Source organism: Chitinophaga sp. (assembly GCF_035761305.1).
Taxonomy (GTDB): Bacteria; Bacteroidota; Bacteroidia; order Chitinophagales; family Chitinophagaceae; genus Chitinophaga.
The window spans coordinates 1-57671 of record NZ_DASTRI010000121.1; the positions used below are offsets into that span (position 1 = coordinate 1).

Here is a 57671-nt window from a genome sequence, read left to right on the forward strand (position 1 = left end):
ATAAGCCCTGTGACGATTTTGATGAATTTGCGAACGGCAACTGGAAAAAGAACAATCCCATCCCCTCAACAGAAAGCCGTTGGGGCGCCTTTAACATACTTGATAAAGAAAACAAGGAAGTAAGGCTCAAAGGCATTATAGCCGAAATCACCCAACAAACCGACCTCAAAAAAGGCACAGAAGAACAACAGATTGCTGACTACTACCGCTCTTTCCTGGACACTGCTACCATTGAAAAGCTGGGCATTGCGCCTTTACAGCCTTATCTTGATAAGATCAATGGCGTGAAATCACTGGCCGACTGGTCTAAGGTAAGCGGCGAATTACAGAAATTAGGTGTACCCACTTTCGAAATGTTCGGCGTGGATGCCGATGCGCGCAACAGCAGCATGAACGCATTATACGCTTCACAGGGCGGTTTAAGCCTGCGCGAAAGAAGCTATTATGACCGCACCGACTCCAACACCGTAAAGGTGCGCCAGGAGTTTGTAGCCCATGTAGATACCATGTTCAAAATGGCCGGCTTCCCGGATAAAGACCCCGGCAAAACACTGCTGGACTTTGAAACCAAACTGGCCAAGCTGCAGCTTACCAATGTTGAACGCCGTAATCCTGTTAAAACTTACAACAAGGCCGCCTTCAGCGAGCTGAAAACACTGGCCCCCCAGTTCGACTGGGATGCTTATGCCCATGAGCAGGATGTTAAAAGCGATACCGTGATCATTGAGAACAAGCCTTACATTAAAAATGCAGGCGCGCTGCTGAAAGCCACCCCGCTGGAAACACTGAAGCTGTACACCCGCTGGCAGCTGCTGAGCCGTTTTGCCAGCTTCCTGCCCAAGAAATTTGATGATGCCAACTTTCACTTTTACGGCACTATCATGAGCGGCCAGAAAGAGCAGAAGAAGCGCAACGAACGGGCTATCCGCTCTACAGACGGCACCCTGGGCATGCCCCTGGGCAAGCTGTTTGTAAAGAAGTATTTCCCCGAAAGCTCCAAGCAAAAGGTTTCTGAAATGATAGAGAACGTACGTAAGGTGTACGGCCAAAGAATTGACGCCCTTACCTGGATGAGCGACTCTACCAAGCAAATGGCGCATAAAAAGCTGGCCTCCTTTACTTACAAGATCGGGTACCCGGATAAATGGAAAGATTATTCCTCCATTCAAATAGGCCCCGGCACACTCATTGACAATATTATATCTGCTGCCAACTACAGCAACAATGAAGCAGTAAAGAAAATAGGCAAGCCGGTTGATAAGAAAGAATGGTTAATGACGCCGCAAACGGTAAATGCTTACTACAACCCGCTGAATAACGAAGTGGTATTCCCCGCCGGTATTCTGCAGCCGCCGTTCTTTAATCCCAATGCAGATGATGCTATCAACTACGGCGGCATTATTGCCGTAATAGGCCATGAGTTCACCCACGGTTTTGACGACCAGGGCTCACAGTTTGATGCAGAGGGCAACCTCAAAAACTGGTGGACCGCTGCAGACCGTGCTAACTTTGATAAGCTCACCAAACGTTACATCACCTATTTTGACGGCATAGAAGCCCAACCGGGTTTCCATATCAACGGCGCTTTAACCATTGGCGAAAACGTGGCTGACCTGGGCGGTTTAACACTGGCTTACCATGCGCTGGAACAGTCGTTCCATGGTAAAGAGCCCGCACCTATTGACGGCTTTACCTGGAAACAGCGCTTTTTCCTGGGCTGGGCGCAGGTATGGCATGGCAATATTACCGATGCGGCCCTGCGTAACCAGGTACAAACGGACCCGCACTCCCCTGCCCGCTTCCGTATTAACGGGCCGCTGAAGCACATGAAAGAGTTCCAGGATGCCTGGGGCTGCACCAGCGGTAAAATGGTGCTGCCGGATAGTGCACGCGTAGTGATCTGGTAATAAATGTTTTGTTAAATAATACCGGGGCCTGTACAGCAGTGGTTGTACAGGCCTCCGCTTTTTACGTATCTTTGTCCCGTTTATTAAACACCACAACCATGCTGAACTTAGTGAAACAATACAAGAAAGAGCTGCGGAACATCCTGTTGCTGGTTTTAGTGGCCGCTTTGCTGCCTTATTTACCAAAAACCTTTCATTTCCTGGAAAGCTTTACCGGTATGATGATGATAATGGGGGTTTTATGCGGTTGTGTATTGGGCCTTAGCCTGAAGCTGCACTACCGTATTATGGTGCTGCGTATTAACAAGGAAAATAACCAGTAAAAAAGGAATAGTATGCAAAAACTGATATACGCTTTTGCCTTTGCCGCGTTGCTCACGGCTTGTGGCAGCGGCGCAGGCAAACAGCAGCCCAGCCAGGACGCGGCAGAAGATAATACACCCGCTACGCTCATTGCACAGGGCAAAATGGGCGATCCGGTATGCCAGATGCCTTATGACACCAGCTATGTTGAGTGGAGCGTGTATAAAGGCGATACGGTGCATTTCTGCTCTCCAACCTGCAAAGGGGTATTTGATAAGACCCCCGGTAAGTATGCCGCAAACCTGAAATAATTAATTTTGCTATAAGCTTATGTAAAAAGGCTGTGCTTCCGATGGAGGCACAGCCTTTTGTTATATTACCTACCGTTGTAAAAGCAACAGGCGCCCTGTTATAACAACACCACTTTCATAAAAAAACCGTCCTGCTAAAAAGCAGGACGGAGCTTGAACAGTTTATGAAAATCTACGCTTACGCAAATAATTAGTTGGCGGCATACTCAGTGTCCTGGGGGCCCCAGTTAATCCATGACTGTTTAGTCCACGGGTTAGCCGGATCCACAGCGCCAATGTAGTTCACCTTGTCAAAGAAACCGTCAAATACAGCAGGGAAAGTAGCTGTTTTGGAGATCTTCAGGGCAAACTCAGTGTTGGAAGCTTTAAAGTTGCTGATAGCAGGTACTGCAGTAAATACATCTGTTAAAGCAGCAGCGCTTACGTTAGCATTGGCAGCATCCATGATCAGGGTTTGAATACCTGCAACTGTCAGGTAAGAAGCATCTTTGTTATCACCGTCAAACAGTACGGGACCGATAGCAGCACTACCATTACCGCGCTGGTCAGTGATGGGGCTTATGCCGGATGCCTGGAATACACAGTTAATCAGTTTAGAGTTGCCGGCTGCGAGGGAGTCCTGGGCAATTTTGCTTTCAACGTCAATACCAACAGGCATACCGCTGTATACAGAATTAGCTACGGTAAAGGTAGCGCCTCTTCTCCAGCGTGCGCCGGAATAAAAATAGTCGCCGTTACCGGTAGCGCTGCCAGGACCAACAATGGTTATGTTTGAAATAAGCGGGTGCGTGAAAGGCGTGCTGGTGTTAGCGCCATTCAGGTTGTCTACTTCCATGCCGTTAGACAGGCTCACCACGTCGGAGAATTTGGGATCCAGTAAGGCTACGCAAAACTGCAGCTTGCCACGGAAACCGCTGTCCATATCAAAGTTATCATCCAGCGTGCCGTAAGCTACCAGGTATTTAGCCGTTACAGTACCGCCAAACCATTCAAAAGCGTCATCGCCGGAGTAGCTAACCTGTACGTGATCTATAGTAGTACCGCTGCCTACAGCATAAAAAGTAACGCCGTTTACTTCAGAGTCTTTAGTGCTGGCCAGCGCAATACCGCCAAATTCAACCCTTACATATTCCAGCACACCGGAGTTATCGTTATCAACAAATGCACCGGTTTCATTGCTGTAGCCCAGGTCTACGGTAGCATCGGCGCCTTCAATACCTTCTACTTTTCTTTTATCAACCGGGCGGTTGGTGCTGGCTTTACCCAACAGCATAATACCACCCCAGTCGCCAGGTTTGCGTGAGCCAACCGGCTTTTCAGAAGTAAATACAATCGGAGCGTCGGCAGTGCCTTTTGCTATCAGCTTTGCGCCGCGGGTAATGATCAGCGTGCCGCCTTTGGTAGGAGATACCTGGCCGCCCAGGATCAATGTGCCGGGCTGTATGGTTAATGTAGCATTGTTTACTACATATACATAATCCCGCATTACATATACTGTGTCTTTTGATAAAGTTCTGTCTTTGTCAATTTTACCGGAAAGCACTACCTGTTTCTTTTCACCCCCACCACCAGGATTAGTATTGTTGTCGTCGTCCTTGCTGCAAGACATAAATCCCAGAGCAATGGCTGTTAAGGCCAGGAATGATGCACGAATGTGTGTCATAATAATTATTTAGTTTCTGTAAAAAAATAAAACCAGTGTTACCTAATTGTTAGCCCAGTATTAACAAACTGATAATTTATTAATGAAATGTATACGTAAAGCTCAGAGAGAAATTGGTTCCCATCTTGTAGGAATAAAAAACGTAATCTGTTCCTTTCTTATAAGCCTTTTTGTCATCCTTGTTCTGGTACAGCAAATAAGGATTGTTGAAGAGGTCTGAAATATTCAGCTTCAGCTCTGCATTGTTCCTGAACAGTCTTTTGCTCAGCTGCAGGTCCAGCAGGTTGCGGGAGTTCTCATACACATCCAGCTTGTTGCTGCTGTCGTCACCCACGGTATTGATACGGGGGCCAATACGGTTGTACAGGATGGTAAGGCCCATGCTGTTGCCGGGATCATTCAGCTGCAAGCCGGCATTCACCAGGTAAGGCGACTGGCCCGGCAAAGGACGGGTTTCACCATTAATATTACGCACCGTTTGGTTCGGGTTCTTTATAGAAGAATGTATGTAAGCGGCATTCAGGAATACATAGGAGTTAGTGCCCCATTTCTTTAACAGGAACTCCATGTTCTTGCGGATCTCCAGTTCTGCGCCAAAGGTATTGGCGTTGTCCAGGTTAATATAGGTACGGTCGTTATTATCTATACTGAACCAGGTTTCAGAAATGGGGTTCTTGAACCTTTTATAGAAAGCAGCTACCGCAAAGGTTTCACCGGCATGCGGGTACAGCTCATAGCGCAGGTCTACGTTGGTAATGCGCGTTTGCTTCAGCGACGGGTTGCCAAATACAGCCGCGGAGTTAATAAAGTCGTAGAAGCTGAAAGAAGCTATTTCACGGAACTCCGGCCTGGCCACCGTGTTAGAGTAAGATAAACGCAGGTTGGTTTTATCCGTTAAAGCATATACGAAGTTAGCAGAAGGCAGGAAGCTGTTATACGTTGTATCTGTTGTATAAACAGAACCGTTTTGTGTAACAGGCTTCAGCTGCTGCCGGTATGACTCAAAACGCAGGCCCCAGATCACACGCAGCTTGGCTGTAATAAAGTTATCGAACATAAAATAACCGGCGCTCAGGTTGGAGTTGGCCTTATAGTTGTTTTCGGGCGAGCTGTCGTCGCGCAGGTATAAGCCGTTGGCGCCCAGGTGCCTGGTGGCAAACAGCAGCTGCGGCGGCAGCACCAGGCTGTCGTAGCTGAAATTGTAGCTCCGGTGGTATGATAGCGGGCGGTAGTTGGAAGTACGCTGGCGGTACTGCTCAAACACACCCAGCTTCAGTGTTTGCTTGGAATCTTTAATAACCGGGAACTGGAAAGAGGCGCCGCCGTTATAAATATTGTCGTTCACTTTTGAAAAAGAGCGGGAGGTGCCGCCGTTCACCGGCTGGTCTACAATGGCGTGGCCGTTGGTGTAGTTGGCAATGCGGATGTCGGGATCCTCACGGTTGGTATTGGAGTAGTTCAGCATCCACTCCAGTTTTTTCTTGCCAAAACCGTGCTCGCCCTGTAAAGTGGAAGAAAGGATGTAACGCTCTACCAGCGCCCGCATGGATGATTGGGTAATGTAGCTGAAAGGCGGGGCGGGGTTGGTAGCCGCGCTGCGCAAAATGGTTTGGTTTTCCAGTATACGGTTATAAATATTCTTGAAAGATATTTTAGTGTTCTTTACGCTGTAGGCAAAGTTGGCCACGGCGCCCAAAGAGCTGTTATACCGGTTGGTGGTATCAAGGTTATGGCGTTTGAACACATTATTATCTATGTCAAAATCATTACGCTCTGCAAATTCATTCCGTTCTGTATGGTAGTGTGTAAGGGAAAGGATGTAGCCGAACTTCTGGTCGTTGCCCAGGAATTTCGTATTGCCCAATGATACCTGCAGGTTGGTGCCGGGCATTACCTTCCTGGCGGTGTTGATGCCCCAGGTGTTTTTAAAGGCCTGGTTAATATCGTCCTGCTGCTTACCGGTAGCATTGTTAAACCCGGTTTGGCCGGGTGCAACAGCAGGCAGCTTGCGTGATCCGTCGTCAAATGTCCAGTAGTCGTATTTACCGCGGAAACCGGATTTGCCGTCTTTAAAGGTTGACTGCGTGTTATAGCTGGCGCCAATGCCTACAGACACAAATTTTTCGTCGGGGAAATCCTTGGTGCTTACCTGTACCAGGCCGCCGGCAAAGTCGCCCGGCTTATCGGGGGTAGCGGTTTTATTAATAACAATGTTATCTATCAGGCCCGAAGGGATAATGTCAAAGGAGAAAGTTTTGCGGTCAGGCTCGGTGCTGGGCAGCAGCACATTGTTCATGGTGGCGTTATTGTACCGGTCTGTTAACCCGCGTACAATTACATATTTATTATCCTGTATGCTGGTACCGCTTACACGTTTCAGCACTTCACCGGTGCTTTTATCCGGTGAGCGGCGGATCTGGTCGGCAGAAATACCGCTGGAAACAGCCACGTTATTTTTTTGCGCTACATACAGCGCATTAATGGTTTCCTGTTTGTAGGAGCCGGTGATCACTACTTCTTTCAGCTCTTTAGACTGGGGCTCGTCCATTATCACATCCAGGTGCGTGGGAGCGCCGTTCTTTACAATTACCTCACTGATGGATTTTGTTTGGTAGCCCATATATTTATAGTCTACCGTGTAAGTGCCCGCGCCAACGTTAACGCTATAGTTGCCGTCAACATCGGTTACAGCGCCGGTGCCGGTGCCCTGTATCACAACAGTAACGCCAATCAGGGCTTCGCCTGTTTTTTTATCTGTTACCTTCCCTGTTATTTTACCGGGGCCCTCTGCAAATGCGCTTTGCATAAAACCAATTACTGCAAATAATAAACCCCAAAGTGGTGCTTGTATAGTTCTTCTTTTCATCACGTAAGCTTAGAATTTGCAGCAAAACTATTTCGGCCGTATTACTGGTATGTTAAGCCAATATTACCAGAATGTTAAATGTTAAGGAATCATTAAAAAAAGGTTAACAATAATCCTAAGCGTGTTTGGCAGGAAAGCCAGGAGGTGTTTGCCGGTTATTCAGCAGCATGTCTAATGATATGTCCAGCGATGAATACCCGTCTTCCCGGTTATTGCCGCCATCTGCAGCAATGATCTGGAACAGGTGCTGGCTTTTATTGGTAAAAGGCTTGTTGTCTTTTTTGCTGCACAGCTCCAGGCTGAAGTTGAACTTTTCTTCCAGGTCTTCTTCAAACTCCCGCAGGCTCAGGGTTTCATCAATAGGGTATTCTACAAGCATGTCTGCAGGGAAGCCGGCCTCTTTCAGGGTGTCAAACGAGTTGCCCAGGGAGTTATGGACATATACCGTAACGTTGCAGCATAGCAGCCGCTGAAATTGCAGCTGCAGCAAGGATATGGTCATTAAAGGGTGAAACTTCAGAATTTTCATCTCATTATATATTACTGCTTCCCAGCTATAGGATTATCATTCCGGCAAACTTAACGGCTTACCTTTAATTTAATATTAAGTAGCTGTTATGTTATTGTGAATAGCATAACAGCAATTTCTAATACAATAAATGTGTGCAAGTGCTGGCAACAGGAGATGGAAGGATAGCAATAGGTATCAGGGAGTGGTAAAGCTGATGACTTTAGACACTTCCCAGGGAAGCGGCACGTCATCCTCTTCATCAGGTAATACTACCTTGGTTTTAGTTACCGGGTGCTGGTACAGTTTCCACTCACCCCCCGTATACTCCAGGGAGGTAAGGCTTTCTACCCAGTCGCCCGAGTTCAGGTACATAACGCTTTTGCCGTTATGCTGCATTTCCTTTATAACAGGCTGGTGGATGTGCCCGCAGCACACCACGTCAAATTTTTTGTCAATAGCGATCTCTGCCACTATCTGCTCAAAATCCGAAATAAACTTCACCGCCTGCTTCACACTATGTTTCACTTTTTTTGAAAACGACAGCTTTTCCCGGCCCATACGTTCCAGGATGTTGTTTACCAGGCGGTTCAGGATAATTAAAATATCATATCCCTTGCCTCCCAGCTTGGCCAGCCATTTGGAGTTTTTCATGGTTACGTCATATACGTCGCCATGGAAAAACCAGTGGGCTTTGCCATCCACTTCCAGGATCAGCTTATTATCTATGGTAAAATTGCTCAGCTCAAAACCGGCGTACTTGCGCAGGGCCTCATCGTGGTTACCGGTCAGGTAGTACACCTCGGTTCCCTTACCGATCATTTTAAGAATGCGGCGGATCACCTTGGTATGGGCTTTTGGGAAAAACCGCTTGCTGAACTGCCAAATATCAATAATATCCCCGTTCAGCACCAGTATTTTCGGGTCAATACTGTCCAGGTATTGGACCAGCTCCTTGGCATGGCAGCCGTATATCCCCAGGTGTACATCGGAGATTACAACAATATCTAATGGGCGTTTTTCAGGCATTTAAATCAAATCAATTCCTTATGCAAAGGAAAATTTGCTATATTACTTTTATATTAACCCAGTGTTAAGGAATTATTAATTACCATATTTTCTTGGAGGTATTGGTCCCTGATAGCTATTTTTGCCGCAAATTTCAATTTACCTGATATGGGAGGCTTCAATTCTTTTGTAAAACTGTTTATACCGAAAGACCGGGTTTTTTATTCTTTGTTTGAGGATGTTGCCGCCAACCTGGTGGAAATGGGAGAGGTGCTGAATGACCTTGTGAACGCCAATGATCTGGCCATCCGTAAGGATAAAGTACACCTGATCGAACGGCTGGAGCATAAGAATGACGACTATACCCACCGCATATTCGTAGAGCTGGGGCAAAATTTTATCACCCCTTTTGACCGTGAAGACATTCACTACCTGGCCGCCACCCTGGACGATGTGGCTGATTACATACACGGTTCTGCCAAAAGAATTGACCTGTACAAGGTATATGAGCTGAACGAAAGCATCCGCAAGCTGGTAGAGCTGATTGGCCTGGGCGTGGCAGAGCTGCACAAAGCCATTCATGAGCTGCGCGATATGCGCAACATGCGGAACATTACCGACGCCTGCGTAAAGATCAACAGCCTGGAGAACCATGCGGATGACATTTACGACCGGGCCATTGCCGACCTGTTTGACACTGAAACCAACGCAGCAGAGCTGATAAAGATGCGTGAAATATACCAGGCGCTGGAAATAGCCACCGACAAATGTGAGGATTGCGCGAATGTAATCGAAACCATTATTATTAAGTACGCCTGATAAACAGGCTCCGGGGCAATGTTCACGTAATTTCTAAGCTATGACTTTTCTGATCGTTATTATTATTCTGGCGTTCATATTTGATTACATTAACGGTTTTCATGATGCGGCAAACTCTATTGCCACCATTGTTTCTACTAAAGTATTAACGCCTTTCCAGGCGGTGTTGTGGGCGGCCCTGTTCAACTTTGCCGCCTTTTTCATGTCAAAATATATCTATGGAGAGTTCCGGGTGGGCAATACCATTGCCAAATCCGTGTTTGAGCAATATATTACCCTGAAGGTGATCTTTTGCGGGCTGCTGGCGGCCATTGCCTGGAACCTGCTTACCTGGTGGTACGGCATCCCTTCCAGCTCGTCCCATACCCTTATCGGCGGGTTTATCGGCGCAGCCATTGCCAATGCACACGGCTCTTTTGATGTAATTAACTATGCCAAGGTAATGCCCACCATCTACTTTATTGTATTGGCGCCTTTCATTGGCATGGTGGTAGCCTTTGTTATTACCCTGTTTATCTTAAATATCTGTAAAAAGGCCAACCCCTTCCGGGTTGAAGGCTGGTTTAAGCGCCTGCAGCTTGTTTCCTCCGCGGCCCTTAGCCTTGGCCACGGTGGTAACGATGCGCAAAAGGTAATGGGCATTATTGCCGCCGCCATGGTGGCGCACGGCTCAATTGAGAAAATAACGGATGTGCCCAACTGGGTGCCCCTGTGCTGCTTTACCGCCATAGGCCTGGGCACCATGAGCGGTGGCTGGAAGATTGTGAAAACCATGGGTACCCGTATCACCAAAGTAACCCCGCTGGAAGGCGTGGCTGCGGAAACAGCCGGCGCCGTAACCCTGTATCTTACAGAAACCCTGGGCATACCGGTCAGCACCACCCATACCATTACCGGCTCCATTATAGGCGTGGGCGCCACCAAACGCCTGTCGGCTGTACGCTGGGGAGTTACCGTAAGCCTGCTGTGGGCCTGGATCATGACCATTCCCATTAGCGCCCTGATAGCGGCAGCGGTATATTTTATAGTAAATATTTTCGTTTAATAACGGCAAAGCATACGCGTTTACCGGTTTGTTGCCTGCATCTTGCACGTAAAAAGCGGTAAACGTGCGCTTTCCACCCCGCCCCCAACTTTTTCTTGTTAAAAATTCCCGGCAACCCCTATTTTTGTGAGATTTTTGTGAAATAGCGGATCGTACGCTACCTATAACTAATAACTGACCCAAAAATTTTGGCAAATGAAAGGTATCATTCTGGCAGGTGGCTCAGGTACCCGCTTACATCCTATCACTTACGCTATCAGTAAACAGATCATGCCTATCTATGATAAGCCCATGATCTATTACCCGCTGTCTACCCTTATGCTGGCCGGCATACAGGATATACTGATTATTTCCACCCCCCACGACCTACCCGCCTTTAAACGCCTTTTTGGCGATGGCAGCCAGTATGGCCTGCGCCTGCAGTATGCAGAGCAGCCCCAGCCCAATGGGCTGGCCCAGGCTTTTGTTATAGGCCGGGAGTTTATTGGTAATGATAAGGTAGCCCTGGTGCTGGGTGACAATATATTTTATGGCGCCGGCCTGGGCACCCAGCTGGCGAATAATGTGAACCCGGATGGCGGCATTGTATACGCCTACCACGTATCGGACCCCGAACGCTACGGCGTGGTGGAGTTTGATGCGCAGATGAAGGCGGTATCTATAGAAGAAAAGCCCGCACAGCCAAAATCCAGCTATGCCGTACCAGGCCTGTACTTTTATGACAACGAAGTAGTGAACATTGCCCGCGATCTGCAGCCCAGCGCCCGCGGGGAATACGAGATTACGGATGTGAACAGGGAATACCTGCGCCGGGGCAAGCTGCAGGTATCTATACTGCCCCGTGGCACCGCCTGGTTAGATACCGGCACCTTCGACTCCCTGATGCAGGCCTCCCAGTTTGTGCAGGTAATAGAACAGCGCCAGGGTATTAAAGTTGCCTGTATTGAGGAAATAGCCTACCGCAAGGGCTTTATTACCAGGGAACAGCTGCAGGCGCTGGCCAAACCTTTGCTGAAAAGCGGCTATGGACAATACATTGAAGAAGTACTGAAACAAAAGATATAAGGGAGAATTACGGATTGCTCAATTACGAATGTGAAGCGCACATTACAACCAGGTGTTTAATATTTAATACAAAGGGCTGATTTTCTGCTGCATGAAGCATTCAGCGTTTGGCAATTCATAATTAACTTCACAGCATTATAAACACACAATTAATCAATTTATGAAGGTTCTTGTTACCGGTGGTTGTGGCTACATTGGTGCGCATACAATTGTAGACCTGATCAATCATGGCTTTGATGTGGTATCTGTAGACAGTAACATCCGCAGCACTACCCAACTATTGGACGGTATTGAAAAAATTACCGGCAAAAAGATCCATAATTATAAGGTAGACCTCTGCAACCTGGAGGATACACACGCTGTTTTCCATGAGAACCGCGACATTGTTGGCGTTATTCACTTTGCCGCCCTGAAAACCGTACCCGAGTCAGTAGCACAGCCGCTGCTGTATTTTCATAACAACCTTACCTCCCTGGTAAACATCCTCAAATGCATCCAGGAGTTTAAGGTGCCCAACTTCGTATTTTCCTCTTCCTGTTCAGTATACGGCAATGCCACCGCCCTGCCGGTGGTAGAGGAAACCCCGCTGGGTGAGGCGCAGTCGCCCTACGCCCGCACCAAGCAAATGGGCGAGCAGATCATACATGATTACAGCCGGGTAAACGACACCCAGTCTATCCTGCTGCGCTACTTTAACCCGGTAGGCGCCCACCCTTCGGCCCTGATCGGCGAGCTGCCCCTGGGCAAGCCCGATAACCTGGTGCCCATGATCACGCAAACAGCCATTGGCAAACGGCCCAAGATGATCGTGTTCGGCCACGACTACGATACCCGCGACGGCTCCTGCATACGCGACTACATTCATGTAATGGACATTGCCAATGCACACACCCGCGCCCTGCAATACCTGCTGGATAAAAAGAACAGCAGCAACTGCGAAACCTTTAACCTGGGCACCGGCAATGGCGTAACCGTGCTGGAAGCCATTAACGCCTTTGAAAAAATATCCGGTGTAAAGCTTAACTATGAGCTGGGCCCCCGCCGCCCGGGCGATGTAGTGGCTATTTACGCCAACAACAGCCTGGCTAAGGAAAAGCTGGGCTGGGAGCCCAAGACCGGTATTGAAGATATGATGCGCACCGCCTGGCAGTGGGAAGTAAGCCTGCGCGACAAAGCGCTGAGCAACTGATTCAATATGCAAATGTGCAGGTATGCAGATGTGCAGATGATTTAAATATGCTGTATTTTCATTTGCAAATTTGCATATCTGCAAATTTGCATATCTGCACATTTGCACATTTTATTACTACTTTTACGTTCAAATTTTTGAAAACTGGTATATGGTAAAAGATATTCAACCCTTAAATGAAAAAGAAACAAGGGCCGGCTTTGGAGAAGGCATCCTGGAAGTAGCCCGGAAAAATCCCAATGTAGTAGCATTAACAGCCGACCTGCTGGGGTCTATGAAGCTGAATGCTTTTATTAAGGAGTTTCCCGAGCGTTTTATACAGTGCGGCATTGCCGAAGCCAACATGATGGGCATTGCCGCTGGTATGACCATTGGCGGTAAAATACCGTATACCACTACTTTTGCTAACTTTTCAACCGGCCGCGTATATGACCAGATCCGCCAGTCTGTTGCCTATTCCGGCAAAAACGTGAAGATCTGCGCTTCGCACGCCGGCCTTACCCTGGGTGAAGATGGGGCTACCCACCAGATCCTGGAAGATATTGGCCTCATGCGCATGCTGCCCGGCATGACCGTAATAGTGCCCTGCGATTTTAACCAAACCAAAGCAGCCACCATTGCCATTGCCGACCACCAGGGCCCCGTATACCTGCGTTTTGGCCGTCCCAAATGGCCCAACTTCACACCGGAAAACCAGGAGTTTAAAATAGGCAAAGCCCAGGTGCTGCATGAGGGTACCGATGTAACCCTGTTTGCCTGCGGCCATCTGGTATGGATAGCCGTTGAAGCTGGCAAAATACTGGAAGAAAAAGGCTACAGCGTAGAGATCATTAATATACATACCATAAAGCCGCTGGATGAGGAAGCCGTATTGCGCTCCCTTACCAAAACCCGCTGCGCCGTTACCGCCGAAGAGCATAATGTGCTGGGCGGCCTGGGCGACAGCATTGCGCAGGTAGCAGCCCGCAACCTGCCTGTGCCCATTGAGTATGTAGGCACAAACGATACCTTTGGCGAAAGCGGCAAGCCCGTGGAGCTGCTCAAAAAATACGGCCTGGATGCCGGCCACATTGTGGCTGCCGCTGAAAAAGCCATGAGCCGTAAAGGAAAATAATTCACAGAAAGTATAGGCCATACGGTTAAACTTTTATGCAAAAAATCCATCTATGAGATGGATTTTTTATTTTAATTTCATTTATAACCAAACCAACAGAACAAGCGTGCAATATCTCATTCGCACTTCCATTTAACCTAACATGGCCGTAACACAGGATGATAAAGCACTTTTAGCGTTATACCGGCAGCCGGATACCCGGGAAAAAGGTTTCACGGAAATAATCCGCAAGTACCAGGAACGGCTATACTGGCATATTCGCCGGCTGGTGGTGGACCATGAAGATGCCAATGACGTATTGCAGAACGTGTTCATTAAAGTCTGGAAAAACCTGGAAGGATTTCGTGAAGATGCCCAGCTATTTACCTGGCTGTATAAAATAGCCACCAATGAGTGCCTTACCTTCCTGGAACAGCAGAAACGGAAATCTGCGGTATCTTTGTCAGACGTAGAAACCGGTCTTAGTAACAAGCTGCGCGCCGATAACCAGTTTGATGCCAACAAGTTGGAGTGGAAGCTGCAAAGGGCCATATTAAGCTTGCCCGAAAAACAAAGGGTGGTGTTTAACCTGCGGTATTATGATGAAATGCCGTATGAAGAAATGAGCCGGATATTGGAAACATCCGAAGGCGCCCTGAAGGCCTCCTACCATCATGCCGTAAAAAAGATTGAAGAGTTTATAAGGAACGGATAAAGATCGGCAAACCCGGCATAAGCTATTATCAACCAGGCATAAAGATGACAACGTAAATACCCATTAAACTATTGTCTTTGCTCATTGTCTAACAAATTGCTATGAATAAAAAGGGAAAGGATATTGCGGAAGAATTGAAGGAGGTAGTTCCCGGTTTGAACCTGCCGGCCACTGCACCGTTTACGGTGCCGGAAGGTTATTTTAATACCCTGCCGCACCAGATAATGCAGGGCATTAAAGCTGCGGAAGCAGCCGGTATGCCGGTGCAGGAAGAGCTGGCCGCCCTGTCGTCCCTGCTGGCCGGTATACCCAGGCAGCCCCGGCAAGCACCGCAGGGTTACTTTGCAGCGCTGCCCAACCAGGTAATGGCCGCCATTGCCGCACAGGAAAAAGCACCTGCCAAAGTAATATCCATCACTGCTTCCCGCCGGCGTTATATGCCCTGGGCCGCAGCCGCCTGTATCGCCGGTTGCCTGGCCATAGGCGCCCTGTTTCTTTTCAGGGGCGGCGCCGTTCGCAGTACCAATAGCCTTGATGCACAGCTGGCCGCTATCTCCGACCAGGAGATTGTGGATTACCTGCAAATGCATAGCGACGCGTTTGACAATGACGCTATATTCACCAACGTGTCCAGCGAAGATGTAGTTGAAGAACTGCCCAAAATATCAACCGACCTTAGTAGCCTGCCGGCCGAAGCCATTCAGAAATACCTGGAAAATACAGACTGGTCAAACTAAGGCGTAAATATTAGCGAATTAATACAATGAAGCATTTTAACATACTAGGATTTATGATGGCTGCTATGTTTTGCCTGGGCATCCGGGCAAGTGCGCAGCAGCCGGATAATGGCGATAAAGCCGCCCTGAAAGACAAGATCAGGTCTGCGGAAATTGCCTATCTCTCCAAACAGCTGGACCTTACCCCCGAGGAAGCCCAAAAATTCTGGCCTATCTATAATAATTATACCCGCGAAGTAGAGCTGCTTATTGCCGAACGCCGCAAAAACAAACAGGTAGACCGTAAAGACGATGCTACTGCCCGCCAGGCCTTGGATAAGGAAATGGATATTGAACAGCGGATGGTAGATGTGCGCACCCGCTATAAACAGGAGTTCCTGAAAGCGCTGCCGCCCCGCAAGGCCAGCTCGGTATTCAAGGCAGAACGGGAGTTCCGCATGCAGCTGATCCGCCAGCTGAAAGAACGCGGCGCCGACCGCAACCTCCGCCGCGTAAGACCGTGATCAAAGAATGTAAAATGTAGAATTTTAAATCTAAAATGTAAAAGTATAAGGGCGGGGTATCACTGCCATAATTACTGCGCAATTAATATCGTGAAGTGGTTACCGCATTACTTTTACATTCTACATTTTAGATTTTACATTTTAGATTTATTATTCTACACTCACATCTGCTTATAGTGTGCTCTTACTTCAATCACCTTCCCTTCCTCATTCAGCACCATCATTTCTGCCGACAGCCGGTTGTTTACGCTTTTGTAATACAATACCACTGAGCTCACCCCTTCCAGCACATGGTACAGCTCAAAGAACAGGTCGGGATATGCCTGCAGCCCCCTGCTAAAATACTTCCGCAGCTCCTCTTTACCTTGTATACGACCAGAAGGATCGTTGTTCAGCTTCAGGATAAGGGGAGAATAAAAAACTATCGAATCCGCATAGTGATGCATAATGGCCTCCAGGTCATGGCTGTTCCATGCCTGCAGCCATTCCTGTGCAAAGTTGTTCATAGCTGTTAAAGAATTTTAATACCAAGATAAGGAACGCTGTAATGAATTTACAGCGCATATTCTTACCTGATAACTTTGTAATTTTACCTGATGGCACGTATAATTCCCTTGTCGGAAGGCTCTTTCACGGTAGATGCTACTAAAAAGTTCATTCCATTTGATGCAAACAAAGACAGTATGCAGCAACGTAACCACGGATCGCTGCTGGTAGAGATACAACCTTTCCTGGTAATTACAGACCGCGATTATATACTGCTGGACACCGGCCTGGGTTTCCGTAATGCAGATGGCGTGCTGCAACTGCACCAGCACCTGATAGACCATGGCGTAAACCCTATGGAGATCACCAAAGTGCTGATGAGCCATTTGCATAAAGACCATTCCGGCGGCGTAAGCGTTACAGACCCGGTTACCGGCCAGCGCAGCCTTACCTTTCCGCAGGCCACCTACTATGTAAATAAGCAGGAAATGGCTTATGCCATTGCGCAGGATGGTAAAAGCTACCTGGCAGAAGATGTGGCCCTGCTGCAGCAGCGGGATAATGTGGAGTTTATTGATGGTAACGGCACTATCGACGGCTATATACACTATGAGCTAACCGGCGGGCATTGCCCGTACCACCAGGTGTTTTTAATTGATGACGGTGAAGACAAGGTATTTTTCGGCGGAGATGTGGCGCCGCAGATTTCCCAGATGAAAAGCCGTTTTATTGCCAAGTATGATTACGACGGCAAACGCAGCATGGAGCTGCGCCAGCAGTTCCTGGAGCGCGGCACCCGGGAGGGCTGGATATTCCTGTATTATCACGATACTAAATTCCCTTACGGCAGGTTTTAACGCAGCACCATTTGCCGGTCGGCATCCAACCGCAGCATAATGAATAGCAGCATGGTAAAGGTCATGAGGGACGAGCCGCCGTAGCTTACAAACGGCAGCGGTATACCAATTACCGGCGCCAGGCCAATGGTCATGGAAATATTAATGGCCAGGTGAAAGAAAATAATGCTGGCTACCCCATATGCATATACGCGGCTGAAGGTCGATCGCTGTCGTTCCGCAATAAAAATAATCCGCAGCAGCAGCGCCACATACAGGCCCAGGAACAGGATGCTGCCCACAAAGCCAAAGTCTTCCCCGATGGTGCAGAAAATAAAGTCGGTGCTTTGCTCCGGCACAAAATCAAAACGGGTTTGCGTGCCTTTCAGGTAGCCTTTGCCCCAAAAGCCGCCGGAGCCAATGGCAATCATACTTTGGCGGGTATTATAGGTAGCCTTGGGATCATTTTCCTTGCCCAGCATTACCTCAATACGGCGCACCTGGTAATCTTTCAGCACCTTCGTAAAGGCAAAAGGCACCACAAACATCACAAACACCGAGCAAAAGGCCCATATACCCAGTATCAGCGCCAGGCGGGAGCGGCGGCGCTTTATCTCGCGCCGGTTAAAATATATAACCAGCACCGTTAGTACGGAAAATATGATAAACAGAATGTTCTTATCCACCAGCAGGGCGCTCAGCACCAGTATAATACCCGAGAAAGCAATTACCAGCAATACGCCGGGCAGCCCTTCGCGGTACATTACCAGGAAAAAGGAAAAGTACACCAGCGCCAATCCGGTTTCATCCTGCAGGATGATGATGGCGGCCGGTATCAATGCAAAGGAGGCGGCTATTAAGCGCGATCGCAGCTTGCTAAAATCCGTTTCCAGCGACGACAGGTATTTGGCTAACGCCAGGTTGGTGCATAGCTTGGTAAACTCCGCCGGCTGAAACTGGAACCCGCCTATTACTAGCCAGGAGTGGGAACCTTTTACATCTTTCCCTATACCCAGTACCAGCAGCAGCAGCAGCAGGCCAAATGCGTACAGTATATTGGCCGTAGCGGTAAAGAACTTACTGTCTGTAAGCCAGATGATGGTGGCCAGTATAAGCGATACGCCCCACCACATCAGCTGGCGGGCATAGTTTTTATTCAGGTGCACAATATGCTGCCATACGTTATCCCCTTCGCGGTGCTCTGCCGCGAATATAGACAGCAGCCCTAATATTACCAGCGCTGCGTACAATCCCATCACTGGCCAGTCAATCCCTTGTGTAAGCTTTATTTGCTGGCGGTCGCGCATATGATTTAATTACGGAAATAATATGAAAGTATTTGATCGGTTGTTAGCTTGGCGGTAGCGCCGTTCAGTGAATCCAGCTTTGATTTTTCCCTCATCACAGGATCTATGGTGTTATACTCCAGCATGGTCTTCATCATCGGTTTCTTCTTTATGGAAATGGTATCATGCAGGTATTTCTCCATCATCATACCGGCAATGGGCGCTGCGTAAGTACCACCGTACCCTGAGTTCTCCACCATAACGGTAATGGCTATGCGGGGATTGTCCCGCGGGGCAAAGGCCACAAAGAAGGCGTGGTTCTTCATTTTCTTCAGCACGCCGTTTACGATGGCGTTATTTTCCGCCGTACCGGTTTTACCGCACACAATTTCTCCTTCTATCTGCGCATTGCGCCCGGTGCCGCTTTCCACCACATCTTCCATACCCAGTATTACGGAGCTGTACACGGTGTCTTTCACATGGGCCACGGTATGTCTTTCCTTGTATTTTTTCAGCAGGGCGCCGTTATCATTGTCTATGCTCTGCACAAAATGGGGCAGGTAGTAGTAGCCGTGGTTGGCAATAATGCACATGGCATTGGCCATTTGCATGGGCGTTACGGCTACGGCGCCCTGGCCCATACCCACATACAGCTCGGAGCAGGAGTTCCACTGCCCGTGGTAACGCTTGTTCATACCGGCGGTATCAATCACATAACCGCTGTATTCGCCGGGTATGTCAATGCCCAGGCGGTGGCCCAGGCCAAAGGAGGACATGTACTCATACCAGCGCTGGTGCCCGTTTCTTACGCCGCCCCACTGGCGGTTATCTACCTCCAGGCGGTACAGGTTCACAAAGTACGAGTTGCAGGAGTGCGAAATAGCCAGGCGCAGGTTGGCGGCGTGGCCGGGCTCACTGTGCTCGCACGCAATAGAGCGCCCGCACGCCGTGTATGCGCCGCGGCAGGGATAGCCGAAGCTGGGGGTAATAATGCCTTCATCCAGCCCTACCAGCGCGGTTAGGGGCTTCATTGAAGATCCCGGCGGGTAGGTACCCTGTATGGCGCGGTTGAATAACGGTTTGGTAGTATCTACAAACAGCTTGCTGAAGTTGCGGGTTCTGTAGGAGCCGGTAAGCAGGTTCGGATCAAAGGTAGGGCTGCTCACCATGGCCAGTATGCCGCCGGTTTGCGGGTCAATGGCCACTATGCTGCCTATTTTATTGCGCATCAGCCTTTCGCCCAGCACCTGCAGGTCTATATCCAGCGACAGGCGCAGGTTTTTGCCGGCAATGGCCGCCGTGTCAAACTCCCCGTGCTCGTATGCACCCTGGGGGCGGTTCAGGTTATCCTTTACCAGGTATTGGATGCCGCGCTGGCCCATCAGCACACTTTCATAATTCTTTTCCAGGCCCGTCATACCCAGGTAGTCGCCCATCTGGTAGGCGCTATAGGCCGGCTTGGCCAGCAGCTGCGGGGAAATTTCGCCAATGTAGCCTAATATGTTGGCTGCGGCGGCATAGGGGTAAGAACGTATTTGCCGCTGCACCAGCTCAAAGCCGGGCTGAAACAGGTACATGCTTTCCTGCAGGCGGCCGAACATATCCGGCGGCAGCAGGGGCGCAAATACCGACTGGCGCACGCGCCCGTTCTTTACGATAGCGTTTACAATACGTTTCCTGAACTCTTCCCTGTCAATCTGCAGTATCTGGCAGAGGTAAGCAGTGTCAATATTTTTAACGCTGGCGGGGGTTACCACCAGGTCGTACATCACATCGTTACGCAGCACGCTGCGGCCCTTACGGTCGTAAATAATACCCCTGCTGGGATAAACCACCTTGCGCAGTACGGCATTGGCATCCGCCAGCTTGGAATATTTCTTTTCCACCACCTGCAAAAAGAACAACCTGGTAACGATGAGCAGCACCATTCCAAGTATGATCAACTGTATTACTCTCCTCCTGGGCTGATTATAAACAGACATCTAAATAAAAAGCTGAAAGTGCACGGATTAAATTACGAATTATTTAATTACAAATTACGAATGATGAGCAAGTGATACTTATTTTAATTGATTTTTAACAAAAGGTAATTCGTAATTCGTAATTCGTAATTCGTAATTCGTAATTCGTAATTCGTAATTCGTAATTATTTCTTTGAAAAAAACAGCAGCTCATACAACACGATCAATACCAGGCTGGCGATACTGGAAAACAGGATCTTGAGCAGCAGGTAACCGATATTCCCAAAGCCAAATACCTCCAGGGAAAACAGCGCCAGGTGGTGCAGCACTACCAGGATGGCTATATAGGTAAGGAACTGCGATACCCCCATGCTGATCATGGAAGGGGTTTTCATGTTGGTTTCAAAGCCGCCCTGGGGTGAAAGTATGTTAATGATGAACGGGCGCAGGTAGGCCATAAACACGCAGGCAAAAGCATGTATGCCCATGGTGTTCATAAACATATCCAGGCTGAGGCCCATAAGCAATCCCAGCAGCATAAGGGCCGGGCGGGGAATATTAAAGGGCAGCAGCAGGATGAACAGCATATACAGCTCCAGGCTAACCAGCTGGTGCACCAGGATCTTGTTCAGCACAAATACCTGCAACAGCAGCAGCAGCACAAAGCGGATGATATTTCGTAGCAGGATACTCATTTTGTCAGTCGGTAGGTTGAATCTTCCAATTGTTGTTGCTCTTCCTTCAACAGGTTGTCAATCACGTATACGTATTGCAGGTTGTAAAAGTTGGTGGCCAGCTTTATACGGATGCTGTAGGAGGTGCTGGATTTATCCTGCAGGGCAAAATCCTCAATATAGCCTACGGGTATGTTTTCCGGGAACAGGGCTGAAAAGCCGCTGGTGATAACGGTATCTCCTTTCTGAATGCGTACGCTCCTGGGTATATCGCGCATAATGGCGTAGCCGGGGTTTGCACCGTCCCAGTACACGGTGCCAATTTCCTTGCCTTTGAGCAGGCGGGCGCTTACGCCGAAGTTGCTGGTGGCGGCGCCGGAGCTTTTAGCCAGTATTGACAGCACCACGGCATAGTTATCACTTACGCTGCGCACCATGCCTACCACCCCGGTTGGGCTTACCACACCCATATTGGGCCGTATGCCCTGCTTACGCCCGCGGTGAATGGTAATGTAGTTTACAGGCCGGTTTACGGAGTTGTTAATCACCTTGGCCTCCAGGTATATATAGCGGCGCAGCTCTGTGCCCATCAGGCGATGCGTGGTATCGGTGCTGAAATGGCGGATGGTATCGGTTACTACGCTGCTGGTAGTGTCCATGCTGTCGTAATTGGTGCGCAGCATGTTGTGCAGGCGTGCGTTTTCCGCTACCAGGCTGTCGTTGGTGGCTTTCAGGTGAAAGTAATATTGCACGTTATTATAACGGTCGTACAGCTTACCGCTTAAATTGTTGGCCGAGTTGAGGTAGGCGGTTTTCTGAAAGTTGTTATTCCGGAATACCAGCACAATACAAATCACTTCCAGCAGCAGAAATAAGAAAAAATTGAAGTAACGCCTTAAGAAAATGACAAGATTACGCACCGTATAAAGTTTTCCAGATTCGGTCCATTTTGGTAGGAGATAGCCTTTTTACAGCTTATTGGCAATTATTGCATCAGGAACGGATATTTGCCCACATGCTTCAGCGCAATGCCGGTACCTCTTACCACGGCGCGCAGCGGATCGTCTGCTACATGCACCGGTAATTTTATCTTTTGGGCCAGGCGTTTATCCAACCCGCGCAGCAGGGCGCCACCGCCGGTCAGGTATAAGCCCCTGCGGTAAATATCGGCAGCCAGCTCCGGAGGCGTTGTTTCCAGGGCCTTCAGAATAGCTTCTTCTATCTTAAAAATGGATTTGTCCAGCGCTTCTGCAATCTCCTGGTAAGATACCATGATCTGCTTGGGAATACCGGTTACCAGGTCACGGCCGTTTACAGGCACATCGTCCGGCGGATTATCAAGCTCCTTCAGGGCAGAGCCTATCTGTATCTTTATCTGCTCTGCGGTTCTTTCACCTATCAGCAGGCTGTGGTAGCGGCGCAGCGCTTCCATAATATCCGCGGTAAATTCATCGCCCGCAATGCGTATGCTTTGGTCGCACACAATGCCTGCCAGGGCTATTACGGAAATACCGGTGGTACCGCCGCCTATGTCAATGATCATGTTACCTACCGGCTCTTCCACGTCAATACCAATACCCAGGGCCGCCGCCATTGGTTCATGAATAAGAAATACCTCTTTGGCGCCTGCCTGCTCGGCAGAGTCGCGTACGGCGCGTTTTTCCACTTCCGTGATGCTGGAGGGGATGCAGATCACCATACGCCAGCTGGGGGAAAATAACGGCTTTTTGGGGTACACCAATTTTATCATTTCGCGGAGCATGCCTTCTGCCGCGTTGAAGTCGGCAATCACACCATCTCTCAGGGGACGTATGGTACGCAGGTACTCATGCGTTTTTTCATGCATCATCATGGCCTTTTTGCCTACTGCCACAATTTTGCCGCTTGCTCTCTCTATTGCCACAATGGAAGGTTCATCCACCACTACCTGGTCATTGTGTATAATCAGCGTGTTCGCTGTGCCGAGGTCTATCGCTATTTCCTGCGTTAAAAAGTTAAAAAATCCCATTGTTTGATACGGTCAAAAATTAGAGTGCAAAAATGATTAATTCCAACGAATATACGATGCAAAAATTGGATGTTAGAGCAATATACACTTAAATATTAAAAAATCTTATTTATTGTAGAGTATGCAGTGCTAACAGTTCGTCCAATGCCTGATCCGCTATAACGTTGTAAGGTTTAAAAAATTGTACGAGTAATTAAAAATCAGCTGTCTATATCCGTGCTATCGTATCATTGTATGAACATTGCAGAGCAGTACTACAAAAACTCAAATCCAATATCTGTCCGGTAATACTTTCCTTCAAACTGAATAGCAGCAGCTGTTTGCCGGGATTGCGCCAATGCTTCGGACAAACTGCCGGCTAACGACGTAACCGTTAAAACACGCCCGCCGTTGGTTAGCAGCTGGCCGCCGCTTTCTTTGGTGCCGGCCTGGAACACCAGCCGGGCAGGCTGCTGCGCCGGCACGTTAGTGATTACCTTGCCTTTTTCATATGCTTCAGGATAGCCCTTTGACACCAGCATTACAGTGGCTGCCGCGCGGCTGTCTTCCTGTATGGCCTGCCGGCCCAGGGAGCCTTCCTGTACCGCTTTAAACAGCGCTACCAGGTCGTTCTGCAAACGGGGCATCACTACCTCTGTTTCCGGATCGCCCATACGGCAGTTGTATTCTATTACGTAAGGGTTGCCGCCCACATTAATTAATCCAAAGAAAATAAAGCCATGGTAAATGATGCCTTCTGCTTCCAAACCCGCTACAGTAGGCTGTATGATCTGTGCTTCCACTTTTTCCATAAATGCCTTGTCGGCAAAAGGTACGGGCGATACGGCGCCCATGCCGCCGGTGTTTAAGCCGGTATCGCCTTCGCCAATGCGTTTGTAATCTTTTGCGGTAGGCAGCAGCTGGTAGCTATGCCCGTCCGTGACCACAAAAACAGAAAGCTCTATGCCGGTGAGGAACTGCTCTACCACCACGCGTTTGCTGGCATCGCCAAATTTGGCGGCCTTGATCATGTGTGTAAATTCAGCAATAGCTTCTTCGGCGGAATTTAAAATTACCACGCCTTTGCCGGCAGCCAGCCCGTCGGCCTTGAGTACAATGGGCAGGCTATGCTGCTGCAGGTAAGCCACACCATCTGCATAGGTTTCTTCACTGAACTCGCGGTAAGCAGCAGTAGGTATGTTATGCCGCTGCATGAACTGTTTGGCAAAGGCCTTGCTGCCTTCGAGCTGTGCGCCGGTTTTGGAAGGGCCCATCACCGGTATATGCTGTAAAGCCGCATCCGCCTTAAAGAAATCGTAAATGCCATTTACCAGCGGCTCTTCCGAACCCGGTACCACCATATCTATCTGCTGCTGCAGGCAAAAGGCTTTTAGCTCTTCCAGGGCGCTTACAGCAATGTTTACATTCTCTCCAAACTGTGCGGTGCCTGCATTTCCCGGCGCTATGTACAACTTTTCGCACAGGGGACTTTGTGCTATTTTCCAGGCCAGGGCATGTTCCCGGCCACCGCTGCCTAATAGTAATATCTTCATATTTGTTGAAAAAACCTGTCAGATACGGCAGGTTGGCTGTTCCCAAAATTTTTGCAAAGTAAGGTCAAAAAATAACCAAACACACCATTTTTTTATGCAGAAACCTGAATTTCTTTATCTTGCCGCTTTACTATTTCCGAAACACGAACAACAAATACAACCAAAACCTGACCATTATGAGTCAACCCGCGGTTATGCAAGCGCCTGTTATTCCCGGTACCTCCACAAGAAAAGGGCATCCAAAAGGCCTGGCAGTGCTGTTCTCCGCTGAAATGTGGGAACGGTTCACCTTCTATGGCAACAGGGCCCTGCTTACGCTTTTCCTGGTAAGCGCGCTGGATTTTACACAAGAACAGTCTTCCATTATATATGGCGGCTTCCTGGGCATGGGCTGGTTAACAGCCATCCTGGGCGGCTTTATGGCCGACCGTTACTGGGGTAACCGCACCTGCATTATTGTAGGCGGGCTTACCATGTCGCTGGGACAGTTATTCATGTTCGGCAGCGGCATTTTGTATGCAACCGATGTAACCACAGCCCGTACCATTATGTGGGCCGGCCTGGTGATACTAATACTGGGCAACGGCTTTTTTAAGCCCAACATCTCCTCTATGGTGGGGCAGTTATATCCCAAGAACGATAACCGCCTTGACTCTGCCTTTACCATTTTTTACATGGGCATTAACCTGGGCGCGCTGCTGGGTATTACCATTTGCCCCATACTGGGCGATGTAAAGCATACAGTAGGCGGCCATGAAGTGCGCGATGTAACGGCCTTTAAATGGGGCTTTCTGGCTGCCAGCCTTGCCATGCTTATTGGCACGGTTATGTTCTATTTCCTGAAAGATAAGTACGTAGTAAGCCCCGAAGGCAACCCCGTTGGCACCCGGCCTAAACAGCTGGTTACTGCCGAAGGCGAAGCGGCCCAGGCCCAGTTCAGCACCAAGGCGGTTATTATATCCGCGGCAGCGCTGGTATTGCTGGTAGCTGCCTTTCACTGGCTGGTAGGGGTAAATTACCTGTATGCCTTTATTTACAGCACCGGTATTGCCCTGGCGGGGCTGATACTAAGCGATAAATCGCTGAATGGCGTGGAAAGGCAACGGATCATTGTTATCTATATCGTATCGTTTTTCGTGATCTTCTTCTGGGCTTGTTTTGAGCAGGCCGGCTCCTCCCTCACTTTTATAGCCGACCAGCAAACAGACCGCCGCCTGTTCGGGTGGGACATGCCGCCCAGCCTTATACAAAATGCGCAATCGCTTACCTTAATTGCGCTGGCCCTGCCTTTCAGCTGGCTGTGGCTGCGCCTGCAAAAGGTTAAAATGGATCCCATAGCACCGGTAAAGCAAGCCATAGGCCTGTTTGTGCTGGCCCTGGGCTATTATGTAATAGCCCTGCAGGTAAAAGACCTGGGCAACGCCAAGATGGGTGTGATATGGCTGATTGTACTTTATACCTTTCATACGGTGGGTGAGCTAAGCGTTTCGCCTATAGGGCTTTCCCTGGTATCTAAGCTGGCGCCGCACCGCTTTACCTCCCTGCTCATGGGCGTTTTCTTTTTATCCAATGCCTCCGGCTACGCGCTGGCCGGCACCTTAGGCGCCCTGCTGCCGCCTACCGGCGAAAAATTTGATGTAGCCGCCAAGCATGGTATTGACCTGCAGGGCATCCTGAACGGCACGGTTACAGTTACTACCCAGCTGAAAGCGCAGCTGCTGGAGCTGAAGCTGCCTGCCGCCTACCCGCATTTTGCAGGCTTCACTATCCATAACCTGTACGAGTTCTTCATGCTTTTTGCCATATTGCCCGGCGTAGCCGCCATCCTGCTGTTCCTGCTGTCCGGCGCATTAAAGAAATGGATGCACGGAGTGAGGTAAATGTGCAGATATGCGAATGTGCAGATGATTAAAAAAACATACACCATTAAAATAAATTATGGCTGATTCTAACAACTTCAAACCCTTTGTGGCTCCTGACGTAAAGATGAAGGAGTTCACTGTTAAGTCTATTGTACTAGGCTGCATTTTTGGTATTATTTTCGGCGCTGCCACTGTATACCTGGCGCTTAAAGCCGGGCTAACCGTTACGGCTTCCATTCCCATTGCGGTAATTGCCATTACCCTGGGCCGGAAATTTTTCAAAACCACCATCCTGGAAAATAACATTATTCAAACCACCGGTTCTGCCGGTGAAACCATTGCCGGCGGTGTTGCCTTTACCCTGCCGGGTTTCCTGTTCCTGTCTGCTGCCGGCAGCGCTGATTATTTTGATTACATCACCATTTTTATCCTGGCCATTTTTGGCGGCATTTTAGGTACGTTGATGATGATACCTTTACGGCGGGCGCTGATTGTAAAAGAACATGGCATCCTGCCTTACCCCGAGGGCACGGCCTGCGGCGATGTGCTGATAGCGGGCGAAAAGGGCGGCGAGTTTGCAAAAACAGCTTTTTACGGATTAGGCTTTGCGTTTGTATATGCCATTCTGCAAAAGATCCTGCACATTATTGCGGAAACGCCTTTTTACATGACCAAGCAGGCCAACAAGTTCTTTCCCTCTGCACGGGTAAGTGCTGATATTACGCCGGAATACATGGGCATTGGCTATATTATCGGCCCCCGCATAGGCGGGGTGCTGGTAGGCGGCGGTGTGCTGGCCTGGCTGGCGATTATACCGTTGCTGGCCACCCTGGTGCCTGCGGATGTTATTGCCTCCCAGCTGGTGAAGCTGGGCTACCTGGCCAGCCTTACCACGCCGGGCGGACAAGGCGGCTGGGACCCTGCCACACATACCTTTGCCAATTACTCATCTGCTATTTATTATGCTTATGTGCGGCAAATTGCAGCGGGTACGGTAGCTGCGGGCGGTTTTATTGCGCTCATTAAAACCATTCCTACCATTATCTCCTCTTTCAAAGGCAGCATCAGCTCACTGGGCCGTGAAGGCGTGGAAGTAAAAGCGGCTGATGTACCACGCACAGAAAGAGATCTGAATATTAAAGTAGTATTAATAGGCAGCATTCTGCTGGTGCTGCTAATGGCTTTCCTGCCGCAGCTGCCGGGCAACTCCATTGGTCAGAAGCTGCTGATAGGCCTGCTGGTGGTTATATTCGGCGCCTTTTTCGTAACGGTATCGAGCCGTATTGTGGGTTTAATAGGCACTTCCAATAACCCTATTTCCGGTATGACCATTGCCACGCTTATGGGCACCTGCCTGGTGTTTATTGCCATTGGCTGGACCGGCCAGGTGTATGCCCCTATGGCGCTGGTGGTAGGCGGTATGATTTGTATTGCGGCAGCCAATGCCGGCGGTACTTCGCAGGATCTGAAATCGGGCTACATTGTGGGCGCTACGCCCAGGCACCAGCAGATAGCGCTTTTCATTGGGGCCATTGTTTCCTCTATCGTTATTGGCCTTACCATTAAGTTCCTGGATAAGCCTACTGCCGATATGATCTCCAAAGGCATGGCGCCCAATGCGCATGCGATTGGCAGTATTTATTTTCCTGCGCCGCAAAGTACGCTAATGGCTACTTTGATCAATGGCATCCTGGGCTCTAAGCTCGACTGGCAGTTTATAGTGGTAGGCGTGTTCCTGGCTATTACCATGGAGCTGTGCGGCATTAAATCCCTGTCTTTTGCCATAGGCGCTTACCTGCCGTTATCCACCACCCTGCCTATTTTTATCGGCAGCGCTATCCGGGGTATAGTGGACCAGCAGAAGAAGAAAAAGAATATACACGTATCTGCAGAAGAAGAGGAACTGGGCAAAGGCAACCTGTTTGCTACGGGCCTGGTGGCCGGCGGCGCTGTTGCGGGTGTAGTAATTGCCGTGCTGGCCGGCATTGATGCTACGGGCCCGCTCATGTCCAGGCTAAACCTGGAAGAAGGTATGAGCAGCGCTTTAGGCCAGGGCGGTTACTTTGCGCTGGCAGTAGCGTTCTTTGCATTCATGGGTTATGTGCTGTACCGCATTGCGCGGCAACAGCAAAAAGTAGAGCTGTAGCAATTTTCCCTATCGCGTATATATGAATCATAAAGCGGCTGCACCGGTATTGGTACAGCCGCTTTTTATATTGTTTTGAAATTACATTGATTTTTGTAGGCAGCTTTTATATGCCTTTTTATTAGTGTTCCTTACTGCTTTATTGATGTCTCTTACTGCAGGTTCAACGCCGGACTGCGCCCGCCTGCTTGGAATACTATTGGGCATATCAAGCGTATTTACCTGAGCGCTTTGATCAAGCGTAGTGCATCGTATCACGCCGGGCAAGGTCCTTGCGTTTGAACCTGCAGTTGCGGTGTTGATTTAAGGCAGCGCCAGTGCCAATAGTATCACCATACCTATTTTAACAGCATTCATGTACACGCCACGTCAATTCATCCCGTAATTATTCATAACCCCAATTAATGCTCAATGCGATTCATGAATGCCACCCTAATTCATTCGTAATTCGTAATTAACTAATTCGTAATTGACGCCGTTTCGGTGTTTGCGTTTGCCTTTGCCGCTGCTGCGGTTTTCCATGTGTATACGCGCTTTATTGCGGGGTTCTTTTCCAACCTGGCCAGGCACACGGCGCTGATCTTTGTTTCATTCAGGTTCACTGCTTCCAGGTGCTGCAGCGTTACCAGGTGATCGCTGATGCCGTCTGCTACCGGGTTCTTTTCCAGGCGCAGCTTTTCCAGGTTGCTCAGCTGGTCCAGGAAAGCCAGGTCATTTTCTGTAAGGTTATTATCGGAAAGATTTAGCCAGATGATGTTCTTTGCTACTTTGGCCAGGTCGTTCTTTAGATCGGCAATGCTTTTGCCGGAGCCCGCGGGCAGCGTTACATCCAGCATGGCGGGGTGCTGCAGCATAATGCGCACCATCAGTCCTTTGCTGCGCAAACTGTTCACAGCGCCCATATCAACGTTTGCAGGTATGTCCGGGTTAAGATGCTGCTCAATGCTGCCGGCGCCTTCCTCTTCAGCTGCAGCGCCGCCCAGGCCCAGGTAGGCGGCTACCTGCGGCTGTATGGCGGCATTATCTTTTAGCTGCGCCAGCTGTTTGCCTGCTGTTGCCATGGCCTTTGCTATCCACCAGTGGATGATTTCCACCTCTTTTTTTGTCAGCGGCGGCTTACCGTCTGCCGGCATAAATTTTTCATGCGCGGGATCCAGCGTAATGCGTTTGTACAATTCACTTTCATCCGGCTTGCCGGGCACCACGGCAGGCCCGCTCTTACCGCCTTTCAGCAGGTGCTGCAGGTCTTCCATAGAGAGCTTGCCTTTCAGCTTGCCCCGGCGGTGGCATTGCCCGCACTTTTGCTCCAGTATAGGATGCACCACATCCTCATAGATCATAGCTTGCGCCACACTGGCGGGCTTTGGCCGCTCCCGGTGGGTAAGCACGGCCAGGGACAGGTAATCATTACCGTGGGTAAGGTTACCGCCCTGGTGGCCGGCATAACCCATTAAACCAAAAAGCCCGGCCAGCAATACAGAAAAAAGTACAGGCGTTGCCGTGAATACCGCTTTAAAACGGCGGGTAGTAAGCAGGTACAGCACACCAGCAATTACCGCCAGGGCAATACCCGCCACCTTATGATGTTTCAGCGTTATGCGGTTATAATCCCCGCCCAGTGAAAGCAGGTAGCCGAATACACAGGCCAGCACCGCCATTACAAAGCCGGCCAGCAGCGTTAACGGCACTGCGCTGCGCAGGTGCGCATATTTTTTAGTGTAGCCCAGCACATCAAACAGTACGGCCAATAGCAGAAATCCAATGGGCAGGTGCACAATCAGCGGGTGCAGCCGGCCGGCAAAAGTGAAAATATTCAATAGCATTTACACACGTGTTAGTTTAACCGGTGGCGTGTGGTTGGCATTCCACTGGCACAGGTACAGGTTCTTTTCATCATCCACGCACACATCATGCCCGTGGTTGAAAACAGGCACAGGCGCCTGAAAGGTTTGCTGCAGCACGCCGTTCTTATACACGGGAGCAGTGCCGCCCGGGCTTGATACAACTTTGTTGCTGCCATCCAGTATGGTCAGGAAACCGGAGTTATTAAAGCGTTCGCCTGTTTTGGCGTCTTTTGACCAGCATACGCCTGCATATATCTCCTGCCCGTTCATTACAGCGCGGCATACATACATGCCCGGCATATCTACCTGTTTAATGAATTTGCCGTCCAGCGTAAATATTTTAAAACAGTTTTCCTCCCTTGAAGTGCAGATAAGCGTTGGATTATTTTTATCCCGCAGGTCAATGGCCACGCCATGCGCATTTTTCAGGTTATGCGCGGGGTTGGCGTTATGATGGCCGCCAAAGTGGCGAATATACTGGCCTTTGCTGTTGTATTGTATAATATAGTCGGAACCGTAGCCGTCCGCTACATAAATGTCGCCATTGGGTGCTACCGCGGTTTCCGTAGGCTTAAACGGCTCATCATCCTTATAAATACCTATGGTGCGGGGGTGGCCTATGGAAAATATGAGCCGCCCGGTCAGGTCTGTTTTTAATACCTGCCCGGCCTGTCCTTTGGAAGAGCCGTCGCGGTCAATATACCAGCCGCAGTCGGTGATCAGCAAAAACTCTTCCCCGCCTTCCTGTGTAAGCGTTAAGCCATGCCCACCGGGGTAGCCGTGCCCCCAGTAGTCCAGCAGCTTGCCGGATTTATCAAATATCAGCACATTGTTATGTGTGCTGTCGCCCAGCATAATCAGCCGGCCCTTGCTGTCCTGCACCATTTCATGGCAATTCATCAGCGGCGTATTATTCTGGCTGATCCTTGCCCAGTTCTTATCTACTTTGTAAGTGTACTGCCCATGGCCTACAATGGTTTCATCCGGCGCCTTGTCTTTGTGTATAATGTTAAAACCCAGTACCGGTTTGGTAGCCGCCAGCGCAGACACCATAGCTGTGTTGCGGATAAAATTTCTTCTTGAGCTCATGTGGAATTATAGCTTTTTTTATGATGATAATATTGTTAACCCCTTTACGCCAAAATGCCCTGCACCACCTTTCCTGCCACATCGGTAAGGCGAAAGCGCCGGCCCTGGAATTTGTAGGTCAGCCTTTCGTGATCGATGCCCATAAGGTACAACAAAGTTGCCTGGAAGTCATGCACATGCACCGGGTCTTTAACAATATTATAACTGAAATCATCTGTTTCACCGTAGCTCAGGCCGGCTTTTACGCCGGCGCCGGCCATCCACATGGTAAAGCAGCGCGGGTGATGGTCGCGGCCATAATCAGTAGGCGTTAGCTTGCCCTGGGAGTATACCGTGCGGCCAAATTCGCCGCCCCATACCACCAGCGTATCTTCCAGCAGGCCCCTTCTTTTCAGGTCGGTGATCAATGCCGCCGTGGCCTGGTCGGTGGCCTTGCACTGGGTAGTAATGGCGCCGGGCAGGTTGCCGTGCTGGTCCCAGCCTTGATGGTACAGCTGTACAAACTTTACATCTTTTTCCAGCAGCTTGCGCGCCAGTATGCAGTTGGCGGCATAAGTGCCGGGATCGCGGCTGTCGGGGCCATACAGGTCAAATACCTCATCCGGCTCATCTTTCAGGCTCATTACGGTTGGCACGGCGGTTTGCATGCGGTAGGCCATTTCGTATTGCGATATGCGGGCATCTACCTCCGGATCGCCATAGGCGCTGTTCTGCAGCTGGTTCAGTTTTGTAAGATAGTCCAGCATTTCTTTGCGGTCTTTACCGTCATATCCATCAGGATTGTTCAGGAACAGCACCGGATCTTTACCAGCGCGGAACTGCACGCCCTGGAACTTGGAGGGCAAAAAGCCATTGCCCCATAAGCGCGCATACAAAGGCTGGTCTTTTTGCCCGTTCTTGGACACCAGCACTATAAAAGTGGGCAGGTTATTATTGTCTGATCCCAGGCCGTAGCTGATCCACGAGCCGATAGAAGGGCGGCCCGGCAGCTGGTTGCCGGTTTGGAAAAAGGTGATGGCCGGGTCGTGGTTAATAGCTTCTGAGTACAGCGATTTTACAATGCACAGGTCATCCACCACTTTGGCCGTGTGCGGCAGCAGCTCGCTTATCCAGGTTTGGCTTTTGCCATGCTGGTTAAATTTAAAAACAGAGGGCGCTATGGGCAGCGCGCTCTGGTTGGCGCTCATGCCGGTAAGGCGCTGGCCCTGGCGTACAGAGGCCGGCAGGTTTTGCCCCACCAGCTTTTCCAGGCCGGGTTTATAGTCAAACGTTTCAAACTGGGAGGGGCCGCCGCTCATAAACAGGTACACCACACGTTTGGCTTTGGGCGCAAAGTGAGGCAGCGCTTTCAGGATGTCGGCCTCCAGGCCGCCTGCGCCGGCTGCGGCTTTGGGCGTACCGCCAAACAACTCATTGCCCAGCAGCGATCCCATGGCCAGCGCGCCCAGGCCCAGGGAGGTTTTGGTTAAAAAGGCCCGCCGGTCCAGCTTTTTATTCAGCTGGTCAAAATCAGGCGTGTGCAGCTTAAATATATCGTCGTGATGGTGTGACATAACGTTATTTATCTTTTGGTAAGCGATGCATCTGAATTTAAAATGGTATTGGCTACTACTGCGTTGGCAGCAATCCATGCAGTGTCCAGCTTTTTATCTACCACGTATTGCCCGGTATGCAGCCAGCCCTTTGCCTTTTCAGGATGGGCGGTGAACTTTTGCTTTTCTGTTTCCCGCAAAGCGGCCAGCAGCGTTACTTCCTGCGGCTGCGGCCTGCGCCCGGTAAGCTTACGGTAGGTGTTGATGATGGCATTGGTATCGTTGCCTGCTATATACATCTGCGCGCCCAATGCGGTAGATGCTTCAACAAACGTAGGATCGTTCAGCGTTACCAGCGCCTGCAAGGGCGTGTTTGTAGGCTGCCGCTTGGTTACACAATAGGTGCGGGAAGTTGCATCAAACGTGGCCAGCGTGGGATTGGGCACAGAGCGTTTTATAATTACGTACAGGCTTCTGCGGTATACTGCCCTGCCGGTGTCCGGCGTGTAGGTGGTATTGTTGATCTCCCACAGGCCGGGCGGCTGGTAAGGTTTGATACTTTTGCCGCCAATGTCCATATTCATTAAGCCGCTGGCCAGCAGCGCATTGTCGCGGATCATTTCTGCGGACATGCGGTAGGCCGGCCCGTGCGACAGCAAACGGTTTTCCGGGTCTTTTTCCCGGATGCCCATGGTAGCGCGCGAGTCCTGGCGGTACGTGGCCGACATTACAATCAGCTTGTTCAGCTTTTTAATATCCCACCCGCTTTCACGGAAGGTAACAGCCAGCCAGTCCAGCAGCTCGGGATGGCTGGGCATCTCGCCCTGGTTGCCGAAATCTTCCGAGGTTTTTACCAGGCCGGTGCCAAAAAAGTTTTGCCACAGGCGGTTCACTTCTACCCGCGCAGTAAGCGGGTTATCGGGGTTTATCAACCACTGGGCCAGGCCGTAGCGGTTCTTCGGCAAATGTTTGTCAAACGGCAGTATGGCTTCGGGTGTGTTAGGATATACCTTATCGCCCGGCATATCATAGTTACCCCTGAGCAGGATGTGCGCTTGTTTGGGTTTGGGCATTTCCTGCATCACCATTATTTCCGGTACGTTTTCCGTGGAGTCGGCCAGGGCGGTGCGCAGCCGCTGCAGCTCCTGCGTGGCTTTAAGCGTTGCCGGGTCTATGGCCGAAACATAATATGCCTGCAGCGCATCTACTTCAGCGGCAGTCAGCTGCGTACGGGGCTTGCCGGCTATATCGGCCCAGCTGGCCTGCCCGGCCAGCAGCTTTATTTCAAAAGGCGTTAGCACGCGGTTGTACACCAGCACATCATCCACCTTCCCATTCTTAAAGCCCAGGCCCCGCCACCAGCCACCTATTTGTAAGCCCGGCTGTTTGCCGCCTTTGAACAAAATATCTTTGGTCAGCTGGTCCATAGTGGTTTCCATGGTCATTTCATTGCCATCCATAAACAGCTTAAAGCCGCCGGCTTTGGACGATCCGTCGTATGTGATCGTAAGCTGCATCCATTTATCTTTTGGTACGGCTGTTTTGGTAATGCGGGTAATGGCGTTGGAGGGCGCGGTGTGGGCCATGTTTATCTCCAGCTTGTTATCCCGCAGGTACAGGTGGTAGCCGCGGAAATTGAACAGGCGCTCGGCCAGGCTTTTATGCAGTATCACCCCTTCTTTCAGGTTTTTCGGGATGTTAACCCAAACGCCTATACTAAAGGGTTCTGACCGGCGGAACACGCCGGCGGGGGCCAGGTCCAGGTAAGTATCGCCGTTCATCACCAGCGCCTTGCCGTTGCCATGGCTTTCAAATACCGGCGCATCGCCCGGCACACCGGCGTCCCGTTTCATAACGCCGGCCTGTTTGGCGTTTACGGCATTTCTGAAAGCGGCGTTATCCAGCGTATAGGCTGCCTGCAGGCCGGCCTGCGGCACTTTTTCATGCGCCAGCTTTTTATATGCGGCGCTGGCCAGCCATTGTTCAAATGCCGGCGTGGCATTGTTCTTTTCCTTTGCCAGCTGCTGCTCCTGCCGGTTCACCTGCTGCTGCAAATACCGCAGCACGCGCTCCTTTTCCTTGCCTGGCAGCAGCAGCGTGGGAGTGGGCAATGCATCGTCATAGGAAATTTGCCCGGCCTCTTTTACATTATTGAAAAAGCTGAACAGCTCATAATAGTTCTTTTGCGATATGGGATCAAACTTATGATCGTGGCATTTGGCGCAGCCTACAGACATGGCCAGGAACGCCTGCCCAAAGGTATTGGTACGGTCTACCACATACTCTGCCTGGAACTCCTCTTCAATAATACCGCCTTCCATATTCTGCGGATGGTTGCGGTTAAAGGCAGTGGCAATGAGCATGTCGCGGGTGGGGTGCGGCATCAGGTCGCCGGCCAGCTGCCATTCTATGAACGTGTCATAATGCATGTTGGTGTTAAAGGCATTGATCACCCAGTCGCGGTAAGGCGACATATCCCTTATCCGGTCTACCGTATAGCCATGCGAGTCTGCAAAGCGGGCTACATCCAGCCAGTCTACCGCCATTTTTTCGCCGTAATGGGGAGAGGCCAGCAAACGGTCTACCTGCTTTTCATACGCATTGGCGGATCTGTCTTTCAAAAAATTATCGATCTCCTGCAAGGTGGGCGGCAGGCCGGTAAGGTCCAGCGACAGGCGGCGCAGCAGCATTTCCTTTTCCGCTTCTTTGGAAGGCTGTAAATGCTCCTGCTGTAAACGGTCCTGTATAAAATTATCGATGGGATTGTGCTGCACCCAGCTTTTATTATCCACGCCAGGCACCGCTGCTTTTTCCGGCTTTACAAAAGCCCAGTGCGGCTTATACACAGCGCCTTTTTTTATCCATTTGATCAGGATGGCCTTATCCCTGGCTGAGAGCTTCAGGTGAGAACCGGGCGTAGGCATCATATAATCCGGGTCGGCAGATGTGATGCGGTGAAACAGCTCGCTGTTCTCCAGGTTGCCCGGGTCTATGGCCACTTTGCCGGGATCTTCCGGCAGCTCGGCATAAGCGGCATCTGCTATATCCAGCCGTAAACCGGCTTTTTGTTTGGCTTTGTCCGGCCCATGGCAGGCAAAACATTTGTCGGACAGCACGGGCTTCACATCCCGGTTATAATCCAGCTTTGCCGGCAGCGTTTTGTACTCGGCAGCCACATCGGGCGGCAGGTCCGGTGAGCAGGCATACAGGCTGCAGGCCGTTATTATAAGGGATAATACACGTGGAAGCGGTTGTTTTATCATAACGTTTTATGGAATAACCGCTTTAAAATTACCGGTCCTGGCCGTGAAATATTTATACAAACACCACGGTTTTTTGCACAAACCCGACTTTTATGCCTAATTTCAGCCAGGACCAACTACCAGCTTATGAAAAAAGCGGTGCTAAAGGGCACATTCTCTCTCCTGAATGTCGATTATGTACAACTGAATAAAGACTGGAACTATAAGAACGTAACCAGCACTTTTTACCGCATTTACCTGATAGACGGCGGCAGCGGCATCCTGTACAATCCTTCCAGCACCTGCACGCTGGAAAAAGGCTACCTGTACCTGATTCCCAGCTTTACTACCTGCAATTACTATTGTGCGGAGTATTTAAGCCAGTACTACCTGTCGGTAATAGAAGATTCTACAGACGGCACGTCGCTGTTTTCCTCCAACCGGAAAATAATGAAGGTGCCGGCTGCTGCAGCTGACCTGCAGCATTTTAAACGCATACTGGAGCTGCATCCCGGCCGGGGGTTAAAACGGTCCAATGATCCGAAGGTGTATGAGAAATATCCTGTGCTGCAAAGCTTCCGTGAATTGAATAACTATGTGCCTATTGCGGCGCATGTGGAAACGCAGGGCATTATACTGCAGCTGCTTTCCCGCTTTCTTGCGCCTGACTGTTTCCAGGCTACGGAAGAGGCCATCCACTCAAAAATTTCCGATGCCATTAACTACATACAAACCAACCTGCACAAGCCTTTAACCGTAGCGCACCTGGCCAAACGCGCCAACCAGAACCCCGATTATTTTTCAAGACTGTTCAATGAAAATACAGGCGAGCGGCCGCTGGCTTATATACAGCTTTCGCGGGTAGAGCGGGCCCGCTTTCTGCTGGCAAACACCAACCAGTCGCTGGCCGAAATTGCCGCTGCCACAGGGTTTGAAACCCTCTCTTATTTTTCCCGCATTTTTAAAAGCCTTACCGGGCAAACGCCCAGCGAGTACCGGCGCGATAAGCAGCTTATATAAAATTGAGGTAATTGTACTGCTGCTGCAGAATGGATTTATCGTCGGCAGAAAGCCACTTATTTAACAGGGTTGCATATACGCTTTTGAAATCTACCTTGTATTTCAGGTCGCCGTCCTGCAGGTCTGTAAGATCGGCGCCTTCGTTCAGCATACCTTTTTGCTGCAGTCCGCCGCCTATCATGAACATGTTGTTGGCCGTGCCATGGTCCGTACCGCCGCTGGCATTCTGCCCTACGCGGCGCCCGAATTCAGAGAAGGTCATGATCACCACATCCTGGAAACGGTTGTTCTTTTTCAGGTCCTGTGTAAACACGGTTACCGCATCATCCAGCTCTTTAAACAGCCTTTCCTGCTGCCGCTGCTGCCCTACGTGCGTATCAAAGCTGCCGTGCGATACGTAATACACCTTGGTATTAATATCAGACATGATCAGCTCGGAGATTACTTTCATATCCTTACCCAGCCTGGTGTTGGGATAGGTTTCTTTTGACCGGTATGTTTTAAACTGCTGCTGTATGTAGGAAGCGGATGAAATGGTTTCCGCCATGGTTTTGTACAGGTAATCTACGTTACTATGCTCATCGTAATAGCTGCCATGGCCTTGCAGCAGGTCTTTGAAATAGTTGCCGTTGCTGGTGCCGTACAGGCGGTGCGGATCTGTAAAGGCAAGGCCTTTGGCGCTTTGCCCTTTCATGGCCAGGCTTAATGTATCATCAATTTCCAGCGCCTGCGTGGGCTTGTCGCAGCCTTTGCATTGCGCATCCAGGTAGCGGCCTATCCAGCCGGTGGTCCAGTGGTCTTTTGATTCGCTGGCGGTATGCCAGATGTCCATAGAGCGGAAATGGCTGCGGTCCGGGTTAGGATAGCCCACGCTATTCAGGATGCCCAGGGCGCCATCGTCATACAACGATTTCAGGCCTTTGAAGGACGGGTGCAGGCCCCATTCATCTGTAAGGGATAATGCCGCTTCGCGTTTAATGCCCAATGCGGGCCGCATTTTATAATAAATATCGTTGCGGTAAGGTATTACTGTGTTTAGCCCGTCGTTACCGCCGGATAGCTGTATTACCACCAGCACTTTATTACCGGGCGGCACCAGCTGGCCATTCTCCAGCGCTTTCAGGAATTTAGGCATTAAGGCAGCGGCAGAAGCCAGTGACCCTACCTGTAAAAAACGTCGTCTGTTTAATATGAACATGAGAGCGCAATTTTAGATTAACAAAGCTGGTATTCCGGTGTGCACATTACGTCAATGGTCACGGTTTTAATATAGTTTTCGCGCGAGCTGGCGTCGGCGTATTTATCCAGCAATGTTTTGCCGGCGCCGGTATTTTTTACCAGCAGGGCGCCGGCAATTTCACTGGCCAGGCGTTCCCGCGGAATATCCCGGTACTGCTGCATATAGGCGTCCCAGTTAATGGTGGCATTTACACGGCGGGCATACAGCCGGCGCAGCGTTTCATTCAGCTCCAGGGTGCGTTTGTAGTTTTGGCCTTCGCCCATTTCAGGCGTAATATCCTTGGGGCGTGTACGCAGCTCCTGCGCGTACAGGATCACCTGGGGCAGGCGCAGGCGGAACATCAGGCTGGAGCTGTCTATCCAGTTACGCCCGCCCGGCCAGCCGGCTACATTGGGCGGGTAAAATAACTGCTGGCCCAGTATGCCCTGGAATACCAGCATTACCTCTTCCCGCTCAAATTCCAGCGGAATGCTGCGGCGCATGCCCACCAGCAGCTCTACCGGCGATTTAATGCGGCTGCCTATATGCTGATCATCGTAAAACCAGTTGGCCATAAATATTTCCCGCATCAGTGATTTAATGTCGTAGCCGGAGTGGTAGAACTTATCGGCCAGCATATCCACTTTTGCCTCATCAACAGCTGTTTCATTTACAAAATAGCGGTATAGCTTGGCGGTAATAAAGCGGGCGGTTTGTTTGTTGTCCAGCAGTATTTTCAGCAGGTCGTCGCCGTTAAAGTTTCCGCGTTTACCCAGCACTTCCTTTACGCCATTATCGTGTATACGTTCACGGAACACAAAATGGCCGGTACCATCAAAACCCCACCCGGTAAAGGCCCGGGCGGCTTCTTTAATATCTCTTTCGGTGTAATTACCGCGGCCCATGGTAAACAGCTCCATTACCTCACGGGCAAAATTTTCATTGGGATGTTGTTTACGGTTTTGCTGGTTGTTCAGGAAAGCCAGCATGGCGGGCGATTTAGATACGGCAGTAAGCAACGCTCCAAAATTACCCAGGGCATTTTCCCGTATTACCTGCAGCAGCTGCTGGTTAAAATATACATTCTGGGTACGGCAGGCAAAGTGCCCGTGCCAGAACAGCGCCATTTTTTCCTGCAACGGGTGTTCCGTATTGATCATGGCATGTGTCCATGCAATGTTTAACTCCTTTATGCCCTGCCGGTTCATTTGCCGCAGCTTTTTGCGCTCTTCTGCATTCATCTCCTTTGCTTTCCGGTAGTCCGGCAGCGCTGATTCGTTGATTACTTCCACTACTGCCGGCGCGGCTTTCCGGGGGCCGATGAGCACTTTATTCACGATGTCTTTACGGCGTTTACCGGCCCATTCGGCAATAACGGGCAGCGGCGCGCCAAAGCCGGCGCGCCAGGCCAGGTGCTGCAGCTGTATTTTTTCGGACACAGGGGGCATAAGCAAAATTAAATTTCAGGTAAGACCAGTAAATATATACAGGGTTTAACAGGGCTAATGTTAAGTTTTTTATGGCGGCCCTGCTTTGACCCCGCGTATCGTCATAAAGTTTAACAGGATTGATGTTAAGCTTTTCCAACCAGCCGTTGCTATCAATAGCTAATTTTTCGCAGCGGCGCTACAGTTAACGGTTCATAGCATATTGCGGGCGGCTGGCGCTAATTTCTAAATTTCCAGACCGGGTAACATTCCCCTGCCTTAAACTCGCTTTGTGCGGCCGGCAGCTCCATAAAAGCATCTGCCTGCAGCAAGCTCACCAGGTCGCCGGAGCCGTTATAAGTATGCGGAAAAGCCTTCCATTCGCCCGTGGGCTGTGGCTGCAGCTGCACCGGTAAAAAATACGTAAGCGGTTTATCAAATACAACATCTTTCCCGAGCACAGCGTATGCCGCGGGCGGCGCAGCATATCCCATACCGGCCAGCAGCCAGGGTTGCACATAACGGTAAAAACACATGAACCCCGATACCGGGTTACCCGGCAGGGCAAACACTACCGGCCCATCCTTAAAAAGCCCGAACAGGAAAGGTTTGCCGGGGCGCTGCCGTACTTTGTGAAAAATGCGCTGCATGCCCATGGTTTCCAGCACCGCGGGCAGATGGTCGTATTTGCCGGCCGATACAGCGCCGGAGCAGATCCATACATCGGCATTCAGCAGGGAAGCAAGCAGCTCCTGTATGGCGGCTTTATTATCTGTTACATGATGTATGCTGGCTGTAATGCCCAGCTCCTGCAGGGAAGCAGCCAGGCTGTAAACATTTGACATGCGGATCTGGTGCGGTTCCGGGGTAGCGGTTACTGCCACCAGCTCATCGCCGGTAGCAATTACCACAACGCGGGGCAGGCGGCTTACGCTTACGGTATGCTTGCCTACGGTTGCCAGCACGCCTGTTTCAGCAGGCGTAAGGCGGGTGCCAGGCGTTATAAGGGTTTGGCCGGCCACACCATCGGCACCCTGCCAGTGAATATTTTGATTTTTTTGCACCGGCTGCGTAATGGTAAACCGCTTAAAGCCTTCGTGCTCGGTTGCCTGCAGGTGCTCATAAGGCACCACGGTATCTGTAAGCTCCGGTATTACGGCGCCGGTCATTACTTCGATGCAGTTGGCCATATTGCCCAGCTGTTTGCGCGGCATGCCGGCCGGCTGCATATCCTCTACCCCGAAAATGGTTTGTCCTTTGCCGTAGCTTTCCGCGAAATTAATAGCAATACCATCCATGGTGGCGCGGTCAAACGGCGGAAAAGGCCGGTCGGCCAGCACCGGCTCCCGCAGCACCCTGCCGGCAACAGCGGTAAAAGGCAGGTCCTCCCTGCCAAAATCCCGTACTGTGTTCATCACGGCGGCAAAAGCAGTAGATACATCTAGCAGCATTGTAGTAACTTTGGTGAAGGTAAAAGCAAGCTGTCAACAGCTTCAGCTGTTTTGTAAATTTATTCTTTTATGGCTAATACATCAAACCCACCCGCCTTCTCTCACCTGAATGAGCAGAACCAGCCGGCCATGGTAGACATCAGCGATAAGCACAGCACCATTCGTGTAGCCATTGCCGAGAGCAGGGTGTACCTGCCGGAAATTATACGCAAAGAATTTAAGGGGGGCGATATTAATACCCGCAAGGGCGCGGTGTTTCAAACCGCTGTAATTGCCGGTATTATGGCGGCTAAAAAAACGCCGGAGCTCATTCCTTTATGCCATACCCTGCTGCTTGACAACTGCAGCGTGGATATTCAGCTTGCAGATGAAGAAGCTGTAATACGCTGCACGGTAAAAACCACCGGCAAAACAGGCGTGGAAATGGAGGCGCTCACCGGCGCCAGCGTGGCCGCGCTTACCGTGTATGATATGTGCAAGGCCTTTACCCATGAAATGATCATCCGTCAAACGCGCCTGCTCAGCAAAACAGGCGGCAAACAGGATGTAACAGTTGCATAAAAACAGCACCATGACACCTCCCTTAAAAGGATTGATACTATGCGGCGGCTACAGCACCCGTATGCAGCAGGATAAAAGCCGTATTGCCTACCACGGCATACCGCAGTGGCAATACCTGCATGGCCTGTTAAGCAAGGTAGTGCCGGAAGTATATATTTCCTGCCGCCCTGACCAGCAGGAGATTTTTGCAGGCACTGCCCCATTAATCACCGACAGTGTTACTGCAGGCGGCCCTGCAGCGGGTTTGCTCAGCGCTTATGCCGCTTTCCCCAACACCGCATGGCTGGTGCTGGCCTGTGACCTGCCGCTGATCAGCGGGCAAAGCCTGGATTACCTGGCTGCACGCCGCGATCCGCAAAAAGCAGCAACTGCTTTTAACAGCCCTGTTAATCATTTACCAGAGCCGGTAATCGCCATCTGGGAGCCGAGGGGGCTGGCTGTACTGCAGCAAAGCGTGGCAGATGGCAGGCAATGCCCGCGTAAAGCCCTGCTGCAAACAGATATACTGGCGCTTGAAAATCCTTACGCAGCCGAGCAATTTAATGCCAATACCCCCGCGGAAATGGAAGAAGCAATGAGGAAGATTAGTTGATGTGCAGATGTGCGGATATGCAGATGTGCAGATGGATGGATGCGAGTAGATGTGCGGATGTGCGGATGGAAGGGCGTTTTGCTGCTATTGCACCCGCGTGTTTACACATGATGACAAAAATCAGCTGATACGGCGATAGCACATTTCACTGTCATCTGCACATTTGCATATCTGCACATCCGCACATCGTCACGGGTGTGCCGCTACCCACACTTCGCCATCTTCAAAAAATTCTTTTTTCCAGATAGGTACTGTTTCCTTTAATGTGTCAATAGCATACTGGCAGGCTTCAAAAGCAGCGGCCCGGTGAGGCGCGGCGGCAGCAATCACCACCACGGTATCGCCCGGTAATTTATTACCGCTTACATGTAAAATGGCTATTTTTTTAATGCCTATGACAGCACGGGTATGCTGCGCTATTTTTTCCAGTTCCAGCAGGGCCATAGGGGTATAACATTCAAAAAAAAGCTGGCGCACAGGTTTGCCTTTGGTAGCATTGCGCACGGCGCCTACAAACAGCGCCACGCCTCCGCAATCCGGCGTTTGCACAAAATCCAGCGCTTCCTGGGCTGTAATATGCTCTTTTATATCAATCCATACGTCCATATGCTAAATGTATTTCCGCTCATCCGCCGCTTACGGGCGGAATAACCGCTATTTCATCACCTGGCTGCAGGGCCGCATCGTCCGTTGCATATACCTTGTTCACCGCAATCATAACAGACCGCAGCTCACGCAGCCGCGGGTACTGCGTGTACAGGTGCTCGCGCAGGGCGGCCACACGGGCCAGCGGCGCATCTACCTGTATAAACGGCGCACCTGCAATATCCTTTGCTATGCCAAATAATAATATTTTCATGCCTGTTGCTTCAATAGCAGGCAACGCGGAATAACCGGCGTTACCTGCTGTGTGCAAATTATTGCATTAAAACTACAATATACCCTGCATAAAGCATTAATTTTGGATAGTTCCAATAATGCAAAGCCATGAAAATAAGGATCAGGGGTAACAGCATCCGTTACCGGCTGGATAAGCAGGACATTAACGCCCTGGAGCAAACCGGTAAGGTAGAAGAAGAAACCAGGATAGGCGCCGGCGCCCTGCACTTTTGCATAAAAGCCAAAGAGGCCGCCCAGGCAGCCATTAAGCTGGAGCCGCAGGCCGTACACCTTTCCCTGCCGCTTACACAGGTACAGCAATGGATCCAAACCGACCAGGTAGGCCTTGAACAGCAAATACCCAACCCGGACGGCTCTGTATTAAAAATACTGGTGGAAAAGGATTTCAAATGCCTTACCACCCGCGATGAAGATGACAGCCAGGCATTCGACAATCCCCTGGCCCAACATAACTGCTGATTACTTCATGCTTACAGATTCGCATAACAGGGTTATCAATTACGTAAGACTGGCCGTTACAGACCGCTGTAACCTGCGGTGCAGCTATTGCATGCCGGAGCATATGCAGTTCCTGCAGCGGAAAGCCCTGCTTTCCTATGAAGAAATATTGCGCCTGATGCGCCTGTTATCGGAACAGGGCATTAATAAAGTACGCATTACCGGCGGAGAGCCCTTTCTGCGGAAAGACCTGCTGCACCTGCTGGAGCAGCTGGTACAGATGCCCGGCATTGACCGCGTATCTATTACCACCAACGGCGTGCTTACCCGCTCCTATATCCCGGCCCTGCTGGACCTGGGCATCCGCCACATTAACCTGAGCCTGGACACGCTGCAGCACGAGAAATTCAAACGCATTACCTACCGCGATGAGTTTAATGCGGTAACAGACACCCTGCAAGCTCTGCTGGCGCATAACCTGAATGTGAAAATAAACACCGTGGTAATGGAAGGCGTGAATACCGATGAACTATTGGACTTTGCCGCCCTTACCAAAGACCACCCTGTATCTGTACGCTTTATAGAAGAAATGCCCTTTAACGGGCACGGTAAAACATTTTCCGGCATCCGCTGGAATTTTGAGCATATACTGAACACCTTACGCACCGTGTACCCCTTGCAAAAGATTCCCGATGCACCCCATACCACCGCTCTTAACTATCATATACCCGGCCACCAGGGCCATGTAGGCGTTATACCTGCCTACAGCCGTACCTTCTGCGGCAGCTGCAACCGCATCCGCATTACGCCTACCGGCGGCTTAAAAACCTGCCTGTATGGTAAAGACGATCTTAATGTGCGCGACCTGCTGCGCGACGGTGCGCCGGATGAATACCTGCTGCAATGCATACAGCAAACCATTCACCACCGTTTTGTAAATGGATTTGAAGCAGAAGCCGCTAATGAGAAAAAGGCCAGCATGTCAACGATAGGAGGGTAACCCCCAAATATTTATGATCATTTGGGATTGTAATCCCAAAATATTATGATTATTTGGGATTGTAATCCTAAAATATTATGATTTCGGGGAAAGTCCGGAGAAAACTTCCTGCTGGATCAGGCCTGATGCTTAATGCAGCAGCATTCTCACCCCTGCATACAATATCAGCACGGCGGTTACCCCTTCTACCCACCGGGGTTTCAGGATAGCGGCGCTGAAACGCGAGCCTATTTGCCCGCCAATGATCACTGACAATAACAAGGGCAATGCAAAATGCGGGTCCAGCACTATCTCATGTTTAGCCACCTGCCCTAACAGCCCTGCAATAGAATTCACCAGTATAAAAAAGCTGCTTAGCCCGGCAATGTTCTTGGCGGTATCAAAACGGCCCAGGCGTAAAATAGGCGCCAGGTAAATGCCGCCACCGATACCCGTCATACCGGAAAGCATGCCTATGAAGCCGCCGATAATGCCGTACCTGTAAATCTTCTTCGGGCTATCCGGCTGAGGGGTATAGGCTTTTTCCAGGAACAGCCGGTAACACATGAACAGGGCTGCGGTGGTTAATGCAATGCCCAGCAATAAAAAGAAAGTTTGCTGCTTTAACGGAAGATAGCTGCCTACAAATGCCATGGGTACGCTGGCAATACATATCCCCAGCGCCTTTTTAACAGGCAGGTGCCCGCTGCGGTAAAAATGGTATACCCCGCCTGCCACCACCACTACATTGCACAGCAGCGCAGTAGATTTCATAAGCTGGAAGTTTATACCAGCCAGGGCCATCAGCGCAAGGTAACTGGAGCCGCCTCCAAAACCTGCGGATGAATACAACAACGCAACCAGGAAAAATAACAGGCAAAGTTCTATACTCATAAACTAAATATGCAAATATGCAGATGTGCAAATAAGAATGCGCGGTGTGCAAATTTATAAATGTGATGTGCCAACAACAGGTGGTCAATTCATCTGCACATCTGCATATCCGCACATCGGCACATCAGTACTGCTCCATCTCCGCATCAATCTCCTGCGCCCAGGCGTGTATGCCGCCTTCTACATTGTACACGGTCTGAAAGCCGGCATCTGCCAGCTGCCTGGCTACCGCCAGGCTGCGCATGCCGTGGTGGCATATTACCGCCACCGGCACCTGCGGCTGCAGCTGCGGCAGCGCCTGTAGTACGCTGCGCATGGGAATATGCTGCGCCTGCGGAATAGCGCATACCTCCCATTCATCCGGTTCCCTTACATCCAGCAGCTGCAGCGGCGTACCTGCATCCAGCCATTGCCGCAGCTCCTGCACCTGCATGGGCTGCACAATGCCGGCAGCGCACAGGCCCTGCCCATAATCTGCCTGCAGCGCGGTAATGGAATGATTGCCCGGCACAGGCTTTACCTCAAAAATATGATGGGTATTATACAACGTATCAATGGTCAGCAGCTGGTTAGCCAGCGGCTCACCAATACCGCAGATCACCTTTACAGCTTCGTTGGCCTGGTAGCAGCCGATAAGGCCGGGCAGCACACCCAAAACGCCAATATCGCTGCAGCTCAGCATTTCACCGGCCTGCGGCGCTTCGGAAAACAGGCAACGGTAGGTGGCGCCGCCCCGGTAGTTGAACACACTCACCTGCCCTTCGTACTTATAAATAGCGCCGTAAATAAACGGCTTTTGCAATATTACGCAGGCGTCGTTCACCAGGTAACGGGTGCCGAAATTATCAGAGCAGTCTATCACCACATCATAAGGCGCTATTATTTCCAGCGCATTTTCCGGCGTTAAAAATGTATTGTGTGTAATAAAGGTAACCCCCGGGTTCAGCTGCTGCAGGCGCTGCACCGCTATCTGCAATTTAGGCTTCCCTTCATCCTGCGTGTAATAGAGCACCTGCCGCTGCAGGTTGGTAATGGAAACTTTATCCTGCTCCACAATACCCAGTTTTCCTATGCCCATTGCCGTTAGGTACTGCAATACAGGCACCCCTAAACCGCCTGCTCCTATTACCAGTGCGGCGCCCTTTCCCAGCAGCTCCTGCCCGGCTGCGCCAAAGCCTTCCAGTCTTAACTGGCGGTCATATCGTTGCATCTCACTGTTTTAATGTTATAAAGATACGATACAAACTACTATCCGTTACCGCACGTTCTGTCATAGTATGTTCATGAATGTAACGTATGCGGTTGTCCAGGTCGGGGTGGCTGCTTAGCCATTCAGAAGGCTGCATGCCGCCCTGCTGCTTCAATGTGTTAAACAGCCATTCAAACCCCCGCGGGTCAATTTGCCGGGCCTGCAGCAGCTCCAGGCCGTACAGGTCTGCCTGTTTTTCCAGGCGGCGGGAATAGTGCAGGCTTTTCAGGCTGTTGGCGTTTTCCGCTATTACCGCGCCTGCGCCGCTCATGTCGCCAAACAGCAGCGACATGAATACATAAGTGCCCATGCTGCGGAAAATGGTTTTGGTAGTATGCTTTAGCGCCACATGCGCATACTCGTGGGAAAGCAGGGCCGCCAGCTCCTCATAATGCCGCATTTCTTTCAGCAGCTGATCGTATACAATAATATGCCCGCCGGGCAGTGCAAAGGCATTGGCCTCTTTTCCCCGCACCACTGTAATTTGCACCGTGTAGCGGGAGGGAATTTGCAGCTGCCGGAAAAAGGCGTTCACCTGCCGGCTGGCAGCAGTATCTGCATGGTATTGCTGCATCAGCGCGTCATAGCTGCTTTGCCCGAGCCTTTCCTCATAGCTTACGGGCAAATTATTGGCAATGCGCGCCGCCACAAACGGAATGAACCAAAAATACACCAGCGCAATAATGCCAACCACTGCCAGGAAAACCATACCCGCAATAGTGCGGCCTCTCCTGGCAAAAAAGCGCTGTCCCTTTTTATGCTGCAGGTAGTATTGCACGGCATCTGCAAACGTAAGGGAGGCAACCGTAATGCGCTGCAAAGGGTAGCCGGGGTATTCCAGCGTATCGGGCGCCGGGTGCTTTACCTGGTCCCAGAACCAGTACAGCTGCCGCAGCGTTCCCTGCGCATCCTTTATTTCAATGATAATTTGTTTAGGCGCTAACGTTATGGCCGCATCTGTGCTGCTGTTTGTTTGCCCGTTGTAATATTTACCGATGTAGGTTTGCATCTTTAAAAATATTAGCGCCTTCCCATGCCCCGCGGCGGGTTATGTTATTTAACGTACCTGGTCATTAGTACCAGGTCTGCATAGGTGCCGTCCGGCTGGTAAATGCCGCGGGGCTGCCGCCCGTGTTCTGTAAAGCCAAAGTTGCGGTACAGCTGTATGGCCCTTTCATTGGTGGCCATTACACTGAAATAGAGCACCGTAATTTCCGGGTGATGGGCAGCCCAGCGCATTACAGCCGTCATTAACCGCCGGCCTATACCCATGTTCCAGTAGGCATGCTTTATTGCTATGCCAAACTCGCCCAGGTGCCGCTGCTTATAAAAGGAAGATTGCCGTACGGTCACCGATCCCACTATCTCGCCTCCTGTTTCTGCCAGCAGCAGCAGGTGGCGGCTGTTATCGCCAAAAGAGCGGATGAAGGCCTGTTCCGACTCCACGGTCATAGCCTGGGCCTCTACAGCCGTATACAGCAGAAAATCCGTTTCCTTTGTCATTTGGCGAAAACAGGCCAGCAGCGCAGGTGCATCTTCTGTTGTGGCAGGCCGTATCACCAGCTCCTGCCCGTTAGGTAAATAGTGCTGCATGCTGTAAAATATCAAAAAAAATTTACCGGACCCGCGGGAAAATGAGCTTGCTGACAAACCGCTTTTGAGCCGTACAACAAACAAAGGCGGGCTGTAAATAATTACCTTTGGGTACAATTACAAGTATTATGGCCGCTACCGCTTCTACCCATCCGCGCTTAATATACTCCTGCTATGCGCACCGCACCCGGGAAAACGAGTCGTTTGTTGCCGAGCATGTGATGACGCATGTACTGGCCGGCGCCATGACCTTCCGCACCTCCGGGGCGCCTATGGTATGCGAAGAAGGAGATACGGTGCTGATAAAAAGGAACCAGCTTACCAAAGTAATGAAACGCCCGCCTGAGAACGGCGAGTTCCGTTCCATAAGCATATTCTTTGACCAGGACACCCTGCGTAATTTTAGCATGGAATACAATACCACAGCCGGTCAGCCCTATGAAGGAACCTCCATTGTTAAGCTGCCAACCGATACGCTCACCAATACCTACATGGCTTCTATTGTGCCCTACCTGCATGCCGAAGGCATTAACACCGACATGCTGGCCGGGCTGAAAGCCAAAGAAGCCATTCTGCTGCTGCTGCGCCTTGATCCGCAGCTTAAAAACCTGCTGTTTGACTTTAGCGAGCCGGGTAAAATAGACCTGGAGGCTTATATGAACAAACATTTCAACTTTAACGTGGAAATGAAGCGCTTTGCTTACCTCACCGGCCGCAGCCTGGCTACCTTTAAAAGAGATTTTGAAAAGATATTCCATACTTCGCCCAACCGCTGGCTGCAGCAGAAGCGGTTAAACGAAGCCTATTACCTCATCAGGGAAAAAGGTAAAAAACCATCGGAAGTGTACCTGGAAGTAGGCTTTGAGGACTTCTCCCATTTCTCATATGCCTTCAAAAAAGCATTCGGCACACCGCCCTCCTTAGTATAGTCTTGTACGTTAGCTGATTTTTTCCGTGCCAAAATAGGATTGTAATACCGGCGGAATATTTATACCGTCTGCCGCCTGGTTATTTTCCAGTATGCAGGCCAGTATGCGCGGCAACGCCAGGGAGCTGCCATTCAGCGTATGCACCAGCTGCGGTTTGCCGCCGCTGTCTTTGAAGCGTATTTTCATACGGTTGGCCTGGTATGCTTCAAAGTTAGATACAGAGCTTACCTCCAGCCATTTTTGCTGCGCTGCGCTGTACACCTCAAAGTCATAGGTAAGGGCAGATGTAAAGCCCATATCGCCCCCGCACAATCTTAAAATGCGGTAGGGCAGCTGTAAGGACTGTACCAGCCCTTCTACATGCGCTACCATTTCTTCCAGCACATCGTAAGATTTTTCAGGGTGCACCAGCTGCACCACTTCTACCTTATCAAACTGGTGCACGCGGTTCAGGCCGCGCACATCTTTACCGTAAGAGCCGGCCTCCCTGCGGAAGCAGGGCGTGTAAGCCGTCATTTTAACGGGCAGGTCGCTGTCTTTTAAAATCTCGTCGCGGTAAATATTGGTTACCGGCACTTCCGCGGTAGGTATCAGGTACAGCTTGTCCTCACTTACAAAATACATTTGCCCTTCCTTATCCGGCAGCTGGCCGGTGCCATAGGCGGTATCTGCATTTACCAGGTGGGGCGGCAGGTATTCCGTATAGCCCTTACCGATATTGTAGTCGAGAAAGTACTGTATCAGCGCGCGCTGTAAACGGGCGCCTTTATTCTTATATACGGGGAAACCGCTGCCGGTAATTTTGTTGCCCAGCTCAAAATCTATCAGGTCGTATTTTTTCGCCAGGTCCCAGTGCGGCAGGGCATCTGCTGCAAGGGTGGGTTTGCTGCCGCCGGTGCGTACTTCTACATTTTCCTCCGGCGTTTTGCCCGGCGGTACTGCCGCTGCCGGCAGGTTGGGCAGCTTAATAAGCGTATCGTGCAGCAGCTTTTCCGTTGCATTCAGCTGCTCGGTAAGCGGTTGCTGCTGTTGTTTAAGATCAGCCACCATGGTCTTGCGCTGCTCCGCTTCCTCTTTTTGCCCGCTCTTCATCAGCTTCCCGATCTCTTCGGAAGCAATCCTGATCTTAGCCTGCGTTTCATCATAGGCCAGGGTTAACTGTTTGCGCTTGTCATCCAGCGCCAGCACCTCATCAACCAAACCCAGCTCCTTAAACTGTTTGAGGGCCAGCCGCTCCAATACTAATTCCTTATTTTGACGAATGAACGGAACCTGTAACATTTTTATATCAGTATAAATTTTGGTAAAGATAGATAAATCGGCTAACTCAGGTACTTGCCCACAATAGGTACGCGGCGGCCCACACCAAAGGCTTTGGACGATACGCGGATGATGGGGCAAAACTGGTTGCGCTTGTATTCATTGGTGTTCACCAGCTTCAGCGTACGGTTTACCAGCGCTTTATCAAAGCCCTGCGCAATAATTTCACGGGGACCCTGCCGGCGCTCAATGTACTGGTACAGCACCCGGTCCAGTATGCTGTAATCGGGCAGGCTGTCGGTATCTTTCTGGTTGGGCCGCAGCTCTGCGGAAGGCGCTTTTTCAATAATGTTAGCCGGTATTATTTCCTTATCCCGGTTAATGTAACGCGCCAGCGCATATACCTGCATCTTGTAGGTATCGCCCAATACGGAAAGGCCGCCCGCCATATCGCCGTACAATGTGCCGTAACCGGTGCTCAGCTCACTTTTATTGGAAGTGTTCAGTAAAATATAGCCGAACTTGTTAGCCAGCGCCATCAGCAGGTTGCCCCGTATGCGCGACTGCATATTTTCCTCTGCCAGGCCAAAGGGCAGCCCTTTAAACTGCGGCTCCAGCGTGCTTAAAAAGCTTTCGTAAATATTGTTGATGCGGATCACGTTATACGGGTTGCCCAGGTTTTGCGACAGGGCCACCGCATCGTCCACCGAATGTTCTGTTGAGTAAGGCGACGGCATCAGGACGGCCCGCACATTATCTTTCCCCAGCGCATCGCAGGCAATGGCCAGGGTAACCGCGCTGTCTATACCGCCGGATGAGCCCAGGATGGCTTTGGTAAAGCCCATTTTGCCGAAGTAATCCCGGATGCCCAGCACCAGCGCCTGGTAAATACGGTCAATGTTATAATCAAACACCAGCTCCTTTATGGGCGTATGCTTTACCACCGGCGACGGGCGGGATGACTGCAGCAGCTCATCCAGCTCCAGCATATAGCTGGCTTCCTCAAAATAAGACAGCTCCTTTACAATGTTGCCCTGCGCGTCAAACACCAGCGAGCCGCCATCGAACACGATCTCCGTTTGCGAGCCTACCGTGCAGCTGTACAGCATAGGCAGCTTGTACTTGAGCACATTGGCGCGTATGATTTCCTTGCGGTCCTGGTCATGGTCATAATCAAAAGGACTGGCCGAAATGTTGATCATCACATCGGGCTGCTGCTGTATCAGCACGTCCATAGGGCAAACACGGTACAGCGGGTTATCGCCCAGGTTCCATATATCTTCACAAATGGTAACTGCCAGCTTTTTACCTTTAAACGGTATTACATTCCATTCATAGGCAGGCTCGAAATAACGGTATTCGTCAAACACATCGTAGGTAGGCAGCAGTGTTTTATGCACCACCTGCTTTACCTCTCCCTCATGCAGGAACCAGGCGGCATTAAACAGGTCTTTCCCTTCTGTTTGCGGGTTACGGCAGGGGGCGCCTACTATTACGGCTATACGGTGGGTATAGGTTTTAATCGTATCTATGGCAGCGTAGCACTTGTTAATAAAATCCTCAAACTCCAGGAAATCGCGGGGCGGGTAGCCGCACACGCACAGCTCTGAAAATACAACCAGGTCTGCTTCCCGGGCTATGGCATCCTGTATGCCGCTGATGATCTTTTCCGTATTCAGCTCAAAATTACCGATGTGGTAATTCTGCTGCGCCATTACTATCTTCATAATACTGTTTTTAAAAATACATGCCCAGCCGTAATGCAAAGCTGTTCATATTCACCTTGCCATCATTCCACCTGCCGTTACGCGTTACATCCACAAACCCGTTCTGGAAGCTGAGGCCAACCAGGGCCGAAAGCCTTTCGCCCAACGGGTATTCAATACCGGCCCCTAAAAGCATGCCTGCATTAATTGGGGTGAGGTTACGCAGTACATTTTCCTTTTCATAGCGCTGGTCCAGGCTGATTACATCGGCCCGGCCGCGGATGGGAAATCCCAGGTAGGTGCCAAACTGCCCCCAGAAAGCAATGCCGTTATAGGCCGTGGTTTTCAGCTTCAGGGTAGCCGGTATTTCAATGTGCTGCAGCTTCATTTCATATTCCGCGGGGTTGGCGCGGAACTGCTCCAGTCCCTTGCCGGCATCGTATTTCACCGTGCTGCCGCCCATGCTTATCTGCAGGCCGGTAGCAAAGGCATAGTTGCCCTCATCATTCAGTAAAAAATCCACCATCAGCCCATAGCTCAGGCCCAGGCGGGCGCTGGTGCGGTTGGCCCCCGCATCCTGCGGTTTCAGTACAGATATAATGGGGTCTACCTTAAAGCCCAGGCGCACCCTTTCCATTGAAAACCGGCGCTGCGCCTGCGTGTTCAGGCCAATTACCAGTAATAACAAGGTCCAAATGCTATGCTTCATATAACTTTTTCTTTTCTTTAATATATTTATGCCTTCAGATTTACGTTTTAGATGGCAAACACCCTTTTCCGGTTTAACACCGGGCGCTAAATCTACAACCGCAAATTAAAACGATGCAAAGGTACATTAATAAAATTTCGTGTTTATGCGTTCCGGCTTTGTGCATGCTGGTAATACTTTCTGCCTGCTCCTCCCGCAAGAAGGCGCCGGATGTAAGTCATATACCGGTTACCGTTAGCATTGACCGGTTTGATGAGGACCTGATCCGGGTAGATACTAACCAGGTAGCGGCCGGCCTGGAGCAGCTGTACCACCGCTATCCCGTGTTCCTGCCTGCCTATGTGCAGCATATTATGCAGTTTGGGGCTTTTGCCGACAGCAGCCGCCAGATACCCCTGCAAATGCGCCTGCTGCTTACCAATAAAGATTTCCGTTACCTGCAAAATGCCGTACAGGAAAAGTTTCCCGACCTGCGCTGGCTGGAAAAAGACCTTGCGCAGGGCTTCCGCTACCTGAAATATTATTTTCCCCGGTACAAGGCGCCTCATGTGGTAACATTTATTTCCGCCATCGGCAACTATGGCGCCGTAACCGTAGACACCCTGCTGGGCATTGGCCTGGATATGTACATGGGCAACGATTTCCCTATTTACGCCAACCTGCCCGATTACCCTGCCTACATGGTACGGCGCTTTTCCAGGGAATATATTACCACCAACAGCATGCAGGCCATTGCGCAGGAAATGTTCCCCCAGCCCGGCAGCGGCGCCAAGCTGGTAGAGCAGCTGGTGGCCGCCGGCAAACAGCAGTATTTCCTGGAGCAGGTGCTGCCTGAAACGCCCGATACTATCAGAACGGGGTATACGAAAGCGCAGCTGGACTGGTGCAATGAAAATGAGCAGATGATATGGCAGTACTTTATACAAAATGAGCTGCTGTATAAAACAGACTGGCAGCAGTCTATGCACTTCATTGGCGACGGCCCCTCTACCCAGGGCATGCCCGAAGGTTCGCCCGGCCGCATCGGCTATTTCGTTGGCCGCCGGATTGTGGCAAAGTATATGGATCGCCACCCGGAAGTAACCCTGCAGCAACTAATGGAAAATAAGGATCTGTTGGGAATATTCAATGAGTCGAAGTACAGGCCGAGGTAAGTCAATTACGGATTAGTTCAGCTTGAAAGGCACTACCATCTGGAACTCCGGTATCTTTACCTCAAACAGCTTTTTGTTCAGCTGGTTTTCCATCTGGTAAGTACCGTACATTTTGCCTATTTCGGTGCGGAGGTTGGAGCCGGACACATACTGGTAGCTTTCCGAAGGGGCCAGCAGCGGCTGAACGCCTACTACGCCCTCCCCCTCTACTTCACGGTGGGTGCCGTTGGAGTCAATAATGTACCAGTGCCGGCGCAGGAGCTTGATGGGAAAGGTATTGTTGTTTTCAATGGTAATACGGTAAGCAAACATGTACTCACTTCCAACAGGATTGGAATAATCAGGCTGGTAGAACGTTTCCACGCTGATTGTGATACCTTCTGTTACCTTTTTTACCATAAAAAACCTTCTCCTTTTACGTAAAAATAAGGAAAATAAATCCAGCAGGGAGAAATTTTATGCGTTATTTCAGCCCACTTTAACCACTTTTTAACAACGATTATAGCAGGCAGTTACCCGCCTGCAGCCTGGCCACAGGCGGGTATAAGCTATACAATTTCAATCCCTTTCAGCATGCTGGTGTCGGCTTCCGCCTCCCGGGCCGCCACTTCAAAACGATTACGGTAGTAGCCGTGGCGCCAGCATTCCAGCAGGTACAGCCACAGGAAACGCCACAAACCATAGGCGCGGTACTGCCGCACATGGCACACTTCATGCCGCACCCAGCCAACATCGGCCAGAAAGGCCTGCCGGTTTACCCCATGCAGGTAAATGGTACGCCCTACCACCATTGCCAGCCGCGGGCTGTTCATTTTACGCGCGGCCCGCCGGGCCAGCCAGGAATGCTCTTTTATACGACAGGTTATTTTTTCCAATCCCTTTTACCAAATAGCGAAAATCTGCGTGAAATATTAAAGCCCCAACGGAACTGGCCCTGCAGCCACGACGATTTTGTTTCGCCAATGAACTGGTTTTCCAGTATAGCCGTTGAGTTGGTAAAGTTAACGCTAAACACGTGACCGCCGGTTTCTATTTCCAGGCCAACTCCTAACGGGTTGTAGAACTTAACCCCCTGGGATTTGTAATAATCCTTGCTGGACTGGCTGCGGAAAGGATAATAGTATTCCGCAATAAATGCCAGCCGGCGCGATAGCTTAATACGGCCGCTGCCACCCAGGGCAAACAGGTTGTTCATGTCCATATATCCTACCCGGTTACGGTGCACATACGTGGGCGAAAGGGTGAACGATACCAGGTCGGCAAACTTGCGGGCAATAATCACCTGCCCTACGTAGGTCATACGGTCGGTAAACTGGTCAAAATGGCTGGCCGATTCAGGATTGTCGTTAGAGGTCATGGTGCTTACCGTGGCATTGCCGAACAGGGTTACGGAAACCGGTATATGATCATCTGTAGTTTGGCGCAGCAAGTGGTATTTGGCCAGGCCCTCAAATATTTGCGACAGGTCGCCGGAGCCTTTGGCCCGGCTGATACCTGCCATCAGGTCGTCTGTGATGCCGTATTCAAAAGCAATGCGTATATCTGTTGAGTTATCCAGGCCAAAAGCTGTTTTGCCGCCGCCAAAAGAGCCGCCGGCATCGCCAAAGCGGTGCGCTACCCTGAAGTCCAGCTCATGCTTTTTCAGCGTTTCATTGGAATGGCCCATAATAATGCGGGTAGACTTAAACGTGCCTATCACCGGCTGGTGGGCAGTGCTGGAGTCTGTGAACATTTTGCTCAGGTCGTCCTGCGCATGGCATACCATGGTAAAGCTGCAGCAGGCCAGTATTAGCGGTAAAATTCTCATAGTATAAAATGTGTGATGATTGTTTTTATTTAGCCGCCGTAACATAGGTGGCGTTTACGGTTACTTCTACTACTTCTGCAATGTTTTTGATCACCAGCGTGGGTATCTTTATCTTGTGATCCTCCAGGCGTACATTGAATTTAGACAGGGTGGTGAGCTTGCCATTCTGCACCGTAATGGTGCCTTTTTCCTTATAGGCCTTATCAACCCCGTGTATGGATAAAATGCCTTCCACGGTAACATCATACGTACCGTCTTTGCTCAGGTCTACCGGGTTGGAAAACTTCCCTTTGAACTCGGCATACGGGTATTTTTCCGTTTCCAGGTAATTCTCGTTAAAGTGCTCTTCCATCAGCTTTTTCCTGAACTTAAAAGTGTTTACCGGCACTTTAAAATACACGGCGCCTGTTTTAATGTTAATGGCAGATACTGCTTTGTCTGTTTTAGCCTCAATGTCTTCCATGGGCGCAGACGAAAAAAAAGACAGGTTCGCATTCCGGCAGGAGTAAATGTCCTGCGCATACACATGCACTGTTCCCAACAGAACAGCTATTGCTAAAAAAAGTCGTTTCACCTTGATACAATTTTGAATGGTTACTTACTCCGGCATTCCCTTTGAGATCCAGCAGCTGATAGAGTCGCGCACGCCGGCAGACAGGGTGCCGCCTTGCGGCATATCGGCCTGGGGGCTGGTAACACGCAGCCGGAACACGGTTTCATTGTTGCTGATAAACCCTTTGAACTTTTCCAGTGTTGAAAAATCAGCGCCCAGCGGTGCGGTGCTTCCACTATGGCAGCCAAGGCAGGTGCTTTGCACAATACCGTATACGTAAGCTGCCGGAATTTGCTTGGCGTCACAGTTGCCTGTTTGTGGTCCGGTATCAGGCGCTACCGCTTCTTTGTTTGTACAACCGTACACTGCTACTGCTAATAGGGCCATCAATAAAAGATATGTCTTCTTCATGTTAACAGGAAAAATGGTTTAATGAATAATGAATTGTTATTTGGCTTTAAATTGTGATCAATATTTTTTTGCAAAACCCGATCTTTAACGGATCATTTAACGGGCAGGCTGCCTGGTTAAGCATTACGTATTGAATACGGCAACAATTTTCAAACGGTTGCCTCCACCGGAAGATTAAACGCAGCCCGTCAAACATAAATTATATTTTTTAATATATTTGAATATGACCAGTATAGCCGAGCTCTATGCTTTTTACCAGCAGCATCCTGCTGTTCAAACGGATACACGGAAACTAAGGCCCAACGATATTTTTTTTGCGCTCAAAGGCCCCAACTTTAACGGCAACGCCTATGCAGCGGCAGCCCTGGAAGCAGGCGCCTCACTGGCTGTGGTAGATGAGGAAGCGTATTATACGCAGCCGGGGAAAATGATGCTGGTAAAAGATGCCCTGTATGCATTGCAGGAGCTGGCCCTGTGGCACCGCCGCCAGCTGCATATACCGGTGCTGGCCATTACAGGCTCTAACGGTAAAACCACTACGAAAGAGCTGGTAAGCACGGTGCTGGCCAGCACTTATAAAACCGTAGCC

General features: G+C 50.4%; 54 protein-coding genes (1 of these 54 running past the window's edge). 22 read left to right on the forward strand and 32 right to left on the reverse strand.

Going from position 1 to position 57671, the window contains the following annotated elements; genetic code table 11:
- From VFS25_RS10510 to VFS25_RS10520, 3 genes are all read left to right on the forward strand, one after another.
- Nucleotides 1-1907 (forward strand): M13 family metallopeptidase (locus tag VFS25_RS10510; RefSeq protein ID WP_326462093.1); only part of this gene is annotated, 1907 nt, incomplete at its 5' end.
- A 98-nt stretch (nucleotides 1908-2005) separates the two neighbouring features.
- Nucleotides 2006-2230 carry a hypothetical protein gene (locus VFS25_RS10515; protein ID WP_326462094.1) on the forward strand — a complete coding sequence of 75 codons (225 nt, stop codon included), beginning with the start codon at nucleotides 2006-2008 and terminating at the stop codon, nucleotides 2228-2230.
- Nucleotides 2231-2242: 12 nt separating this feature from the next.
- Nucleotides 2243-2521 (forward strand): YHS domain-containing protein, encoded by a 279-nt coding sequence (locus tag VFS25_RS10520; protein WP_326462095.1) that lies wholly within the window; start codon nucleotides 2243-2245, stop codon nucleotides 2519-2521.
- Between the two features lie 190 nt (nucleotides 2522-2711).
- Here the strand turns inward: VFS25_RS10520 and VFS25_RS10525 are convergent, their stop codons facing one another.
- From VFS25_RS10525 to VFS25_RS10540, 4 genes are all read right to left on the reverse strand, one after another.
- Nucleotides 2712-4184, reverse strand: coding sequence for a hypothetical protein (locus VFS25_RS10525; RefSeq protein ID WP_326462096.1), 1473 nt, complete (start codon nucleotides 4182-4184; stop codon nucleotides 2712-2714).
- Between the two features lie 79 nt (nucleotides 4185-4263).
- Nucleotides 4264-6990: a TonB-dependent receptor gene (locus VFS25_RS10530; RefSeq protein ID WP_326462097.1), complete on the reverse strand. Its 2727-nt coding sequence runs from the start codon at nucleotides 6988-6990 to the stop codon at nucleotides 4264-4266.
- A gap of 175 nt (nucleotides 6991-7165) precedes the next feature.
- Nucleotides 7166-7579 (reverse strand): hypothetical protein, encoded by a 414-nt coding sequence (locus VFS25_RS10535; protein ID WP_326462098.1) that lies wholly within the window; start codon nucleotides 7577-7579, stop codon nucleotides 7166-7168.
- Nucleotides 7580-7756: 177 nt separating this feature from the next.
- Nucleotides 7757-8587 (reverse strand): UDP-2,3-diacylglucosamine diphosphatase, encoded by an 831-nt coding sequence (locus VFS25_RS10540; RefSeq protein WP_326462099.1) that lies wholly within the window; start codon nucleotides 8585-8587, stop codon nucleotides 7757-7759.
- 147 nt (nucleotides 8588-8734) lie between these two features.
- Here VFS25_RS10540 and VFS25_RS10545 point away from each other — a divergent pair, with 147 nt between their 5' ends.
- The 8 genes from VFS25_RS10545 to VFS25_RS10580 all read left to right on the forward strand — a co-directional run bounded on the left by VFS25_RS10545 (nucleotide 8735) and on the right by VFS25_RS10580 (nucleotide 15732).
- Nucleotides 8735-9385 carry a DUF47 domain-containing protein gene (locus tag VFS25_RS10545; protein WP_326462100.1) on the forward strand — a complete coding sequence of 217 codons (651 nt, stop codon included), beginning with the start codon at nucleotides 8735-8737 and terminating at the stop codon, nucleotides 9383-9385.
- A gap of 40 nt (nucleotides 9386-9425) precedes the next feature.
- Nucleotides 9426-10430, forward strand: a complete 1005-nt coding sequence (locus tag VFS25_RS10550; protein ID WP_326462101.1) for an inorganic phosphate transporter — start codon at nucleotides 9426-9428, stop codon at nucleotides 10428-10430.
- 195 nt (nucleotides 10431-10625) lie between these two features.
- On the forward strand, nucleotides 10626-11495 hold the full coding sequence (gene rfbA / locus VFS25_RS10555) for a glucose-1-phosphate thymidylyltransferase RfbA (protein WP_326462102.1): 870 nt from the start codon (nucleotides 10626-10628) through the stop codon (nucleotides 11493-11495).
- Between the two features lie 160 nt (nucleotides 11496-11655).
- The gene (gene galE, locus VFS25_RS10560) at nucleotides 11656-12684 is read left to right on the forward strand and encodes a UDP-glucose 4-epimerase GalE (protein ID WP_326462103.1); all 1029 of its coding nucleotides are present in this window, start codon (nucleotides 11656-11658) and stop codon (nucleotides 12682-12684) included.
- Nucleotides 12685-12835: 151 nt separating this feature from the next.
- Nucleotides 12836-13798 carry a transketolase family protein gene (locus VFS25_RS10565; protein ID WP_326462104.1) on the forward strand — a complete coding sequence of 321 codons (963 nt, stop codon included), beginning with the start codon at nucleotides 12836-12838 and terminating at the stop codon, nucleotides 13796-13798.
- A gap of 142 nt (nucleotides 13799-13940) precedes the next feature.
- Nucleotides 13941-14492 carry a sigma-70 family RNA polymerase sigma factor gene (locus VFS25_RS10570; protein WP_326462105.1) on the forward strand — a complete coding sequence of 184 codons (552 nt, stop codon included), beginning with the start codon at nucleotides 13941-13943 and terminating at the stop codon, nucleotides 14490-14492.
- A gap of 101 nt (nucleotides 14493-14593) precedes the next feature.
- Complete coding sequence (locus VFS25_RS10575) at nucleotides 14594-15229, forward strand: hypothetical protein (protein WP_326462106.1); 636 nt, start codon at nucleotides 14594-14596, stop codon at nucleotides 15227-15229.
- Nucleotides 15230-15282: 53 nt separating this feature from the next.
- Nucleotides 15283-15732, forward strand: a complete 450-nt coding sequence (locus tag VFS25_RS10580; protein ID WP_326462107.1) for a hypothetical protein — start codon at nucleotides 15283-15285, stop codon at nucleotides 15730-15732.
- A 161-nt stretch (nucleotides 15733-15893) separates the two neighbouring features.
- Here the strand turns inward: VFS25_RS10580 and VFS25_RS10585 are convergent, their stop codons facing one another.
- Entirely contained in the window at nucleotides 15894-16238 is a 345-nt protein-coding gene (locus tag VFS25_RS10585; RefSeq protein ID WP_326462108.1) for a nuclear transport factor 2 family protein, read from the reverse strand.
- Between the two features lie 90 nt (nucleotides 16239-16328).
- Here VFS25_RS10585 and VFS25_RS10590 point away from each other — a divergent pair, with 90 nt between their 5' ends.
- Nucleotides 16329-17075: an MBL fold metallo-hydrolase gene (locus VFS25_RS10590; RefSeq protein WP_326462109.1), complete on the forward strand. Its 747-nt coding sequence runs from the start codon at nucleotides 16329-16331 to the stop codon at nucleotides 17073-17075.
- Here the strand turns inward: VFS25_RS10590 and rodA are convergent.
- The 6 genes from rodA to purD all read right to left on the reverse strand — a co-directional run bounded on the left by rodA (nucleotide 17072) and on the right by purD (nucleotide 24515).
- A complete protein-coding gene (gene rodA, locus VFS25_RS10595; RefSeq protein WP_326462110.1) occupies nucleotides 17072-18361 on the reverse strand; it encodes a rod shape-determining protein RodA in 1290 nt (429 codons plus the stop codon). The genes VFS25_RS10590 and rodA overlap by 4 nt on opposite strands.
- Nucleotides 18362-18366: 5 nt before the next feature.
- Nucleotides 18367-20322 (reverse strand): penicillin-binding protein 2, encoded by a 1956-nt coding sequence (mrdA, locus tag VFS25_RS10600; protein ID WP_326462111.1) that lies wholly within the window; start codon nucleotides 20320-20322, stop codon nucleotides 18367-18369.
- Between the two features lie 164 nt (nucleotides 20323-20486).
- The gene (locus VFS25_RS10605; protein ID WP_326462112.1) at nucleotides 20487-20996 is read right to left on the reverse strand and encodes a rod shape-determining protein MreD; all 510 of its coding nucleotides are present in this window, start codon (nucleotides 20994-20996) and stop codon (nucleotides 20487-20489) included.
- Nucleotides 20993-21895 (reverse strand): rod shape-determining protein MreC, encoded by a 903-nt coding sequence (gene mreC / locus VFS25_RS10610; protein WP_326462113.1) that lies wholly within the window; start codon nucleotides 21893-21895, stop codon nucleotides 20993-20995. Before mreC ends, VFS25_RS10605 begins: the two co-directional genes overlap by 4 nt.
- Before the next feature lie 65 nt (nucleotides 21896-21960).
- Nucleotides 21961-22983 carry a rod shape-determining protein gene (locus VFS25_RS10615; protein ID WP_145710359.1) on the reverse strand — a complete coding sequence of 341 codons (1023 nt, stop codon included), beginning with the start codon at nucleotides 22981-22983 and terminating at the stop codon, nucleotides 21961-21963.
- Between the two features lie 254 nt (nucleotides 22984-23237).
- On the reverse strand, nucleotides 23238-24515 hold the full coding sequence (gene purD, locus VFS25_RS10620; protein ID WP_326462114.1) for a phosphoribosylamine--glycine ligase: 1278 nt from the start codon (nucleotides 24513-24515) through the stop codon (nucleotides 23238-23240).
- Between the two features lie 176 nt (nucleotides 24516-24691).
- Between purD and VFS25_RS10625 the strand changes: the two genes are divergently transcribed.
- Both VFS25_RS10625 and VFS25_RS10630 read left to right on the forward strand, forming a co-directional pair.
- On the forward strand, nucleotides 24692-26395 hold the full coding sequence (locus VFS25_RS10625; protein ID WP_326462115.1) for a peptide MFS transporter: 1704 nt from the start codon (nucleotides 24692-24694) through the stop codon (nucleotides 26393-26395).
- Between the two features lie 58 nt (nucleotides 26396-26453).
- Entirely contained in the window at nucleotides 26454-28523 is a 2070-nt protein-coding gene (locus VFS25_RS10630) for an OPT family oligopeptide transporter (protein WP_326462116.1), read from the forward strand.
- A 458-nt stretch (nucleotides 28524-28981) separates the two neighbouring features.
- Here VFS25_RS10630 and VFS25_RS10635 read toward each other — a convergent pair whose 3' ends face one another.
- From VFS25_RS10635 to VFS25_RS10650, 4 genes are read right to left on the reverse strand one after another with little or no spacing between them, the layout of a single operon-like run.
- Nucleotides 28982-30346 (reverse strand): DUF2231 domain-containing protein, encoded by a 1365-nt coding sequence (locus VFS25_RS10635; RefSeq protein WP_326462117.1) that lies wholly within the window; start codon nucleotides 30344-30346, stop codon nucleotides 28982-28984.
- Nucleotides 30347-31456 carry a 6-bladed beta-propeller gene (locus tag VFS25_RS10640; protein ID WP_326462118.1) on the reverse strand — a complete coding sequence of 370 codons (1110 nt, stop codon included), beginning with the start codon at nucleotides 31454-31456 and terminating at the stop codon, nucleotides 30347-30349. It abuts the gene before it with no gap.
- A 44-nt stretch (nucleotides 31457-31500) separates the two neighbouring features.
- Nucleotides 31501-33009 carry a DUF1501 domain-containing protein gene (locus tag VFS25_RS10645; protein WP_326462119.1) on the reverse strand — a complete coding sequence of 503 codons (1509 nt, stop codon included), beginning with the start codon at nucleotides 33007-33009 and terminating at the stop codon, nucleotides 31501-31503.
- Nucleotides 33010-33017: 8 nt separating this feature from the next.
- Complete coding sequence (locus VFS25_RS10650) at nucleotides 33018-36251, reverse strand: DUF1553 domain-containing protein (protein ID WP_326462120.1); 3234 nt, start codon at nucleotides 36249-36251, stop codon at nucleotides 33018-33020.
- A gap of 126 nt (nucleotides 36252-36377) precedes the next feature.
- On the opposite strand from VFS25_RS10650, the gene VFS25_RS10655 reads away from it, so the two are divergent.
- Nucleotides 36378-37250 carry an AraC family transcriptional regulator gene (locus tag VFS25_RS10655; RefSeq protein WP_326462121.1) on the forward strand — a complete coding sequence of 291 codons (873 nt, stop codon included), beginning with the start codon at nucleotides 36378-36380 and terminating at the stop codon, nucleotides 37248-37250.
- Here the strand turns inward: VFS25_RS10655 and VFS25_RS10660 are convergent.
- The 3 genes from VFS25_RS10660 to VFS25_RS10670 all read right to left on the reverse strand — a co-directional run bounded on the left by VFS25_RS10660 (nucleotide 37243) and on the right by VFS25_RS10670 (nucleotide 41347).
- Nucleotides 37243-38448 carry a DUF1501 domain-containing protein gene (locus tag VFS25_RS10660; RefSeq protein WP_326462122.1) on the reverse strand — a complete coding sequence of 402 codons (1206 nt, stop codon included), beginning with the start codon at nucleotides 38446-38448 and terminating at the stop codon, nucleotides 37243-37245. The genes VFS25_RS10655 and VFS25_RS10660 overlap by 8 nt on opposite strands.
- 17 nt (nucleotides 38449-38465) lie before the next feature.
- The gene (locus VFS25_RS10665) at nucleotides 38466-39917 is read right to left on the reverse strand and encodes a DUF1800 domain-containing protein (protein WP_326462123.1); all 1452 of its coding nucleotides are present in this window, start codon (nucleotides 39915-39917) and stop codon (nucleotides 38466-38468) included.
- Between the two features lie 218 nt (nucleotides 39918-40135).
- Entirely contained in the window at nucleotides 40136-41347 is a 1212-nt protein-coding gene (locus VFS25_RS10670; protein WP_326462124.1) for a molybdopterin molybdotransferase MoeA, read from the reverse strand.
- Between the two features lie 69 nt (nucleotides 41348-41416).
- Between VFS25_RS10670 and moaC the strand changes: the two genes are divergently transcribed.
- Entirely contained in the window at nucleotides 41417-41908 is a 492-nt protein-coding gene (gene moaC, locus VFS25_RS10675; RefSeq protein ID WP_326462125.1) for a cyclic pyranopterin monophosphate synthase MoaC, read from the forward strand.
- Nucleotides 41909-41918: 10 nt separating this feature from the next.
- Nucleotides 41919-42500 (forward strand): NTP transferase domain-containing protein, encoded by a 582-nt coding sequence (locus tag VFS25_RS10680; protein ID WP_326462126.1) that lies wholly within the window; start codon nucleotides 41919-41921, stop codon nucleotides 42498-42500.
- Between the two features lie 189 nt (nucleotides 42501-42689).
- Here VFS25_RS10680 and VFS25_RS10685 read toward each other — a convergent pair whose 3' ends face one another.
- Nucleotides 42690-43106: a molybdenum cofactor biosynthesis protein MoaE gene (locus VFS25_RS10685; protein WP_326462127.1), complete on the reverse strand. Its 417-nt coding sequence runs from the start codon at nucleotides 43104-43106 to the stop codon at nucleotides 42690-42692.
- Nucleotides 43107-43125: 19 nt separating this feature from the next.
- Nucleotides 43126-43416 carry a molybdopterin converting factor subunit 1 gene (moaD, locus tag VFS25_RS10690; RefSeq protein WP_326462128.1) on the reverse strand — a complete coding sequence of 97 codons (291 nt, stop codon included), beginning with the start codon at nucleotides 43414-43416 and terminating at the stop codon, nucleotides 43126-43128.
- A 71-nt stretch (nucleotides 43417-43487) separates the two neighbouring features.
- Here moaD and VFS25_RS10695 point away from each other — a divergent pair, with 71 nt between their 5' ends.
- Together VFS25_RS10695 and moaA are read left to right on the forward strand one after the other, a co-directional pair.
- Nucleotides 43488-43859, forward strand: coding sequence for a DUF7009 family protein (locus tag VFS25_RS10695; RefSeq protein WP_326462129.1), 372 nt, complete (start codon nucleotides 43488-43490; stop codon nucleotides 43857-43859).
- 7 nt (nucleotides 43860-43866) lie between these two features.
- A complete protein-coding gene (gene moaA / locus VFS25_RS10700; protein WP_326462130.1) occupies nucleotides 43867-44838 on the forward strand; it encodes a GTP 3',8-cyclase MoaA in 972 nt (323 codons plus the stop codon).
- Nucleotides 44839-44967: 129 nt separating this feature from the next.
- On the opposite strand, the gene VFS25_RS10705 is transcribed toward moaA, so the two are convergent.
- The 4 genes from VFS25_RS10705 to VFS25_RS10720 all read right to left on the reverse strand — a co-directional run bounded on the left by VFS25_RS10705 (nucleotide 44968) and on the right by VFS25_RS10720 (nucleotide 48553).
- Complete coding sequence (locus VFS25_RS10705) at nucleotides 44968-45711, reverse strand: sulfite exporter TauE/SafE family protein (protein WP_326462131.1); 744 nt, start codon at nucleotides 45709-45711, stop codon at nucleotides 44968-44970.
- A gap of 124 nt (nucleotides 45712-45835) precedes the next feature.
- Nucleotides 45836-46921, reverse strand: coding sequence for a HesA/MoeB/ThiF family protein (locus VFS25_RS10710; RefSeq protein ID WP_326462132.1), 1086 nt, complete (start codon nucleotides 46919-46921; stop codon nucleotides 45836-45838).
- A 1-nt stretch (nucleotide 46922) separates the two neighbouring features.
- Entirely contained in the window at nucleotides 46923-47969 is a 1047-nt protein-coding gene (locus tag VFS25_RS10715; RefSeq protein ID WP_326462133.1) for a M48 family metallopeptidase, read from the reverse strand.
- 44 nt (nucleotides 47970-48013) lie between these two features.
- Nucleotides 48014-48553: a GNAT family protein gene (locus VFS25_RS10720; protein WP_326462134.1), complete on the reverse strand. Its 540-nt coding sequence runs from the start codon at nucleotides 48551-48553 to the stop codon at nucleotides 48014-48016.
- 107 nt (nucleotides 48554-48660) lie between these two features.
- Between VFS25_RS10720 and VFS25_RS10725 the strand changes: the two genes are divergently transcribed.
- Nucleotides 48661-49482 carry an AraC family transcriptional regulator gene (locus tag VFS25_RS10725; protein ID WP_326462135.1) on the forward strand — a complete coding sequence of 274 codons (822 nt, stop codon included), beginning with the start codon at nucleotides 48661-48663 and terminating at the stop codon, nucleotides 49480-49482.
- A gap of 9 nt (nucleotides 49483-49491) precedes the next feature.
- On the opposite strand, the gene serS is transcribed toward VFS25_RS10725, so the two are convergent.
- The 3 genes from serS to VFS25_RS10740 are packed head-to-tail and all read right to left on the reverse strand — an operon-like array spanning nucleotide 49492 to nucleotide 53157.
- Nucleotides 49492-50763 carry a serine--tRNA ligase gene (serS, locus tag VFS25_RS10730; RefSeq protein ID WP_326462136.1) on the reverse strand — a complete coding sequence of 424 codons (1272 nt, stop codon included), beginning with the start codon at nucleotides 50761-50763 and terminating at the stop codon, nucleotides 49492-49494.
- 41 nt (nucleotides 50764-50804) lie between these two features.
- Nucleotides 50805-52469 (reverse strand): NAD+ synthase, encoded by a 1665-nt coding sequence (locus VFS25_RS10735; RefSeq protein ID WP_326462137.1) that lies wholly within the window; start codon nucleotides 52467-52469, stop codon nucleotides 50805-50807.
- 10 nt (nucleotides 52470-52479) lie between these two features.
- Nucleotides 52480-53157: a porin family protein gene (locus tag VFS25_RS10740; RefSeq protein ID WP_326462138.1), complete on the reverse strand. Its 678-nt coding sequence runs from the start codon at nucleotides 53155-53157 to the stop codon at nucleotides 52480-52482.
- A 164-nt stretch (nucleotides 53158-53321) separates the two neighbouring features.
- Between VFS25_RS10740 and VFS25_RS10745 the strand changes: the two genes are divergently transcribed.
- Entirely contained in the window at nucleotides 53322-54311 is a 990-nt protein-coding gene (locus VFS25_RS10745; RefSeq protein WP_326462139.1) for a hypothetical protein, read from the forward strand.
- A gap of 12 nt (nucleotides 54312-54323) precedes the next feature.
- Here VFS25_RS10745 and apaG read toward each other — a convergent pair whose 3' ends face one another.
- The 5 genes from apaG to VFS25_RS10770 form a co-directional block, all read right to left on the reverse strand.
- Complete coding sequence (gene apaG / locus VFS25_RS10750; RefSeq protein ID WP_089906493.1) at nucleotides 54324-54710, reverse strand: Co2+/Mg2+ efflux protein ApaG; 387 nt, start codon at nucleotides 54708-54710, stop codon at nucleotides 54324-54326.
- 149 nt (nucleotides 54711-54859) lie between these two features.
- Nucleotides 54860-55186 (reverse strand): DUF4157 domain-containing protein, encoded by a 327-nt coding sequence (locus VFS25_RS10755; RefSeq protein ID WP_326462140.1) that lies wholly within the window; start codon nucleotides 55184-55186, stop codon nucleotides 54860-54862.
- On the reverse strand, nucleotides 55174-56118 hold the full coding sequence (locus tag VFS25_RS10760; RefSeq protein ID WP_326462141.1) for a DUF5777 family beta-barrel protein: 945 nt from the start codon (nucleotides 56116-56118) through the stop codon (nucleotides 55174-55176). Before VFS25_RS10760 ends, VFS25_RS10755 begins: the two co-directional genes overlap by 13 nt.
- A 25-nt stretch (nucleotides 56119-56143) precedes the next feature.
- Entirely contained in the window at nucleotides 56144-56692 is a 549-nt protein-coding gene (locus VFS25_RS10765; protein ID WP_326462142.1) for a YceI family protein, read from the reverse strand.
- Nucleotides 56693-56716: 24 nt separating this feature from the next.
- Nucleotides 56717-57082 carry a hypothetical protein gene (locus tag VFS25_RS10770; protein WP_326462143.1) on the reverse strand — a complete coding sequence of 122 codons (366 nt, stop codon included), beginning with the start codon at nucleotides 57080-57082 and terminating at the stop codon, nucleotides 56717-56719.
- A 223-nt stretch (nucleotides 57083-57305) separates the two neighbouring features.
- On the opposite strand from VFS25_RS10770, the gene VFS25_RS10775 reads away from it, so the two are divergent.
- On the forward strand, nucleotides 57306-57671 hold the start of the coding sequence (locus VFS25_RS10775) for a UDP-N-acetylmuramoyl-tripeptide--D-alanyl-D-alanine ligase (protein ID WP_326462144.1). Its footprint extends 918 nt past the window's final position; the window shows 366 of its 1284 coding nt (coding positions 1-366); its start codon is at nucleotides 57306-57308; its stop codon lies off the right edge, out of view.

Excerpts from the sequence above, each read along its gene's own strand:
- VFS25_RS10515 (WP_326462094.1), top strand. The coding sequence starts at position 2,006 with ATGCTGAACTTAGTGAAACAATACAAGAAAGAGCTGCGGAACATCCTG.
- VFS25_RS10520 (WP_326462095.1), top strand. The coding sequence starts at position 2,243 with ATGCAAAAACTGATATACGCTTTTGCCTTTGCCGCGTTGCTCACGGCT.
- VFS25_RS10525 (WP_326462096.1), bottom strand. The coding sequence starts at position 4,184 with ATGACACACATTCGTGCATCATTCCTGGCCTTAACAGCCATTGCTCTG.
- VFS25_RS10530 (WP_326462097.1), bottom strand. The coding sequence starts at position 6,990 with ATGCAAAGCGCATTTGCAGAGGGCCCCGGTAAAATAACAGGGAAGGTA.
- VFS25_RS10535 (WP_326462098.1), bottom strand. The coding sequence starts at position 7,579 with ATGAAAATTCTGAAGTTTCACCCTTTAATGACCATATCCTTGCTGCAG.
- VFS25_RS10540 (WP_326462099.1), bottom strand. The coding sequence starts at position 8,587 with ATGCCTGAAAAACGCCCATTAGATATTGTTGTAATCTCCGATGTACAC.
- VFS25_RS10545 (WP_326462100.1), top strand. The coding sequence starts at position 8,735 with ATGGGAGGCTTCAATTCTTTTGTAAAACTGTTTATACCGAAAGACCGG.
- VFS25_RS10550 (WP_326462101.1), top strand. The coding sequence starts at position 9,426 with ATGACTTTTCTGATCGTTATTATTATTCTGGCGTTCATATTTGATTAC.
- rfbA (WP_326462102.1), top strand. The coding sequence starts at position 10,626 with ATGAAAGGTATCATTCTGGCAGGTGGCTCAGGTACCCGCTTACATCCT.
- galE (WP_326462103.1), top strand. The coding sequence starts at position 11,656 with ATGAAGGTTCTTGTTACCGGTGGTTGTGGCTACATTGGTGCGCATACA.
- VFS25_RS10565 (WP_326462104.1), top strand. The coding sequence starts at position 12,836 with ATGGTAAAAGATATTCAACCCTTAAATGAAAAAGAAACAAGGGCCGGC.
- VFS25_RS10570 (WP_326462105.1), top strand. The coding sequence starts at position 13,941 with ATGGCCGTAACACAGGATGATAAAGCACTTTTAGCGTTATACCGGCAG.
- VFS25_RS10575 (WP_326462106.1), top strand. The coding sequence starts at position 14,594 with ATGAATAAAAAGGGAAAGGATATTGCGGAAGAATTGAAGGAGGTAGTT.
- VFS25_RS10580 (WP_326462107.1), top strand. The coding sequence starts at position 15,283 with ATGATGGCTGCTATGTTTTGCCTGGGCATCCGGGCAAGTGCGCAGCAG.
- VFS25_RS10585 (WP_326462108.1), bottom strand. The coding sequence starts at position 16,238 with ATGAACAACTTTGCACAGGAATGGCTGCAGGCATGGAACAGCCATGAC.
- VFS25_RS10590 (WP_326462109.1), top strand. The coding sequence starts at position 16,329 with ATGGCACGTATAATTCCCTTGTCGGAAGGCTCTTTCACGGTAGATGCT.
- rodA (WP_326462110.1), bottom strand. The coding sequence starts at position 18,361 with ATGCGCGACCGCCAGCAAATAAAGCTTACACAAGGGATTGACTGGCCA.
- mrdA (WP_326462111.1), bottom strand. The coding sequence starts at position 20,322 with ATGTCTGTTTATAATCAGCCCAGGAGGAGAGTAATACAGTTGATCATA.
- VFS25_RS10605 (WP_326462112.1), bottom strand. The coding sequence starts at position 20,996 with ATGAGTATCCTGCTACGAAATATCATCCGCTTTGTGCTGCTGCTGCTG.
- VFS25_RS10615 (WP_145710359.1), bottom strand. The coding sequence starts at position 22,983 with ATGGGATTTTTTAACTTTTTAACGCAGGAAATAGCGATAGACCTCGGC.
- purD (WP_326462114.1), bottom strand. The coding sequence starts at position 24,515 with ATGAAGATATTACTATTAGGCAGCGGTGGCCGGGAACATGCCCTGGCC.
- VFS25_RS10625 (WP_326462115.1), top strand. The coding sequence starts at position 24,692 with ATGAGTCAACCCGCGGTTATGCAAGCGCCTGTTATTCCCGGTACCTCC.
- VFS25_RS10630 (WP_326462116.1), top strand. The coding sequence starts at position 26,454 with ATGGCTGATTCTAACAACTTCAAACCCTTTGTGGCTCCTGACGTAAAG.
- VFS25_RS10635 (WP_326462117.1), bottom strand. The coding sequence starts at position 30,346 with ATGCTATTGAATATTTTCACTTTTGCCGGCCGGCTGCACCCGCTGATT.
- VFS25_RS10640 (WP_326462118.1), bottom strand. The coding sequence starts at position 31,456 with ATGAGCTCAAGAAGAAATTTTATCCGCAACACAGCTATGGTGTCTGCG.
- VFS25_RS10645 (WP_326462119.1), bottom strand. The coding sequence starts at position 33,009 with ATGTCACACCATCACGACGATATATTTAAGCTGCACACGCCTGATTTT.
- VFS25_RS10650 (WP_326462120.1), bottom strand. The coding sequence starts at position 36,251 with ATGATAAAACAACCGCTTCCACGTGTATTATCCCTTATAATAACGGCC.
- VFS25_RS10655 (WP_326462121.1), top strand. The coding sequence starts at position 36,378 with ATGAAAAAAGCGGTGCTAAAGGGCACATTCTCTCTCCTGAATGTCGAT.
- VFS25_RS10660 (WP_326462122.1), bottom strand. The coding sequence starts at position 38,448 with ATGTTCATATTAAACAGACGACGTTTTTTACAGGTAGGGTCACTGGCT.
- VFS25_RS10665 (WP_326462123.1), bottom strand. The coding sequence starts at position 39,917 with ATGCCCCCTGTGTCCGAAAAAATACAGCTGCAGCACCTGGCCTGGCGC.
- VFS25_RS10670 (WP_326462124.1), bottom strand. The coding sequence starts at position 41,347 with ATGCTGCTAGATGTATCTACTGCTTTTGCCGCCGTGATGAACACAGTA.
- moaC (WP_326462125.1), top strand. The coding sequence starts at position 41,417 with ATGGCTAATACATCAAACCCACCCGCCTTCTCTCACCTGAATGAGCAG.
- VFS25_RS10680 (WP_326462126.1), top strand. The coding sequence starts at position 41,919 with ATGACACCTCCCTTAAAAGGATTGATACTATGCGGCGGCTACAGCACC.
- VFS25_RS10685 (WP_326462127.1), bottom strand. The coding sequence starts at position 43,106 with ATGGACGTATGGATTGATATAAAAGAGCATATTACAGCCCAGGAAGCG.
- VFS25_RS10695 (WP_326462129.1), top strand. The coding sequence starts at position 43,488 with ATGAAAATAAGGATCAGGGGTAACAGCATCCGTTACCGGCTGGATAAG.
- moaA (WP_326462130.1), top strand. The coding sequence starts at position 43,867 with ATGCTTACAGATTCGCATAACAGGGTTATCAATTACGTAAGACTGGCC.
- VFS25_RS10705 (WP_326462131.1), bottom strand. The coding sequence starts at position 45,711 with ATGAGTATAGAACTTTGCCTGTTATTTTTCCTGGTTGCGTTGTTGTAT.
- VFS25_RS10710 (WP_326462132.1), bottom strand. The coding sequence starts at position 46,921 with ATGCAACGATATGACCGCCAGTTAAGACTGGAAGGCTTTGGCGCAGCC.
- VFS25_RS10715 (WP_326462133.1), bottom strand. The coding sequence starts at position 47,969 with ATGCAAACCTACATCGGTAAATATTACAACGGGCAAACAAACAGCAGC.
- VFS25_RS10720 (WP_326462134.1), bottom strand. The coding sequence starts at position 48,553 with ATGCAGCACTATTTACCTAACGGGCAGGAGCTGGTGATACGGCCTGCC.
- serS (WP_326462136.1), bottom strand. The coding sequence starts at position 50,763 with ATGTTACAGGTTCCGTTCATTCGTCAAAATAAGGAATTAGTATTGGAG.
- VFS25_RS10735 (WP_326462137.1), bottom strand. The coding sequence starts at position 52,469 with ATGAAGATAGTAATGGCGCAGCAGAATTACCACATCGGTAATTTTGAG.
- VFS25_RS10740 (WP_326462138.1), bottom strand. The coding sequence starts at position 53,157 with ATGAAGCATAGCATTTGGACCTTGTTATTACTGGTAATTGGCCTGAAC.
- VFS25_RS10745 (WP_326462139.1), top strand. The coding sequence starts at position 53,322 with ATGCTGGTAATACTTTCTGCCTGCTCCTCCCGCAAGAAGGCGCCGGAT.
- apaG (WP_089906493.1), bottom strand. The coding sequence starts at position 54,710 with ATGGTAAAAAAGGTAACAGAAGGTATCACAATCAGCGTGGAAACGTTC.
- VFS25_RS10760 (WP_326462141.1), bottom strand. The coding sequence starts at position 56,118 with ATGAGAATTTTACCGCTAATACTGGCCTGCTGCAGCTTTACCATGGTA.
- VFS25_RS10770 (WP_326462143.1), bottom strand. The coding sequence starts at position 57,082 with ATGAAGAAGACATATCTTTTATTGATGGCCCTATTAGCAGTAGCAGTG.